The following is a 57,671-nucleotide window of genomic DNA, read 5'->3' as shown; positions in this document are numbered from 1 at the left end:
CGGGTCCTGGGGCAGCCCCGGCTGTCCCGAGAGCACGATGAGCACCGGGAGCAGCGGCGGGTTGTCGGTGAGAGCCGCGGGCGGGCGGTAGATGACGGCAGGTCGGGCGGAGAATCCGGAGTCGGTGGCCGGGATGGTGACCGTGCCGACCTCCCCCGCCGACGGCATCCCCTCGGGCGCGGTCCAGTCCGCGATCGTCGGGCGGTCGGCGTCGCTGTCGACCGACGGCAGATCGGCGGCGCCGAACACGGGCAGCCCGAGCGCGGTGCGCACGGTCGGGTACTGGCCGAACGCGATGTTCACGCCCATGGCGGCGGTAGCCGCGAAGAGCACGATCGCGAGCGGCGCGGCGACGGCACGGCGCCAGGTCGGCCGCCACAGTGACGCGAGGGCGACTCCGATGGCGGCGAAGCCGAGCGCGATCCACATACGCGAGTCGGCGGTGAGGACGACGCCGAACAGGTTGTAGTGATCGGCCAGCAGCCACGTCAGCGCCATCCCGAACAGACCCGCGCCGACGGCCGCCGCCGCGGCGGTCAGCGTCCACCTGCGGCGCTGCCAGCGACGGCTGGGTCGCAGCACGACGAGCGACACGAACGCGAGGGCGGCGAGGACGCACGTGATCACGACGGCGGGTCCGGAGAGGATGTTGACGTTGAGCAGCCAGTTCACATCGACCTCCCGAGGGTCGCGTCGAGCCGGGATGGCGCGGCGGGCTCACCGACCCGTCCTCAGCGTAAACCGGACCGCGTGCTCGACCCCGCGCGCGGCCCGGTTTTCGCGGCGGTTTCATCAGGTCGGGATGGCCGCGACGCGGGCGGGCTCAGTCGGCGTGCTCGGGCGGCCAGACGACCGAGAACCGCTCGAAGACGATGTCCTCGTCCTCCGACCACTCCGCCCCGCGGGCGGCCGCGACGCGCGTCCAGTAGCGCCGGTGCTCGCGCTGCCAGCTCTCGAGCGACAGGTCGTCCTCGCCCTCGTCGGCGGCGAACGCGGCATCCGCGCTCGTGAACGGCCCCAGGCGCAGTTCGGTCGTGCGGATGATGATGCGCGGAGCGCCAGTGCTGTCGCAGGCGATCCAGTGCGATCCGATCCGCGGGATCAGATCGCCGCGGGCGACGAAGTCGGCGACGAGCTCGGCGGTGGCGCGCTTGCCGCCGGCGAGCACGATCCCGAGGAGCTCATCGGCCAGGCGCGCATTGTCGCCGAAGTGCTCGACGGTGTACTCGGGTGCAGCGAGCACGGCCTCGGGGTGCGCCGTCCGGTACTGCTCCCACATCTCGGCCGCGGCGGCTTCATCGAGGGGCAGGGCACGGGATGATCCGCTGTATTCGCTCATCCCTCGATCCTCGCACCCGCCGGTCTCAGCGCCGCCGCGTCACCGCCCTCGCGCCGGCGATCAGGCCGACGAGCGCCGCGGACGCCGCCGCCGACGCCGCGGTGTACAGCGGGGCGCGGTGACGGATGGCCCAGGTCTGCACGCTTCCGTTCCGCGCACGATCGTCGAAGGCGCCGTGGGCGCCGTGATCACCGGGCACCGGCTCGTAGAGGTTCGGCGCGGTCGTGGCGGCGTCGGATTGCGGGGCGAACTGCCCCTCCCAGGCGTTCTTCGCGAGGTACCAGTCGAGGAAGCGCCCGGCGACGCGAGTGCCGAGGATGAGGCCGACGGTCGATTCCCCCACCCACGTGCGCCGGCGCGGCTTGTCGGCGACGTCGGCGACGGCTCGGGCGCCGACCTCGGGCTGGAAGATGGGCGGTACCGGCTGCGGATGCTGCGGGAAGTTCGACTTCACCCATCCGAACTGGGTCGTGTTGAGGGCGGGCATGTCGACGATGGAGACGGCGACGCGGCTCTTCTCGTGCGTGAGCTCGGAGACGACGGAATCGGTGAAGCCGTGGATCGCGTGCTTCGCGCCGCAGTAGGCCGCCTGCAGCGGGATGCCGCGGTGGGCGAGCGCCGACCCGATCTGGATGATGTGTCCGCGGTCCCGGTCGCGCATCCGCCGGAGCGCCGCGCGGGTGCCGTTGACGGTGCCGAGATAGGTGACAGCCGTGGCGCGGTCGAAGTCGTCGGCCGAGGTGTCGAGGAACGTGGCGATCGCCCCCGACATGACGTTGTTGACCCACAGGTCGATCGGGCCGAGGGCGCCCTCGACATCGGCGGCGGCCCGGTCGACGGCATCCGCGTCGGCCACGTCGACCGACACCGCGTGCGCGCGCCGGCCCGCCGCCTCGATGTCGGCGACAGCGCCGTCGAGGCCGTCACGCCCGCGCGCCAGGACCGCGACGTCCCAGCCGCGGTGCGCGAGCTCACGAACGATGGCTCGACCGAGGCCCGCGCTTCCCCCGGTGACGACGGCGACTCCGCGCCCGCTCGCTGCAGCCATGACGATCTCCTTCCACCGAGGCATCCACGGTGGAAGCTCGCGATCGCGACCATTGTCGGCACGCCAGCGCGCGGGAACGCACCTGTTGCCAGGCAGGGTGCGATGGTCTAGAGAAGGTCTCGGCGTGCGCGATCAGCGCATGCCCGACATCCGGTCCCACTCGATCGACTTGAACTGCAGGAACGTGCACAGATTGCCGGCGAAGGCGACCTCGGCGGCAAGACCGGCCATCTGATAGGGCGTCAGGGTGAGGTCGTCGGACCGCGCGGTGAGGGTCGCCTCCCACTCGGGGTCGTCGATCGCCCGCGGCTGCATGTAGACGTCGGCGGGCGCATTCTCGAGGTGCACGATGACGAGTCCGGTGTCGAGCCCGTCCGACCCGTCCTGGATGGCGACCTTGACCGAGACGCCGGGCACTTTCCCCTGTTCGAGGAACTCGGCGACCCATTCCTCCAGGAGGGTCTTGGTGCGCACGGGGACCCGCGGGATGTCATCGCTCATCACGTGGGATTTTGTCATATATCGAACGAGATCGCCCGTCATTTCGGGTTGGATACGACGATGAATCGAACTACCGGCCGTCGGGAAGCAGCGCGTGCTTCTCGCGCCATTCCCGGAGGGCGCCGGTGGCGATCGACACATCGTCGGAGGCGACGGCGTCGTCGCCGATGATCTGCACCGACTCGTGGCCCTTGCCTGCGATGAGGACGATGTCGTCGGGACCGGCGGCGGCGACGGCCATCGCGATGGCGGTCGCTCGATCGCGGATGACGCGGACGTTCTCGACCGAGCGGAAACCGGCCAGGATGTCGGCCACGATCGCGTCGCCGTCTTCGTGGTGCAGATCGTCGTCGGTGACGATGATCGTCCGCGCGAGCTCTTCGGCAATGACGGCCATCTCGGGTCGCTTGCCGCGGTCGCGGTCACCGGTGCAGCCGAACACGACGGTCAGCTGGCCGGCACCGCCTGACAGGGCGATGAGGGCCTGCCGCAGGGCGTCGGGCGTGTGGGCGTAGTCGACGACGACCTGCGGGCCGGCGCCGGGCGCGACGATCTGCATGCGTCCGGGAACCCGGCGGATCTCCCCCACCGCCCGCGCGATGGCGTCGGGGGCGATGCCCTGCGCGCAGAGGATGCCTGCCGTCATGGCGAGGTTGTCGATGTTGAAGCGGCCGATGAGCGGTGACGCGACCTCGAAGCGGTCGCCCTGGATCGCCAGAGTGAAGTCGGCGCCGTCGGCCCGCATCCGGATGCCGTCGGCGCGGACCGTCGCCGCCGCTGCGCCGGACGTCGAGACGGTGACGTCGTCGAGTCCCGCGGGGAGCGCGATGCCCGCGACGTAGGGGTCGTCGATGTTCCGCACCGCGGCGCGCACACCCGGAAGACGGAAGACGCCCTGCTTCGCCTGGCCGTACGCTTCCATCGACTCGTGGTAGTCGAGGTGGTCGCGGGTGAGGTTCGTGAACGCGGCGATGTCGAAGTGGCATCCCTCGACCCTTCCCTGCGTGAGGGCGTGCGAGCTCAGCTCGATCGCGACCGCTTCGGCGCCGGCGCGCCGGATGTCGGCGAGGAGCTCGTGCATGTCGACCACCGACGGGGTCGTGAGCGATGTCTTCGCCAGAGCGCCGAACAGGCCGGCTCCGAGCGTGCCTATGGTGGCGGCGCGGCGTCCGAGCAGCTCCCAGCTCTGCGCGAGGAGCTGCACCGTCGAGGTCTTGCCGTTCGTGCCGGTCACGCCTACCAGGGTCATCTCGGCCGACGGATGACCGGTGTACTGGTCGGCCAGCCGCCCGATCACGGCGGCCAGGTGCGGGATGCCGCGCACCCGCGCATCGACGTGCGTGACGCTCGCGTCGGTCAGGACGAGAGCCGCGTCGCGCTCGAGCGCCTGCGTGATGTGCTCGCGGACCCGTTCGTCTCGGCCGAGCGCGACGAAGACGTCGCCGGCTTGCACGGTGCGGCTGTCGCCGCGCAGGCGACCGCCGGGTACGTTCCCCCCGGCGACCCCCGTCGCCCACCAATCAGGGTCGAGTTTCCGACCCTCCCCAGCGTCTTGCATGTACCGCCCCATCGATCTCTGACTCGACAGTTCCATGAACGGGCGGTCACCCGCGGGAAGAACACGTCGGAGCCTGAGATTGGCACCGTAACGTAAGCGCCGCTTAAGACGGAGAACGTCAGCTCTGGGGCTCGGGCACCATCCGCAGACCGTCGGCGCTGTTGGCCGATTCCATGAGGGCGTCGATCCATTTCGGGTTGATCTGCGGCTGGCGGCTGCCGGCGAACTGGAACTGGACCGAGATCGTGGGGTGCAGCCAGAAATCGCGACGGCTCGTGCCGTGCGGCGAGGTCGTCTCGAACATCAGCGGTTCGCCGCGCCGCAGCTTGGTCATCAGAACCAGCCGGAGATGCGCGAGCGCACGGTCGTCGATCTCGACGAAGTTGGCCGCGTTGTCGTAGAAGAATCTGCCCACCGGCACAGCTTAGGCGGCTGCGGGCAACGCGGGGCCGGCGCGTATCATCCGCTCACAGATAGAAGCCGTGACGCTCGAGCACGACGACGGCCTCATCGCGCGTCGATACGCCGAGCTTGGCGAACAGCGATCGCATCTGCGACTTGATCGTGTTGATGGAGACCGTGAACTCCCCGGCGATCTCACCATAGGTCTTGCCGCCTCGCATCACCGAGGCGACAGATCGCTCGCGGGGTGTCAGGGCAGGCAGCGCCTGCGGCGCGCGGGGTTCCCGCCGGTGGAATTCCTCCGTCGCGTCGGCAACCGCGGCGGCGAGGTCGGGACGGCGCTCGCGGAGGCGTTCTCGTAGCGGCGCCAGCTGCTCTCGCGGCACGCTGATGAAGGGTGCGATGAGGTCGCCGGCGTGATGGGCCAGGTTGCATGCCTCGTCGAACAGGTCGTCGGCGGCGGCGCTCTGGCCCAGCCGGTCACGCGCGACGGCCCGACGCACCAGAACGATGGCGAGGGTGCGCGGGCAGTGCTCCGCTCCGAGCGCGAGGCACCCGTCGGTCGCGTGGAGCGCCGCGCGGTCGTCGCCGAGCGCGAGGTGCGCAGCCGCGCGGTGCGCCTCGAAGCACACTGCGTGACTGGGCGACGATTCGAGCGCCTCGAGCAGAGCGAGCGAACGCCGAGCCGATCCTTGCGCGAGAGCCGCCTCGGCGAGGACGGAGAGGGCGAGCTGCCGCATCAGCCGGTGGCTGAGGTGCGACCATGCGCCTCCGATCGCAGACCGCAGTCCGGCGGCGCCTGCCGTGAGGTCGCCGCGGAGGACGAGCGCGATCGCTTCCGCCGTGGCTGCGGCATGCTGCGCGTACGGGTCGCGCGGTGCGATCGAGCGCAGCAGCGCGGCGGCGCGCTCGGTACGGGGCGCGTCGAGCGTTCCGGCTCCCAGCAGGATGTCGGCGACCGTGAGGGCATGGTCGGTGTCGGCGACGTTCCATCGGTTGGTGCGGGCGAGGTCGGCGCACGCTTCTCGGGATGCCGCCGCCGAGGAGAACTCGCCGTTCACCGCGAAGACCAGGGTCTGCACGGCTGCCGCGCGGTAACGCACGGCCTCGCTGGCGGCGAAGGTGAGGGCCCGTGAGGAGTACAGCCCAGCGTCACGCGGACGTCCGGCCACCGCGTAGGTCTCGGCCACCGCGGCGAACAGCGACCCCAGCGAGTCGAGCCCGAGCACCGCACGGCCACGCAGACGCCCCTCGGCGAAGTGGGCGTCGACGAGGTCGAGTGCGCTGTCGAGGTCGTCGAGCCGCACACGCGCGATCAACATCCCTTCGAGCAGCTGGACGTTCGCCTCGGTCCACAACTGCGGTGTGACGCCGACGTCGAGCGTGCGCAGCTGAGCCAGGTCGACCTGGGTGGGCCGTGCCGGGAGGGTACCGGGCAGGCTGCCGTTCACGATGCGGTGCGCCGTCGCGCGGAGCTCGTGGGTGCGGCTCGGATGCAGGATGGCGCGGCGCTCGATCGTCACGATGGGTCTCCGGGTGGTTCGTTCACGCGATGCGCTCATCGCATCGTCATGGAGGGGATGGCGCGAAGCCCGAATCGTGACGCGACTTCGCGATAACCGTGCGAACTCCGTGTCGTGATGCCAGTCGCTGAGACTGCGCGCGCAGAGTCCGGGCTCAGGCTCAGGCTCAGGCTCAGGCTCAGGCTCAGGCTCAGAACGGTGGCGGTTCGTCCGGCGGTGGCCCACCGGGTGCGGCATCCGGTGGCGGATCGGCGGTGTCGATGGTGAAGCAGACCGCGGGTATGGGTACGTCTTCGCGGTAGATCCGGCCGAGGGGTGAGGTCCATTCGAGAACGCCTCCGCCGACCTGCCGGACCTCCCACTTGGTGAATTGCTTCATCGAGTGGTGTCTTTGGCAGAGGTGGGCGAGGTTGAAGATGTGGGTATGCCCACCGAGGGCGTAATCGACCGTGTGGTCGAGCTCACAACGGATCGCGGCCCGCCGGCATCCGGGGAACCGGCAGTGCTGATCCCGCGCCATCAGGAGCTTCTTCATCGAAGCCGTGGGTCGGTAGGTGTCGATCTCGACCGGGGTGCGGGTGACGGGGTCGATGAAGAGCCGGTCCCACTCCGACACCTGCCCGGCGAGCTGCCGGACGGTGTCGGCATCGACGAGCCCGGCCCCGACGGCTTCGGTGGGGTTCTCATCCTTGCCCATCAACGTCTCGGCGGTGACCGCGACCTGAACGCGTGCCCGAATCGCGCCGAGCCCACCGGCCCGGTCGGTCCCGTAGGTAGGGTCCACGACCGGCGCCCCGCCGAGCACCAGGTCGCCGAGGATGTCGGCGCGCAGCTGATCCATCGTCCTGGTGTCGGCAGGCTCAGCCACCTCCGCAGCATCCGCCGCCCCCGCGGCATCCGCTCCGCCCTCCGGACCAGTCGCGACCCGCGCGTCCTTCACGGACTGTCCCATCTGCGTGAGTCTGTCGAGCATCCCGGCGGCGATGACCGTCGGAAGGTTCGCGACGAGGTTCGACATCCCGTCCGTCCCGTGGAACACCCGCACGCACCGCTCCGCCGCCTCGGTCTTGTGCCGCTCGGTGAAGTTCTGCGGATGCAACCGCGCCGCCAACGCATCCAGCGCACCGCGCACGCGGGAGGGCACATCCCGCTCGCACACCGCGATCGCGGCTTCCTCGTACGCCGACCGCACCTCGTCAGGCACCCTCGCGCCGACCCGCACGACCACATCGACGTGTCCGCGTTCGATCCGCCGCTGCACCCACGCCTCGAACACGGCGGGGTAGTCGTCGATGACGGTCATCGCGTGGTCGATCTCACCCTGCAGGCGCCGGTCCGTCAGCCGCGCCATCCCGGCCGCTTCGGCTGCCACCGACCGCATCTCCATGTCCGACGCCATGCCTCGTACCCCGTCGCGCCGCGCCTCACGCAGAGCCGACCGCCCCAGCTCCGCCAACGCCCGCATCCGCGCGACATCCCCGACGTGGAAGAGGTCGAGGGCCTCGGCGAAACCCGCGAAAGCCGCGGCGTGCGTCGACCCACCCGAGGCGCCCCCGCCTCCGAGCCCGCAATCGCCGTTCGATTTCATGTTCCCATTGTCGCAGCAGGGTACGACATTCCCGTCGAATATGTCTTCGACAAAAGAGCGCGGCCCGCTCGACCGGTTGGGGAGGAATTGACGGACCCACAATCCGGCATCCGCCCGAGCCAGCCCATGAGTCTCGGTCCGAATCCTCGTCCGACGAGGCTCCCCCGCAACTTTCTTCGTGTTTTCGCGTCACGATCCGTCGCCTCGAACGTCTCATTAACATGCACCCTGCGACGAACGCCCGTCCGGCTCCCTCCGAAACGGGCACCCGGACCCGCGCTTCCCTCCGGCGCGACCGGCCGCGCGCCGGAGCCCGCACCCGCAGCCGCGACCGCGACCGCGCCCGCACTCGCGCCACCAGCCTCACCCCCGCGTCCGCCGAGCCACCCACCCGGGTCGGCACGATCAGGTTCCGCTCCCGCGCGTGGCCGCTCGGTCGCACGCGGGCACGAGGTCAGCAGGCCGCTCGGGATGCCATCCGTCCGTCCTGGATCGAGATCGACGGCGCAACTCTCACGGTCGCGTGGGGCTGGCCGAACGCCCACAAGCGGTCATGGCAGCGCGGCGACGTCGGCTTCGTGTGCTCGTCGGGCACGACCAGCCGCGAGGGGGCGCCCGCCCGCCTCATCCTCGTCACCGACAAGTCGCACGGTGAGGCCGTCACGGCGACCATCGTCTGCGACGGCTTCTCGTACGAGGCGTACGCGACCCTCCGGCGTCACCTGCGCAACTTCGAGGCGATCGGCGACGCCGAACGGTCCGACCCGTTCACTCGATGGGGCGTGCCCCTCGGCGCGGGAATCTCACGATGAGCGCGACCCCCCATCGCACGAAGTCGGGTTCTCAGGACGACAGCGAGCCCCGAACCCCGGCAGAGCTCTCCGACGACGAGCTCGTCGATCGCGCGCGCGATGACGACCAGCGCGCCTACGGCGAACTCTGGCTGCGCCACTCGGCCGCGGCTCACGCCGTCGCCCGCGCATACACATCGCTCGACCCGGATGATGTCGTCGCCGAGGCCTTTGCTCGGATTCTGTCGGCCATCCAACGCGGCGGCGGCCCGTCGATGGGCTTCCGGCCTTATCTGCTCACCTCGGTCCGGAACGTCGCGCATCAGTGGGGAGCGCGGCAGTCGCAGACGTACGCGACCGACCTCGAGGACGCCGCGGATGAGGCCGCTCCGGATGCCGAGTGGTCGGCGATCGCGGGCTTCGAGTCGAGCGCCGTCGCTGCGGCGTTCGCAACGCTCCCCACTCGCTGGCAGGAAGCCCTCTGGTACAGCGAGGTCGACGGCCTGAAGCCGCGCCAGTTCGCTCCGTTGCTCGGGCTCGCACCCAACGCGGCGTCGGCGCTCGTCATTCGGGCGCGGCGCGGCTTCCGCGACGCGTGGGTATCGGCTCAGCTGCGTCGCGCCGATGACGACGAATGCCGCCTGACCCTCGAGATGCTCGGTGCTCACTCCCGGTCGGGGCTGTCGCGGCGCGATGCGCGTCGCGTCGAGCAGCACCTCTCGACCTGCGAGGGCTGCGCGCTCGCCTGGATCGAGGCTCGCGACATCTCGTCGCGCCTGGCGCTCGTGCTCGTCCCTCTCGTGGTCGGCATCCCCGCAGCCGCGTCGTACAGCGCGTGGACGCAGTCGGGCGCCGCGCAGGTGGCGACCTTCGCCCTCGGCCCGAACGGCGCGACCGGCGCCGCCGGCCCCGCGAGCGCGAGCAGTGCGACCGGCACCGCGCCGCGCCCGATCAGCGCCGCCGCGCGTTCCGCCGCCCGAAAGGGGTGGCGCCACCCGCTGTTCCTCGTGGGCGCGATCGCCGTGGTGGGGACGGCGGTCGCCTTCTCCGCGCCGCTGCTCAGCACGGCCGACCTGCCTTCGGGCACCGCCGAAGCCCAGGCCTCGCCGCCGAACTCGGGCCAGGTCCCGGGCGCCGATGCCGATACGGATGCCGATGCGGATGCGGATACGGCCGAAACCCCGTCCGGCCCCTCGGCGCCCGAGGCCCCGACCGCACCCCCGGCGCCTCCGCACGACTCGCGCAGCAACCCCGATACCACCCCCCGCTCGAGCGACCCGAGCATCCCCTCCGCACCGTTCGCACCGTCGCAGGCGTCCCCCGCCACCCCTGACACCGCGACCCCTGACACCGCCACCCCCTCACCAGAACCGGCCCCGGCACCCACGCCCGCTCCGAGCCCCACGACCACGCCGCCTCCCGCGACCGCAGCGCCCGCCGCTCCCACGATGTCCGTCGACAGCAGCGCCGGCCCGAGCGTCTACCCGCTCATCTCGGGCGAGGCCGAGCCGGGCGCCCTCGTCGAGGTCGTCGACGACGGCGGCACCGTCTGGGCACGGACCGCCGCCAACGAACGAGGCACTTGGACGGTGTCCGACCTGTCGGGCGGGATCGACCAGACGGATGCCGCCGCCTACCTGCCCGCGGGCGACCGCTCGCTGGCTGCGCGCCAGCAGGTCGACGGCGCGACCTCGCCCCTCTGCCCGCCGTCGGCGGTAACGGTGACGGCGCCGCCGGCGTTCACCTCGCCCCTGGCGGGGTCGACGGTCGCGGCCTCGGGTTTCGACCTGGCCGCGACGGGACAGCCGAATCTCCAGATGCAGCGTGCTCGCGTGGGCGAGACGGTGCCGTGGCGCGATCAGCCGATGGCGCTCGATGCCGACGGCCGGTACACCTCGCGATTCTCGGTGCCGACCGCCGGACCGGTGACGTTGGGGCTGCGTTACCTCGACCCTGCCACCGGACGATTCGGCCCGGCATCCTTCGTGTCGTTCACCGCGTACTGACCGGACCGCCCGCAACCGCGCGGCCGTGGGTCAGTGCCCGCCGACGACGTTGCCGCTCAGGCGGCCGTGCAGAGCGGATGCCGTCGCGTTGAGTCCCTCGATCGCGACGGTCTTGCCGTGCCGCTCGTACTTGTTCACGACGGCGTCGAGCGCGGCCACCGTCGAGGCGTCCCAGACGTGCGAGCGGGTCATGTCGATGACGACGCGGGCGGGATCGTCGGCGTACGCGAACTGTGTGGTGAGGTCGTTGCTCGACGCGAAGAAGAGCTCGCCGTCGACCTCGTACCGGGCGACCGGCTCGTCACCGATGGCGTCGAGGGTTCGTGTGACGGTGACGAAATGGGCGACGCGACGAGCGAACATCACCATCGCGGCGATGACTCCGAGGATGACGCCGATCGCGAGGTTGTGGGTCCACACCGTCGCCACGACGGTGATGAGCATGACGGCCGTCTCGCTCTTCGGCATCCGCCGGAGGGTCGCCGGACGGATGCTGTGCCAGTCGAAGGTCGCCACGGTGACCATGATCATGACGGCCACGAGTGCCGCCATCGGAATGATCGCGACGATGTCGCCGAGCGCGAGCACGAGGATCAGCAGGAAGACCCCGGCGAGGAACGTCGAGATGCGCGTGCGCGCCCCCGAAGCCTTCACGTTGATCATGGTCTGCCCGATCATGGCGCACCCGCCCATGCCGCCGAACGCGCCCGACAGGATGTTGGCGGCGCCCTGGCCGAGAGCCTCGCGCGTCTTGCGCGAGTGGGTGTCGGTGATGTCGTCGACGAGCTTGGCGGTCATGAGCGATTCGAGCAGGCCCACGACCGCCATCGCGAGCGCGTACGGCGCGATGATGCGCAGTGTCTCGAGGGTGAGCGGCACGTCGGGCACGAACAGTTCGGGCAGGCTCGAGGGCAGCTCGCCCTGATCGCCGACCGTCGGCACCTGCCAGCCGAACGCCACGACCGCCGCCGTGAGCAGCACGATCGTGACGAGCGGGGCCGGGATCACCTTCGTCAGCCGCGGCAGCGCGACGAGGATGATGAGCCCCGCGGCGACGAGCGGCCAGACGAGCCACGGGATGCCGTCACCGAAGAGCTGCGGCATCTGCGCGAGGAAGATGAGGATCGCGAGCGCGTTGACGAAGCCCACCATCACCGACCGCGGGATGAACCGCATGAGCTTCGCGACGCCGAGCACCGCCAGCACGATCTGGATCACGCCCCCGAGAAGCACGGTGGCAATGAAGTAGTCCATGCCGTACTCGCGCACGACGGGCGCGATGACGAGCGCGATCGCCCCCGTCGCAGCCGTGATCATGGCCGGGCGGCCACCGAGGAAGGCGATCGCGACCGCCATGATGAACGATGAGAAGAGCCCGACCCGGGGGTCCACTCCGGCGATGATCGAGAACGCGATCGCCTCGGGGATGAGCGCGAGGGCGACGACGAGCCCAGCCAGCACCTCGCGGGTCAGCAGCCGAGGGCTGCGCAGAGCCTGCACGACGGTCGGTTCGATGCGATAGCGCGCGGCGCTGTCGCGGGCGGGGGTGACGGCGGTCACTCGGTGCCTTTCGGTCGGCGCCCGACGACGCGGGCGGGGTGATCGCGCGGGCGGGGTGATCGCGCAGCCCGCGCAGCGCCGGCTGTCCGACGCGGGAAGAATGAGGGGGCGGCGCAGAACAGCGCCGACGAGAATCTAACGTAACGTGAGGTTTGATGTCGAATCGCGATGAGGTCACCATGCGCATCGGAGAGGTGACCGAGCGCACCGAGCTGTCGTTCCGCACGCTTCGTCACTACGACGAGATCGGCCTCGTCACGCCGTCCGCGCGCACCGACGGCGGTTTCCGGCTGTACACGGAAGACGACGTGGCCCGCATCCTGCTCATCCGCCGCATGAAGCCGCTCGGCTACAGCCTCGACGAGATGCGCGAGTTGCTCGATGTCGTGGACGCCCTCGCCGCCACCCCCGCCGACGAGGAGCTGCGGGCCCGCCTCGAGACGATCCGGGCGGGCGCGACCGAGCGGCGCGAGAAGCTCACCCGGCAGGTCGCGATGGCCGACGAGTTCCTCGAGCAGCTCAGCGACATCTGATCGACGCGAGGCGGCGGAGCGGCCCCGGAGCTCAGGCGTAGGCCCGGTGCACGTGCCAACCGCCCTCGCCGCAGTAGACGTCGAACACGAACGTCTCGCCGTCGGGGTCGGTCGCCTGGAAGCGCCCTCCGTAGAGCCCCCGTCGCCGATCGTCGTCGGCGGCGAGAGACCAGACCGAGTCGCGGAGGCGGGTCGGGATGTCGCTCACGCTCCATCGCCTGCCCGCGTAGAACATCCGCGCCGGGACGTCGTTAACGAGCCAGAGGGTGACGTCGTGAGCGCTCGTCGTGTCGGTCATGACAACAGAGGATAGAACACTTATTCGATACTGACCAGGGGCATGATCCGAACACAGCTTCGCTCCGTACGCTGGACGCATGGATCTGCACAGCCTCTTCGGACTCTCCGACCGACGCGCCCTCGTGACCGGCGGGAGCTCCGGCATCGGCCGGGGAATCGCCGAGGCGCTGGCCGCCGCGGGGGCAGAGGTCACTGTCGCGGCCCGCGGTCGTGACCTGATCGACGAGACCGTCGATCAGATCCGCTCCGAGGGCGGGCTCGCGTCGGGGATCGTCGCAGACCTGTCTTCCCGTGCGGGCTGCCACGAGCTCGCCGATCAGGCCGGCGACATCGACATCCTCGTGAACTCGGCGGGCATCAACATCCGCCCTCCCCTCCTCGAACTCGACGAGCCCGCCTGGGATGCCACGATGGCGGTCAACCTCGACGCGCCCTTCATCCTGGGCCAGCGATTCGCCCCCGGGATGATCGAGCGGGGGTACGGCCGCATCATCTCCATCAGCTCGCAGCAGGCGAGCCGCGCGTTCGCATCGAGCGGTGCCTACGGCGCGTCGAAGGCCGCCCTCGAGGGCCTCGCCCGCTCGCAGGCGGAGGCGTGGTCGGCATCCGGGGTGACCTCGAACGTGCTGGTCCCGGGCTTCGTCCTCACTCGCCTCAACGAGCGCCTCGCGAGCAACCCCGACGTCGTCGACGCGCTGGCCGCTCGCACCTTCGTCGGGCGCAACGGCGTGCCGGACGACTTCGCCGCCGCGGCGATCTTCCTCGCCGGCCCGGGCTCGGCCTATGTGACCGGCCAGTCGATCGCCGTGGACGGCGGCTTCTCGGTCCACTGAGGCTCACCTTCCTTCGCCCATACCAGGTGAGCGCTCCCACGGGAAGGGCTCCCCTTCGGCCGGATGCTCGGACAGACTGAGCCGCTAGGTCGATCAACACGGGGAGTCGTCATGGCAGTGCAGGGTGAGACATCGTCGGCATCGGCAGTCCTCGACGCTCTGTGGGCGTATGAGGCCGCGGAGGGCGCCATCCGGCTGCGCCTGCGCGACTCGATGCTCGTGTGCGAGAACGACCTGATCGCGCTCGAGAAGCTCATCGAGGCGCAGGACCGCGACATCGCGCTGACCCCGTCGAACATCACCCAGGAGCTCGGGATCTCGTCCGCGAGCACGACCGCGATGCTCGATCGCCTCGAGCGTTCCGGGTATCTGCGGCGGCAGCCGCATCCCTCCGACCGCCGCAAGGTCTTCGTGACGCTCGGTGACCGCCCGGTCGAGAGCCTGCGCCAGTCGGGTACGGACGTGCAGCACCGCGTCGAGGACGTCATCGCCGACATGCCCGCCGGCTCCGCCGCGGTGCTCGTCGACTTCCTCTCGCGCATGCGGATCGCCGCCGAAGCCGCCTGACGCCCCGCGCGCGTCGGCCGCGTGCCGCCGCGTGCCGCCGCGTGCCGCGATGCAAGGCATCCGATCCGACACCCCGGTGCGGATGCCGCTGCCCCGGCGAGTCGCCCACGATCCCTTGCAACCGCGCACCGGAACGCCCAGGCTCAGGTCGCGGCGACCGGCACGCCCGTCGTCCGACGCCCGGCCGGGGCCCAGCCGAAGAGGAGAAGCGCCGCGGCGAAACTGAGCGGCCCGATCAGGTGGAAGACCTGCGACAGCGCCGAGACGTCACCGCCCGAGGTGGCGAAGGTGTCGGCGATCGACATCCCGATCGAGAATCCGGCGAACAGTCGCAGGAACAGCGCGGCCCCGATGATCGAGAGGTACAGGATGCCGAGTCGGCGGGGCGTCAGCCACGCCCCTCGCCTCATCAGCGCGACGACTGTCACACCGGCTGCCGCCACCAGCCACACCCCGCCCCACACGGCCACGGACTGTGCAGCGAGAGCCGGGTCGAAACCGTCGGCCGCGACCATCTCGGCGTAAATGGCGCTCAGCTCGTAGCCGGGCACCTTGGCGAGCGGGTTCCACACCAGCAGATCGAGCACGCCGAGCACGAGCAACACCGTGATCGACACGAGCCCCGCGATCGCGACCGGCCGCCGCCGGGTGAGCGATGCGGACCGGTCCTGCAGGACGAGCGGCATCGATCGCCAGGCACCGGCCAGCCCGATCGCGGCACCGCCGACGGTGAGGCCGACGCCCGCCGCGCTCACCCCCGCGGCCACAGGGCGCACTGCGGCGAACGCGAGCACGGGGATCCCGAGCGCGGTGACGGCGAACGCGACCCTCACGACCGCCGACCGCGACAGCGCGGCCGCGCCGATGAAGAGGGCGATGGCGAGCAGCACTCCCCCGAACAGGAGCACGCTGAGCGCGGAACGGCAGCCGGCGAGCGCGATCTCGACCACAGTCGGTATGGGGACTGCCGGTGAGTTGAGATCCCCGGTCAGCCACAGCGCGGCTGACGTCGCACCGATCGCGGCGAGCAGCGTGACACCCCGCCGGCTCAGCCTGCGCGAAGCCGCGCCTCGGGGCTCGCCGGTCAGCACCGGGGAGTCACGATCCGCGGTGAGGGCGACCGCGATCGCGCCGCGCACCACGTCGCCCCGGCGCACCCCGGCTTCGTGGGCCCCCGCGACATCCGCCCGCCACTGCTCGAGATGACGTGCCCGCGACGCGGCCGGCATCGTCCGACTCACCACCCGGAGAACGAGGTCGAGGTTCACGCGATCACTCCCCTCGCGTCGCCCCGGCCATGCCCGGGCTCGGGCTCCTGCCGACGCGCGCGGCGACGCTGCATCCGCACCTCGTGAGCGTCGACTGCGGCGCGGGCTGCGACGAGGCCGTCAGGCGTCAGGCGGTAGAGCCGCCGCCGGGGTCCGCTGCGGTTCGGGTCGACCTCCCACTCGGAGGTCACCCACTCCATCGACTCGAGGCGCTCGAGGATCGGGTACACGCTGCCCGCGGGCCGGCCGGTGCGGTTGACGATGCGCAGCCCCCACACCGGTTCGGACTCGCTGACCAGGGCCTCGAGCACATCGACGGTCGCCGGGGTGATGCGTGTGAGCGGCTGCATGACCGCATGCTATCTCTATATACCTAGAGATAGGCCCTGCGTGTCAGCCAGCCGCCCGCGCCGCGATGCAAGGCATCCGATCCGACACCCCGACCCGGATGCCGCATCCCCGGCGCGTCGCACACGATCCCTTGCATCCGCGCACCCGCGCATCCGCGCACCCGCGCGCCGACCAGAGCTCAGCGCCGCCCGCCGAGCACGCGGGCGATCTCGCGGCGGCTCGACACCCCCAGGCGTCGCATGATGTTGGCGACGTGGTAGTCGACGGTCCGCTTCGAGAGGTGCAGCAGGCCCGCGATCTCGCCGCTCGTGTAGCCCTGTCCGACGGCGTCGGCGACCTTCCGCTGCTGCTCGGTCAGTCGCGCCGTCGGGTCGCCGCCGCGCGATCCGCGCTGCATCTCCGTCGTCGTCGCGGCGACCGCCTCGTCGTACCGCCGCGCCAGCCCGCCCGCGCCGAGCTCCTGCAGCTCGGCACTGGCGTCTTCGTAGACGACGAGCGCGCGCCGCGGATCCGGCCGGCCGTGCGCACCGAAGAGGCTGTAGTGGATGCCGGCGACGACGCGCACCCAGGCCCGCCCGAGCGGGTCGTGGTCGAGGGTCAGCAGCGCGAGGGCCCGGTCGACCGCGTTCGTCGCCTCGGCGTACCGTTCGTCGTGTTCGGCCAGGATCGACACGAAGGCCCAGGCGTACGCGCTCTGGTCGGCTCCGGGCTGCGCCGTCCAGAGGGCCACACCGCGCCGCACCTCGTCGACCCGACCGAGGTGCCACGAGGCGAGCAGGTTCAGCATCCGCCATTCATCGACACGGTACGGATGCCGGTACCCGGGCTCGGCGGCATCCTCGAGCGCCCGCCGTAGCGCCGGCCAGTCGCTGAGCGAGATCGCCATCATGATGCGGGCGTGCGTGATCACCAGCTGCGCGAGGAACGACGGAGTGTCGCGGCACAGCAGAGCGGCTCGATCGAGAACGGGCCGGCTCGCGTCCATGTCGCCGCGGAGGGCGAGGAAGAGCCCGTGCACCGCGAGCGCCTGGGGCTCGAGCCAGTCGTGCTCGATCGACCCGGTCGGCGGAGCCGTCGCGCGCACGGCCTCGGCCGCCTCACGCCACCGCCCCTGACGGACGCGCACGAACGCGAGCTCGACCTCGGCGTGCAGGCGCACCCCGGGCCGCCAGGCGGGTGCGAGTCGCGCCCCGCGCGCGAGGTTGAGCGCGGCCTCCCCCAGCCGGCCCGACAGGTGCTCGACGCTGCCGAGGCTCACGAGGGCGAGCGCATGCGCGGGCGACAGGCTGTTGCGCATGCGCAGCGGCGCCAGGGTGTCGGTGAGGGCGCGCCGCGCGGCATCCCCCGCTACGGTGTGCTGCTCGACCATCGCGTCGAGACCGAGCAGGTCGAAGGCCACGTGTTCCGGGGCCGCGACCCGGCCCTCGACAGCGGATGCCGCGGCCATGACCGCCCGGGCAGCGTCGATGCACCGCCGCGCGGGCACCCACGACGCCGATGCGACGCAGCCGGTCGCGACGTAGGACAGCAGCAGCGGCAGCAGCATCCCCTCGGCCTCGAGCGGATCGGCGGGGACGGGCGCCGGCACCGACGCGAGCGGCACCTCGGCGAGCGCGACGATGCGGGCCACCGCGCTGTCGAGGTCGCCGTCGCCGATCTGCAGCAGCGCGAGCACGCCCTCGCGCAGCACTCCGTCGGGCAGGGCGGCCACGTCGTCCCGGTGGGCGGCGAGCAGGTCGGCGCGGTAGCCGCGCATCCCGATCGAGCAGGCCAACGTCAGGCCGTCGGGGTCCCCGGCGGCATGTGCGGTGAGTGCGGCGCGGACCGCGGTCTCGGTCTCCCGGCGTCGCCACGCGGAGCGGGCCTCGTCGAGAAGCGGGTGTCGTGGCATCCGCCGCCCTTCTGTCGGCGTTCAGTCTGCCAGGTGCGGCGGGCTTCCTTCACCGGAGGGCACCGGGCGATCGAGCTCGGCGAGGGTCGCTTCGTGCTGCGCGATCGCGGCGGCCATCCGCCCGTGCTCGTTGGGCCCGAGGTGGCTGAGGGGCGAGTGGTAGATGCGCGACGCGTCGTCGGCGGGACACCCGAGCAGAGCGGCCAGCCGTTCGACGATCTCGGCGTCCGATTCGGCATCGGCGACGACCTCGGCGATCGCCACGAGCGAGGGGCGCGCCGCCCGCGCCGCCCGGGCAGCGGCGATGCGCTCGGTCAGCATGCGGCGCGTCGCCGCGCGCCCTCGCCGGGAGTCGCGCCGCGGTGTGCGGGCCCGCCCGAGCTCGATCCGTTCGCGAGTGAGCTCGACTTCGAGGGGGCCGGAATTCAGCCCGAGCCCCGGGGAGTGCGCGTGCAGCCAGACCGTCCCCGGCTCGAGCTCGTGCCAGATGTCCCTCGACAAGCCCACCGCGACCCGCGCGTAGTCGCCGGGCTCGAGGGGCACGGCGGCCGGGGTGCCGGACAACATGTAGCCGAAGCTGTAGCTCTCGTCGCGTGCGCGGGTGAAGGCGCCCATCGTCTGGAAGTCGTCGCCGGTCGGCATCCACCGCTCCGTGCCCGTGTTGACGATGTCGACGGCGAAGTCGGTCGCCGTCTCGTCGGCGGCGACGATGCTCGGCCACCGCATGACGAGCCCCGCGCGCCGCTCGGCCGGGCTCGGCCGCAGGGGAATCGGTTCGTCGTGCAGATGCAGCCCGCGCTCCGGCGTCGCGGGATATCCCTGCCCGGCGAACCACATCCCCTCGCGCGCGGGGTCGGGCGCCCCGACGAAGGCGGCGCCGTCTGCCTGCCGCAGCACCCGCCAGCCGTCGGCGGGCACATCGGCGGTGTCGGTATACGGGTCGAGCTGCAGGCCGAGCGATGACAGCAGCTGCTCGAGCGCGACTCCCGCCTCGGCGAGCGCCGCGGGGTCGACCGGCGAGGAACCGAGCTGGGGCAGATCATCCGTGGGGTTCATCCCGCCATGTTGGCAGGCGGGATGCCGCCATGCCCACCCCGGCGGGCGAACGGGCGAAGGGCCGGGGACGCCACTCCCCGGCCCTTCGCTCGTGTCGCGCGGCGCGCTGGTCAGACCGTCAGGCGAGTCCTCGGCGGTGGCGACGGACGCCGGCGACCGCGAGCGCCAGTCCGAGCAGCAGCACCAGAGCGCCGGCTCCGGCGAAGCTCGCGAGTCCGCCGGCATCCTGTCCCGTCGACGCGAGCGGCGGGTTCGCCGACGAGGTCGCGCCGGGAGTGACGACCGTCACCTGCGCCGTCAGTTCGCCATCGGGAACGACGAGCGCGACGGTGTGGGTTCCGGCCTCGGCGTAAGCCGGCACCGTGAACACTCCGGATGCGGTTCCGTCGGCACCCACCGTGAGGGTGCCCAGTCGTACCGGGGTCGACCGGAACTCGACCGCGAACACGGTCCCCGGCGCCGCACCCGAGACGCTCACCGGCAGCTGACCGCCCGGCGCGACCTGGCTCACCCCGACGCGCAGCACCTCGGCGCCGGTCAGCGAACCGCTGGGCTCCGAGCCCGGTCCGCCGGCGCCGGGGCCGCCCGCGCCCGGCCCACCGGTACCCGGCTCGCCCGTGCCCGGGCCGCCGGCGCCCGGATCGACCGCCTTGGCCGGGATTTCGGCCGTCACGACGTCCGAGACGTTGCCGGCGACGTCGGTCGCGCGCACCCGCACCGTCGTGGCGGAGTCGCCGACGGCGACAGCGCCGCTCGCCGCCGTCCACGTCCCGTCGCCGAGGCGGTACTCGACGAGCGCGATACCGGAATGGGCGTCGGTGCCGCTCGGGGCGATGGTGCGGGCACGATCGTCCCACCCGGTGCTCGCCTCCGGCAAGGCGGCGTCGCGCCGCACTTCGACGGCGACCTCGTCTGACGCATTGCCGGCGGCATCCGTCGCGCGGAACCGCACCGTCGTCGCACCGTCCGCGTCCACGACCACGGGAGCCGTGTACGCACCCCAGTCGCCGTCGCCGACCCGCACCTCGATCACCGGGGCCGCATCGCGGTCGTCGATGGCGGTCGCCGACACGCTCGGCGACGCGACGTACCAGCCGCTGGCCGGTGCCGCCGGAGCGACGGCCGCGGTCACGACCGGAGCCTGCGTGTCGGGGACGACCGTCTCGGGCTGCTCCCACACCTGCCACTCCTTGATGCCGACGCTGCCCTTGCCCTGCTCGGTTCCGACCGGGGTGAGGTTCAGCCGCAGGCGCGTCGTGGTGACGGGGTCGAACTCGACGGTGTTGAAGGCGTCGGTCGCCGTGCCGTACGCGCCGGTGGCCGTCACGGGTACCCAGGCCTCGGTCTCGGCATCCCAGTACTCCGCTTGCCAGTCCTCGGGCACCTCGATGCCGAGTCCCTGCGCGTCGAGGTTCGAGACGAAGTACACCCCGACCGAGCCGACCCGCACCTCCTCGGACCAGTCGTACTGCACCCACTGCGGTCCCACCTGCGGCCAGACACCCCAGACATTCGCGTTGTCGCTCGGGGTGACATCGCCCGACGACGTCGGCTGCACGTCGTCGTTCAGCCCGGCGACCGTGTTCCACGCCGCCGTTCCGGATGCCGAGGGCGTAGCCAGCAGCGCCAGGTTGCGCCGCTGGGTGCCGTCGGCCTCGGGCACGAAACGCTCGATCGTCTCCGAGATGTTGCCCGCGGCATCCGTCGCCCGCAGCTCGACGCGCGTCTCGTCGAGACCGACCAGCAGACTGCGGGTCAGCGGCGCCCAGTCCTCCTCGTCGCCGAGGCGGTACTCGATCGAGGCGACGCCCGAGCCGGCATCGGTCGCACTCGCCTTCACGGTGCGCGACACGGCGTCGGCGACCGCCTCGAGGGCGGGAGCGGTCGTATCGATGCGCACGGGCTGGGATGCGTCCTCGGAGGTGTTGCCCGCCGCATCCGTCGCCCGCGCCTGCACCGTGTGGTCGCCCTCCGCCGAGACCGTCACGGGCTCGGTGTAGGTCGCCCACGCGCCCTCGTCGACGCGCACCTCGATGCGCGGCGCCGAGTCGCGGTCGTCGGTCGCCCCGACGGTGACGGTGACGTCCTCCCGGTGCCACCCCGATGCGGGCGCAGCGGGTGCGACCTCGAAGGTGACGCTCGGCGCCGTCGTGTCGGCGGCGCCTTCGCCCACGGTCACCGCCGCCGAAGCTGCCGTGGTGCCGGGCAGGTCGGTCTGCACCGTGCCGCCGACGGTGAACTGACCGGGCTCGGCATACGACGCCGCGTCCACCGCGTCCCACGTGACCGGCAGGTCTTCGCGCGATCCGTCGTTGTAGAGCACGCCCACTGTCGCCGGGAGGGCCGGAGCGACCCCCGGCAGCGTCCGCACGGCCACCGGGTCGACCAGGTTGATCTGCCCGGGCGGGGTGGCTCGTACCCACACCGTCGCCTTCGCCGCGACGGGCGAACCCGGGACGATGCCCGACAGCGCGAAGCTGCCTTCGCCGGCGACCTGCGCGTCGGTGACGGCGGGCCACGCGACGGAGAGGTCTGCCGCGCTGCCGTCGCCGAAGGTCGCGCTCACCGTCTCGGGAAGCTGCGGCAGCGTGCCCACCGTCGTGCGGATGTCGATCGGCTCGATGGCCACCGGCGCGTCGGCGAAGACGGCCAGCTCGCTGACGGCGACCGCTGCTCGCGCCGAGCCCGTGCCCGCTGCCTCGAGCACGACCCGCAGGCGCGTCGTGGTCACGGCGTCGAAGGTGACGGCGTTCGAGGCGTCCCGGGCGATCCCGTACTCCGAGGTTCCGGTGACGTCGGCCCACGCCGACCCGGTCCAGTACTGCGCCTTCCAGGCCCGGGGGACGTTGACGCCGCTCGTCGAACCGGCATCCGCCTGGTCGCGCCAGAAGCTGATCTCCGCTCCCGCGATGCGCTGCGGCGTCGACCATTCGTACTGCAGCCAGCGCGTGGCGGGGTGGTTGCCCGACCAGGTTCCCCAGATGTCGCTCTGGGCCCCGCCGGTGAAGAGCACCTTGCCGTCATTGACAGCGCGCACGTTGTTCCACGACGCGGTGTACTCGGCGGTGGGCACCGCGGCGGGTGCGATGTTCACGCCGGCGCCGGCGGGCGCTCCCTGCACGGCGACGTCGGCGAAGGACGTCTTCTCGCCGTCGGACGCGGTCAGGCGCAGCACGTACGCACCCTCGGTCGAGAACCGGGCCGTCGTGGTGGCGGCGGTCGCGTCGTCGAAGAGCACGGTGGCTCCCTCCGGCGCGCTCTCGACGGTCCACTGCGCGGTGAGGTCACCGCCGGGCAGGCCGTCGTCCTTGACGGTTCCGATCAGGGCCGCAGCCCCGCCCGCCGAAGCCTGCCGATTCTCCCAGGCCGTCACGAGGGGCGCCTGGTTCGTCGACTCGGGCGCCGGAAGACCCGTGCGGAAGACCTGCAGCTCCTTCACGCCGGTCTTCGCGCCGGCGGCGTGGGCGACGGTCAGTCGCACCGCGTCGCCGGTGACCTCGGGGAACTGGATGCGGTTGTAGTTGGCTCGCGGGTACGCGGGCGTCCGCGCCTGCGACGGGATCATCGTCCACTCGCCGTTCCGCCGCACCTCGAGGGTGTACACCGAGGGCTCAGCGTATCCGGGCACGGTGGCCGACGACGAGCTGTCGTAGAAGTACACGCGGGCGTCGTCGAACGTCTGCTCACCGTCGAGCTCGACCGTCAGGGCGTCGATCGGGTTCGGAGAGCCCGCCGTGCCCCAGAAGGGCTCGTTGATCGTGGTGCCGTTGACCGCGCCGGCGGGTTCGCGACCCGGTGCCGAGAACGTCGCCGACGCGGATGCCGCCAGGTTGGGACTGCCCGTGCTGGCGGTCTGGATGTCGGCGCCGGCCTTGGCGAAGAGGTCGACCACGCGCGCGTCGTCGGCGAAGCGCACCTCCTGCGGCGTCTGCACGGCGGAGGAGGTCGCCGTCACGACCGATGCATCGCCGTCGACGATCTCGACCGAGCCGGTGGCGGGGTCGTAGACGACGTGGGCGAGGTCGTCGACCGTGAAGGCCAGCTCGCCGTCGAGGAACACCGAGTACCCCTCGGGCACGCTGTCGCCGTAGTGCCGCTCGCCGCCCGGCTGATCCCACGTCACGGTGAGGTCGCGGTCTCGGTAGCGGATGTTGTTGGCCGTGAAGTGGTCCCAGCCGATCGCGATCGGGTCGAGCTCGATCTTGGCGTCGCTGCGGGTGCGCACGCCCATCGCGTCCTCGATCATCGTGAAGTTCGTCGCCCCGAGGATCGTGTGGTGGATCCACGAGCGGTAGTCGATCGTCTGCGGATCGGCCGATCCGTTGGCCCAGAACTCGTTCTGGTCGGGCAGGCGGTTGTCGCCGCCGTTCTGGTAGTGCGCCCAGGCGTTCCAGTACAGGAGCTTCTTGTACCACTCGGCGTCGATCGCGTCGGTGGGGTACTCGCGCAGCACGGTGCTCAGCATCCGGAACATCACGGTCGAGTTGATGACCGAGAAGTTGTTGCTGCCCTGACCGCCGGTCGCCGCGTAAGCGGCCTGGTCGGCCTGGTTCGCGGTGTAGAAGGGGAAGATCGGGTACTGCTCGTCGTCGGCGAAGAGCCGCAGCGCCTCGACGTAGTCGTCGTCGTAGTCGCTGTCACCGGGCTTCGGAACGAGGCCGACGGTGAACGGGTAGTAGTTGTTGATCTCCTTCCAGGGCACGTGCTCGCCGTCGCTGGCCATCGCGTGCTCGAGGAGCTTGCGCTCGGGGTTCCAGAGCACGTCCATGACCTGGGTCTTGATGTTCTGAGCGAAGGCCTCCATCTCATCGGCCTTGGCGGTGTCGCCGGCGACACGGTACGCCTCGGCTGCGGCGAGCGCGTTCGAGTACAGGTAGGCGTTCTCGGCGCGGTCCTGGTAGCCGCCCTTCCAGTGGAACGACACCGCGTCGGCGTCGTTTCCGGTCATCGCGCCCCAGTTGTACTCGATGAGCCCGTTGCCGTTGTTGTCGTAGGCGTCGACGAGGCCCTTCACGTCGTACTCGGCGTACTCGGCGAGGTTCTGCGCGATCGCGGTCGGGCCGCCGTGAAGCTCATAGGCACGCCAGGCCGCCTCGGAGATGTACTGCGTGTAGCTGTTCGACCAGTTGGCCGGGTCGCCGGGATTGTCGACGAACTTGTAGCTCTTGCTCGTCTCGCCCGCCGACACCCACGGCCCGTACGAGTAGATCGGGTCGCGGAAGTACTTGAGGTCGTCGATGAACATGCCCGTGGTGAGCACGATCGAGTTGTTGTACCCGAGCACGCCCTCCATTGCCGTGGGGAACTGGTAGGTGTTGCCCGGCATGTCGGCGTCGAGGAAGTTGTAACGCATCAGCCACCAGCGGTAGTAGAGCGTCTTGTCGATGTTGTCTTCGGGGGTGTCGAGGTACGGCACGTTGTCGGCCCACCACCGGTTGTAGGCGGTGACGTGCGCCGTGTACGCCTCACCGGGCGTCTGTGCGCGCAGCGCGTCGTAGTCGGTGCGCGAGGTGGCGATCTCGTCGGTGACGAGCGCCAGCTGCACCTTCGTCGAGACCGATCCCCCGGGCGCGACGCTGAGCGTCCGACTCAGCTTCTCGCCCGCGGGGACGAAGCCGTCACCCGAGAGGCGCGGCGTGAGCTTGGTCAGGTCGTTGAGCGCGGCGACGTGGCCGGTGAGCTCGTCGCCCTCGGCCGTCGTGGCGTACGGCGACGAGACGACCAGCTCGATGTCGACGGCACCTCCGGTGGCGCGGACGTCGAGGTTCGTCACGAGGACGTTCGCATCGGTGATGAACTTCGTCTGCACGACCTCGATGCCGGCGGCGGCGTTGCGGTGCACGCTGCGCCAGTAACTCGGGGTCTGCTTCCGCTGCGCGGTGTCTTCGGTCAGGGGGATGTCGGCGCCGCCGACCCGCGCGGTGATCGTGTAGCCGCCGCGGCCGTCGATCGACTCCCAGTAGGCCAGCTGCCCGCCGAAGCCGAGCACGGACGGGTCGTGCTCCTTCATGAAGGCGGCGCGGCCGCGGGTGAAGAGCCACTGGTTGTTGTCGCCGAAGCTGCCCGCGGTCCCGGTTCGGGCGAGCATCTCGTCCATCCAGAAGTCGTTGTCGGGGCTGCTGCCGGCGCCGGCCGCGACGTCGCCCTCGAAGATGCGCAGCAGCTGGTTGCCCGGCGTATAGGTCACACCGGTGTCGGGTACGGGGTCGGGGCTCCCGGTGAAGGTCGGGTAGCCGATGTCGGTGTTGGCGGCGTGCGCCGGGGCGACCGCGAAGGTCGCCGCGAGCACGGCCGAGACCGCCGCTGTGGCGATCGCGGTTCGCCCGATGCGACGCGAGGTCGTCGGAGTGCAGTCCACGGTGTCTGTTCCTCTCGGCGCCGCTCACCGATGAGCGACGCGTGCATGGCAGGCACGCTACCGAGGGCCCGAGATTCTCCGCAATCCTTTTCGGGCTTTTCGCTCTCGACCGAAAACCGGGAGCCTGTGCCGGTCAGCGGTGCGCGATCGTCGATCCGCGGATGACGAGGCGCACGGGCAGCTGGTGCGTCCCCGACTCGACACTCACGCCGTCGATGGCCTCGAACAGACGCTGCGCCGCCTGGCGACCCAGCTGCTGCAGGTTCGCGTCGATGCTCGTGAGGGGCGGGCGGGCGTTCGCGGCGACGATCTCCCAGTTGTCGTATCCGATCACGGCGAGATCGCCGGGCACGTCGCGACCGAAATCGCGCGCGGTGTCGAGCACGCCGCGGGCGATCTGGTCGGAGCCGCAGAAGACGGCGTCGATGTCGGGATGCCGCTCCAGCAGCATCGCGGCGGCATCCCGGCCCCAGTGCTCGGTCCACGCCGCGAAGAGCGGCTCGCCGACGAAGTCGAGGCCGGCGTCGGCGAGCGCCGCCCGGGCACCCGCGACGCGGTCTTGCGCGGCGGCGTAGGTCGGGTCGCCCGAGATGTGGGCGATGCGGGTGCGGCCGCACGAGAGCAGATGCTCGATCGCGAGGCGTCCGCCCGCGTGATTGTCGGGCGTGAGCGAGACATCGCGGGGGTCGTCCGACGGCGAGTAGGCGTAGACCACGGGCACCGGCAGCTCCTGGCCGAGCGATGGCCGAGGATCGGTCTGACGCCCCACGACGATGATGCCGTCGACGCGCCGGCTGAGGAGGGCGCGCAGGTGGTGCTGCTCGCGGATGGCGTCGCCGCGGGCGTCGCAGAGGAAGACGTTCACCTGGCCCGCGCCGAAGGCGTCTTCGGCGCCCATGAGGATCGGCAGCACGAAACGGCCCTCGAGGTCGCTCGTGAGCAGTCCGACGGTGCCGGTTCGGCCCGCCAGGAGGCCGCGGGCCATCGCGTTCGGCGTGAAGGTGAGCTCCTCCGCGGCGGCCATCACGCGGCGGCGCGTGCTGGGCGCCACGTCGCCGCGGCCGTTCAGGGCTTTGGATGCCGTCGCGATCGACACCCCCGCGCGCTGGGCGACGTCGCTGAGGGTGGCGGCGCGGGCCGGGTCGGTCGAGGGCATCCTGATCCGTTTCTCCATCGTTATCCGAGGGCGTCTTGACGACGACCTAGACACACGTTACCTTCCCGAAAGGGATTTCGGTTGTTTCGAATCCCTCCCACACCGGCGGTGCCCGCCCGAACGGCGCAGCCGCTCAATGAAGAGCAAGAGGAGACTGCAATGACCCCATTCCGGCGCCGCCCGGCGTTCCGGGCCGCGACCGCCGCGCTCGTCGCCGGCGTCCTCGTCGGCGGCCTCGCCGCGTGTTCGAACAGCGGCGGCGGCGACACCGCTGCCCCGGCCGACATCCCCGCCGCGGGAACCGACGACGGCACGACGCTGACCCTGTGGACGCGCGCACCGCTCGAGCGTCAGGCGAAGCTGCTCGTCGAGGCGTACAACGCCAGCCACGAGAACCAGGTCGAGCTGACCGTCGTCCCCAACGACGACTACGTCGCCAAGGTCGGGGCCGCCGCCGGCTCGGGAGGGCTCCCCGACCTGTTCGCCGCCGACATCGTCTACGTGCCGAACTGGGTAGAGCAGGGCCTCTTCCAGGACATCTCCGCGCAGATCGACGGCCTCGACTACAAGGACGACATCAACGCCGGGCACCTCTCCGCCGGAACGGTCGACGGCAAGGAGCACGTGCTGCCGTTCGTGCTCGACCTGTCGATGCTCATGTGGAACAAAGAGCTCTTCGCCGAGGCCGGCCTGGACCCCGACAAGGCCCCCGCGACGCTGTCGGAGTTCGCCGACGCGGCCACGGCCGTGCAGAACTTGAACAAGCCGGGCGTCTCGGGCACCTCGACGGGCCTGAACTGCGGTGGATGCCTCGTCTTCACGTGGTTCCCCTCGGTGTGGGCATCGGGAGAGCAGGTCCTGAGCGAAGACGGCACCGAGTCGCTTCTCGCGGGTGACGCCGCGCAGGAGGTCTACAAGACCTGGAAGGGCCTCGAGGATGCGGGCGCTGTCGCCCCCGGCTCGGCCGACGAGACCGGCGCCACGTGGGTCGCAGGCTTCCAGGAGGGAAAGGTCGGCGTCATGCCGTTCCCGGCCACCCTGCTGTCGGGTCTCGACTTCGAGGCCGGCGTCGCCGGCATCCCGGGTGTCGACGGCGGCGCCTCGACGTTCGTCGGCGGTGACGGCATCGGCATCTCGAAGGACTCGAAGCAGTCGGCGCAGGCATGGAACTTCCTGTCATGGCTGATGTCGGAGGACGCTCAGGTCGAGGTTCTCGCGAAGGACGGCAACGCCGTCTCGCGCGGTGACCTCGCCGAGAACAGCTACGCCGCGGCCGACCCGCGTCAGGTGACCATCAACCAGGTCGCCGCCGAGGGTCAGACGCCCGTCGCCCTCAACTTCCAGCAGGCGTTCAACGCTCCGGGCAGCCCCTGGCTCACGCTCGTGCGCAACGCGGTGCTCGAAGGCACGTCGACGGTCGACGCCGACAACGACGAGATCACGGCGATCCTCGGTCAGTGATACCCCCGGGGGCGCCGTCGCACCGGCGGCGCCCCCACCCTCCGAAAGGAATGTCGTGGCACTCTCCGTCACTTCCACGCGGCGCCCGCGCTACCGGCGCACGGCGCTGGGCGGGCCGCTGCAGGGCTGGCTGTACGCCGCCCCGACGGCACTGTTCGTCATCGCGCTCTTCCTCATCCCCCTCGTGCTGGTACTGCAGATGTCCGGCTCGGACTGGCCGCTGCTGCGCGGCAACATGGGGCCGAACTTCCCGACGAACTTCGCCGAGGCGCTCGACCACCGGCTGTTCTGGGACTCGGTGCGGTTCACCCTGATCTACACCGCGATCACGACGGTGCTGCTGATCGGCCTGGGGCTCGGGCTCGCCCTGCTCGTGCAGGAGTCGACCGCCTGGAAGGGCTTCCTCCGCACGGCGTTCCTGCTGCCGAGCGCCCTGGGTCTCGCCTCGGCATCCCTCCTCTTCTATGTGCTGTACTCCCCCATCGCCGGCCCGTTCGCGGGGCTGATGGAGTCGTGGGGAATCACGTTCCTGGGCACGCCCGAGGGCGCCCTGTGGTCGACGGTGTTCCTCATCGTCTGGCGGTATGCGGGCTTCTACATGCTGCTGCTGCTCGTGGGCCTGCAGGGCATCCCCGAGGACGTCTACGAGGCCGCCCGCATCGACGGCGCCTCGCGCTGGCAGATCTTCCGCGACATCACCGTGCCGCTGCTGCGGCCGACCTTCGCGCTGACGACCGTCATGTGCGTCACCGGCTCGCTGCTGGCGTTCGACCAGTTCTACATCCTGACCAAGGGCGGACCCGACAACAGCACGATGACCGTCGTGCAGCTCATCTACAACATCGCGTTCCAGGGGCAGAACAACCTCGGCGTCGCCGCGGCGCTGTCGGTCATCATCCTGCTCGCCCTGGTCGTCATCAACGTCGTGCAGCTGCGCGCGTTCCGTCGCCCCGAGGAGGCCTGACATGGCTCTGACCGACGCTCCGGCCGGCTCCGTCCCGCCCGCCGCTCCCGACACCACGCGCACGATCGTCATCCCGAAGTCCCGGCCGCGCACGCGACGCCGCCCCACGGGGCGCCTGCTGTGGGGCATCCCGTCGACCGTGTTCACGGGGGCGCTGGCGATCATCTTCCTGTACCCGCTCGTGTGGACCGGAGTAGCTTCGGTGAGCCCGCAGGCCGGCACGAGCCAGTCCGACGGCTGGGGGTTCGGCAACTACGTCACCCTCGCCAACTTCCAGTCGGGCATCTGGGTCTACCTCGGCAACTCGCTCTTCGTCTCGCTGCTGACCGTCACGCTGACGCTGCTGACCTCGTTCCTCGGCGGGTACGCGTTCGCGCGCTTCCACTTCCCCGGCAAGAACATGCTGTTCCTGCTCGTGCTGGCGATCCTCATGGTGCCGTACGCGACGCTGCTCATTCCGCTGTACGTCATCCTGAACGCCGTCGGCCTGCAGAACTCGCTCGTCGGGGTCGCGCTGGTGCTGACGATGTTCCAGCTGCCGTTCTCGATGTTCATGATGCGCATCTCGTTCGAGTCGGTGCCGCGCGAGCTCGACGAGGCCGCGCTGGTCGACGGATGCACGAGCCTCACCGCCCTGTGGCGCGTGCTGCTTCCCGCCGTCAAGCCCGGCCTCATCACGGTGGGTCTGTTCGCGTTCCTCACCGCGTGGAACGACTTCATCGCGCCGCTCATCCTCATCAACGACACCTCGCGCATCACGCTGCCCCTCGCGGTGGCGAACCTGCGCGGCCAGACGATGGGCGTCATCGACTACGGCGTCACCGAAGCCGGTGTCGTCGTGCTCGCACTGCCGTGCATCGTGCTCTTCCTGATCCTTCAACGCCACTACGTGCGCGGCTTCATGTCGGGCGCATTCAAGGGATGACCATGTCGACTACCTTCCCCGCACGCTCCATCGGCTCCGCGGCATCCGCCGTCGCCGCTGCTCCCGTCGTGCCCGCTCATTCGCGGCTGCGTCCGCTCGGCTTGCACGAGGTGCGCATCACCGGAGGCTTCTGGGGCGAGCGCCAGCGCATCAATGCCGCTCACACCCTCGGCCACGTGCTCGGTCGCCTCGAGTCGGAGGGCTGGCTGCCCAACTTCGATCGCGCCGCCGCCGGAACTCTGCCCGCCGGACGCCGCGGGCGCGAGTTCTCCGACTCGGAGGTCTACAAGTACCTCGAGGCCGCCGCCTGGGAGATCGGCCGCAGCGACGACGCCGAGCTCGAGGCGACGCTGCGCTCGGTCGTCGCCCGGGTCGCCGCCGCTCAGGAGCCCGACGGCTACCTCAACACCCGGTTCGGCCGCCCGGGCCAGCAGCCGCGCTGGTCCGACCTCGAGTGGGGGCACGAGCTGTACTGCCTCGGCCACCTGTTCCAGGCGGCCGTCGCCCGCGAGCGCACGCGCCCGGGAGCGGATGACGGTCTGCTCGGCATCGCGCGACGTGCCGCCGACCTCGTGTGCGAGGTCTTCGGACCGACCGGCATCCCGGCCTTCTGCGGGCATCCCGAGGTCGAGACCGCGCTGGCCGAGCTCGCCCGCGTGACCGGTGACGAGCGCTACCGCGCACAGGCGGAGCTGTTCGTCGAGCGCCGCGGACACGAGACGCTCCGCGACATCGAGTTCGGGCGCACCTACTTCCAGGACGATGTGCCCGTCCGCGACGCCGATGCCCTCGCGGGGCACGCCGTCCGCGCGAACTACCTCGCCGCGGGAGCGGTCGACGTCGCCGTCGACGCGGGTGATGACGAGCTGCTCGGCGCCCTGCGACACCAGTGGGCCCGCACCCGCGGCCGCCGCACCTACATCACCGGCGGTCAGGGGTCGCACCACCAGGACGAGGCGTTCGGCGACGACTGGGAACTGCCGCCGGACCGCGCCTACTCCGAGACGTGCGCGGGCATCGCGTCGATCATGTTCTCGTGGCGGCTGCTGCTCGCTGAGGGGGATGCCGCCTACGCCGACCTCATCGAGCGCACGCTTTACAACGTTGTAGCCACGTCGCCCGCGGCCGACGGCCGCAGCTTCTTCTACGCCAACACGCTGCACCAGCGCGTGCCGGGCGTCGAGGCGGACCCCGAGGGCACGTCGCCGCGCGCGTCGTCGTCGCTGCGAGCTCCGTGGTTCGAGGTGTCGTGCTGCCCGCCCAACGTGGCGCGCACGCTCGCGAGCCTCGATGCCTACGTGGCGACCGCCGACGATGAGGGCGTGCAGCTGCACCAGTACGCGCCCTCGGAGATCCGCACGACCCTCCCCGACGGCCGGGTTGTGTCGCTCGACGTGCAGACGGCGTACCCCGCCGACGGTGTCGTGCGGGTGGTGGTCGGCGAGGATGCCGGCGGCGCGTGGACTCTGTCGCTGCGCGTGCCCGAGTGGGCCGAAGGCGCGCGCCTGCGCGTTCGGGATGCCGCGGGCGCGGTCATCGACGATGACGCCACGGCTCCGGGCCGCGTCGAGGTGCGCCGCGACTTCCGCGCCGGCGAGGTCGTCGAACTCGAGCTGCCGCTGGCGCCGCGCCTCGTCGCTCCCGATGCGCGTATCGACGCCGTGCGCGGTTGCGTCGCCGTCGAGCGCGGCCCCGAGGTGCTCGCGCTCGAATCGACCGACCTGCCGGGCGGTGCGGACGTCGGCCGGGCGGCGATCGCGGGCGACGCCGAGCCGGTCGAGCGCGACGGTCGCGTGTGGCTGCGGGTCGGGCTGCGCCCCGACGAAAGCGACGGATGGCCATATGGCAATCCGGCGGCGATCGCCACCGCAGCCGCAGAAGAGGCCGAGCTGGTCCCCCTCGTGGCGTATCACGACTGGGCCAACCGCGGCCCGTCGACGATGCGGGTCTGGCTGCCCGTCGAGTGAGGTTCGCCCGGCTCGTGGGTCCAGAGACCCATCCCGAGCCGGGCGATCCCTCGGTATGGTGCGGGCACGTCGCACCACACCGAGGGAGAAGCAACGTGGCCGAGACTCCTGAACGGGCCGGTGGCGCGCTGCGACCGACCGCCGGCGCGGCTCTCCTCGTGATCGCGGGCCTGCTCGTTTCGGGATGCACGAGTGGCGGCGACGCTGAGGCGTTCGCGCCGCGCTGGGAGACCACGTTCGACGTGGCGACCCACGTCGTCGCATCCGAAGACGGTGTCATCCTCGTCGCGTCCGACGAGGGGCAGACGCTCGCCGCACTGAATACCAGGAACGGCGGCACGCGGTGGAGTCTGCCGTTCACCCCGGCGCCCTCTGCGGTCACCATCCGCGGGGATGTCGTCGCCGTGCAGCAGCAGCTCGACGGGGGCGTTCGGGTCTCGGCGGTGAGCGCGTCGACCGGCAACCCGATGTGGACGCGCACCGCGAACGGCGGCTCCGTGATCGGCGTCTTCTCCGACGGGCGGGTCGCCGCGGTGAAGGATGACACGATCTCGATCTCCGATGTGGCCAATGCCCGCACCGCCGACCCATGGATGCCGCGGGAGTCGTGCTCGGTCGGGGCGGCCCAGCTCTCCCCCCCGCAAGGATCCGTGGCTGGCCGTTCTCGAGGTCTGCGCCGAGGGGCCGTCACACCTGATCCGGTTGGACGATTCGCTCCGAGAGGTGTGGCGCACGCCCACGGCGACCGCTGCTCGGTTCGACTTCGTCGACGGGCTCGTCGCCGCGAGCGATGACGCCGAGAACCTGTGGATGGTCGGCGACGACGGCGCCATCGTGCAGACGCTCGTGGGATCCATCCCGCCCGGGTCCGCCGTCGTCCACCGCACCCCCGAGGACGATGTCGTCGCGCTCACCGGGTCGGGCGAACTGCATCCCGCCGGCTACCTGCGCGCGCAGAACGCATCGGACCTCGGGGTCATCACGGTCGCTCGGGTCGGGAACGGCCCCGACACGACACTCGCCACGGTCGTCGGCCTCGACGGCGAGCTCACCCCACTGAAGGGCGACAACTACGCACTCACGCGTCAGGTCGGCGCCGAGACGATCCTGACGCTATTGCGGTGGCAGTCGACCGGCGCGTTGCCCGACGACATCCCCTCGTGGCCCGACAGCTTCGAGGTCGCCGCCGGTTCCGCCGGGCGCATGACGGCCACCGCGATCGGCGAGAGCGGCGACCTCAACTTCGCCCTCGACCGCGACCGCGCCCGGGTCGCGACGGTGCGCCTGGCGACGCTCCCGTCCGCCGCATCCGCGCGCACCGCGCTCGAGCTGACAACGCCTCAGCGAGCAGACCGGACGATCACCGCCGCGCGCGGCGTATGCGTGCTGGCGCTCATCCCGGATGGAAATTCCCTCATCGACGACGAGGCGAGTCTCCTCGACGCGCTGTTCACCGCTGAGACATCGGGAGCATGCGAGGAGTGACGCACGGTGTGGCCGCTACGCGCAAGCCCCTGGTACGAAATACGAGTCGCCCCGCTGCTCGCATGGCGGACTCTGGACCGCTGACCAGCACTTTTTCACGCGTGTCCCCCACTTGGGGGACTTAAGCGAAACCTATGGAACCGATACCATCGGCTCGGGAGAGGCGCCCGTTAGTTCGGTGATCCCGATTTCACACGCACGACACACACGCGGCGTACGATCTCTCCCTCAGCAACTCATCACGCACCAGGGGAGGATGTCATGCCGTATGACTTCTCCTCTGCCACGGCTCCTGGAGCTACGGGAACGCACGTGATGTCCGCGCCCTCAGCCGCCGCTGCCGCACCCCCGCCCGTGCCGTCCTCCGCGACGGCATACCGCGGACCACGTGACTGGCGCCGCCGCTACGCTTCAATGCTGCGCCTGACCGATCTGCTGGTGCTGATCTGGGTCGTCTACGGCACGCAGATCGCCTGGTTCGGCTTCGGCAACGCGCAGGTCGCGATCCGCGAAGACTCGCGCATCACCGACATCTCTTACTGGCTCTTCTCCGGGGGCCTCGTCGCCATCTGGATGTGGACGCTCAGCCTCGCCGACACCCGCGACCACCGCATCATCGGCGCCGGGGCCGAGGAGTACGCGCGCATCGCACGATCGAGTCTGTCGCTGTTCGGCGTGATCGCGATCCTCGCCTTCCTCGCGCGGGTCGACGTCGCTCGCGGATTTTTGGTCATCAGCCTGCCCGTCGGCGTCGGGATGCTGCTGTTCTCGCGGTGGCTGTGGCGACAGTGGCTCGTCGCGAAACGCTCGGTCGGCGAGTACTCGGCTCGCGTGCTGCTGGTCGGGTCGGAGGCATCCGTCACCCACCTCGCGCGCGAGCTGCGACGGATGGCCGGCTCGGGCTACCGCGTCGTCGGCGCGTGCGTTCCGTCAGGTCGCATCGCCGGAACCGTGAAGGGGACGAACATCCCGATCATGGGGAGCGTGGATGCCGTAGCCCAGGCGATGGCCGCAACGGGCGCTGACACCGTCGCCGTCACCAGCACCGACGAGCTGCCACCCGACAAGGTGAAGCAGATCTCGTGGGGGCTCGAGGCCGGCCGCCAGCACCTCGTTCTCGCGCCGAGCATCGTCGACATTGCCGGGCCCCGCATTTTGACGCGGCCGGTCGCCGGCCTTCCACTCACTCATGTGGAGACACCACGATTTTCGCTCGGTCAGCGCCTACTGAAGAGGTGCTTCGACCTCGCCGGGTCGACGCTGCTCCTCCTGCTTTTGTCCCCCGCGTTGATAACTGTGGCGATCGCTGTGCTTAGCACCAGCCCTGGCCCACTGCTATACAAGCAGGAGCGAATCGGCCAGCACGGCAAACCCTTCTACATGCTGAAGTTCCGCTCCATGAGGGTTGGCGCCGACCGGGAGCTTACGGCGCTGCTCGCGGCTCAAGGCACCAGTGAGACCCCGTTGTTCAAGGTCAAGAACGACCCTCGCGTCACCGCAGTCGGACGGTTCATTCGCAAGTACTCGTTGGACGAGCTGCCCCAGCTGCTCAACGTGCTCGGCGGCTCCATGAGCCTTGTCGGCCCGCGGCCGCAGATCGCCGCCGAGGTCGCTCTCTACAACGATGCCGCGAGACGTCGACTACTGGCGCGTCCCGGCCTCACGGGGCTCTGGCAAGTCAGCGGGCGATCACTGCTCGACTGGGAGCAGGCGGTGAAACTGGATCTGTACTATGTCGAGAACTGGTCCTTGACAGGCGATATTGCGATCCTCTGGAAGACAATCCGCGCTGTTATCACGCCGGGCGAATCGGCACATTGAGTCACCAATTCGCTTCGAGGGAAGAAAAAATTGAGCCGCATATTCATCACTGGCGACGCGGGATTCATCGGCTTTCACTTGGCCAAGCAGCTGCTTGCTCTGGGCCATACGGTCGCGGGGTACGACGCCATCTCCGCCTACTACTCGCCCCGCCTAAAGCAGTCACGCCTCGATTTACTATGTCAATCGAGCGAATTCTCGCATACCACTGGTCGCCTCGAAGACGCTAGAGAACTCGCGGGAGCCATGCGCACATTTCAACCCGATATCGTCGTGCACCTCGCCGCTCAAGCCGGCGTACGTTACAGCATTACAAACCCAGAGGAATACATCAGCTCGAACATCGTGGGGTCCGCGACGCTCCTAGACGTTCTCCGCGAAGTTCCCCCTGCTCATTTGATGCTCGCCTCTACCTCTTCGGTGTACGGGGGGAACGTCCGCGCACCTTTCAGTGAGCTCGACACGACAGATGCACCGCTCTCCTTGTACGCAGCGACCAAACGATCCATGGAATCGCTTGCGCACTCCTTTTCGCACCTGCATCAGGTTCCAACAACGGTATTCCGCTTCTTCACCGTCTATGGACCCTGGGGCCGACCCGATATGGCACTTTTCAAGTTCGTGCGCGCGATCTTGAACGACGAACCGATCGACATCTACGGTTTCGGTAAGATGCGGCGAGACTTCACATATGTGGATGACCTCGTTCGTGCCATCTTGAAGCTGTCGCAGGCGGTTCCAGCAGTGGCTGCTCCCATAGGCGAACGTGACTCACTGAGCAAGGTTGCCCCCTTTCGAATCGTTAACATCGCGGGCGGCAGCCCCACAGAGCTAATGACCTTCGTCTCCGCAATCGAGCACTCCCTGGGGCGAATCGCCCGCAAAAACCTCATGCCGATGCAGCCCGGCGATGTGGTTTCCACCTTCGCCGACACCCGCCTGCTGCACGATCTCATCGGCGAGCTCCCATCCACCCCGGTACCAGAGGGCGTTGCGCGCTTTGTGGACTGGTACATGGCGGATGGCGTATCAACGTTGGACGTGTCCGGAGTCACTCAGGGACGCACCCATTGAACTCGACGAAGGACGAAAAGGACCACCGGCCGCTCCGTGCAGTATTTGTAGTCAACTCGGACCGCGCCTTTTGGACTCACCGATCGACCTGGGCCACGTACCTCATCACATCCGGATACGAGGTGCACGTGTTAGCACCGGACACCGGACACCGCCGTAGGATTGAGGGGATCGGCGCGATCTTCCACGACCTGAACCTTGGACGCGAAGATGTTGGGGCCCTGGTGGGCGTCACCGCCGCCTCTCGTATCGCCTACTGGCTTCTGCGCATCCGGCCACAGCTAGTGTTTTTGGTCCAGACCGCCGCCTACACCCTAGGCTGGCCGGCCGCCATCGCGCTGCGGAAAACCAAGTTCGTACGGGTCGCGGGCGGAGTCGGAAGAGCCTTGGGACTGAGCGCAGCCTCACAGTCGAGGTCTGCGAGGCTTGTTCGAGGGTCGTTACGTCTAGCCGCGCGTCTCCCCAATGTTTGGACCCTCTTCCAACTCGAGGGCGACCGTGAGCTCTTTGCGCGCGAGGCGCTCGCTACACCCAGCCGAAGCTGGGTCGTGCCGGGGACCGGCATCGACACGAACCTGTGGTCGCCCAAGGCGGACGACGCGGCGCCAGCTACCTTGACGGTAGGTTTCGTGTCTCGCCTCTACGCCGAGAAGGGCGTGTACGAGTTCGTCGACGCCGCCCGGCGGCTTCGCGATCGAGGCCTCCGTTTCGCCATAGTAGGGGCGCCTGATGTTGGAGTGCGGTCCTCGGTTTCGGCTGACGAGATCGAACAGTGGGAGCACGAGGGCATAATCGAATGGTGGGGGCAGCGAGACGATATGGTGGCCACATTCCGCGCTCTAGACTTACTTGTGTTTCCATCTCGCCACCCCGAGGGAACACCCAGGACCCTTATCGAGGCTGCGGCGTGCGGGGTACCAGCGATCGTATCCGACCAGGAAGGTTGCCGAGCTGTCGTGGCGGATGGGCGCAGCGGGTGGGTTCTCAAGTCCACGTCCGCCGACGAGGTCGCAGTCGCGATTGCCGCCGTCACCTCCGATCGCATTGAACTTGCGGCAGCGGGGGCGGCTGCGCGTAGCAGAGCGCAAGCTAGCTTCTCGCTCGGCTCAACCCTTTCCGCCGTCTTCTCCGGATGCGGCATCAACACCGCTCACACCACAGGCAATCAGGAGTGATCATGATCGATGTTGGCTGTAGTGGAACAGTCAGGCCGGGAACGGGAATCGGCATCGTGCAACGTGAGCTCTATCCACGCTTGATCGAGCGCGGCTACGTACTTCACGAGTCCGGCAACCGTGACCTGCCCGGAGGCTTCGGCGCACGGCTCCGAGGCTTCTTGGTCGGACTCACTCCGGCGCGAGGGCGCTATGAGCTCTACTTGTCGGTGGTGCCCCCGCTACCGGTCGGGCTCAGGGTCCCCGTAGTCACAGTGGTGCACGACCTACGTTGGCGTGACACCCGATCAGGCGTCGCGCAGAGGTATCGGCGAGCAGACTTACGGAGAACTGTCGCACGCTCCACCCACCTCATCTGTATCAGCGATCGCACGCGGCGCGACCTCGTCGATGCCTTCCCCGAGGCAGAGGCGAAAGCCACCGTCGCGCGTCTCGGCCCGGGCCTCGCGGGAAGCGCCTCGCAGGAAGTGGTTGCGCGCGAGCCCGGCTTGTTCCTTCTTGTTGGAGGCGCTCTGCACAAGAAGAACGAGCTGGCCGCACGGGCTATCGTCGAGATCGCCAAGACACGCGACATCCGAGTCGTAGGCGTGGGTGTGTCGCGAGAAGTGCGCGCTACGGTCGAGGGAGCTTTGCCCGACGGAGCATATGAGTGGCGAGCCGGCATATCGGACACGCAGATGGCGGATCTATACCGCCGCGCGGACTATTTCGTCCTCCTGAGCGAGGACGAAGGCTTTGGCTTACCTTTCGTCGAGGCGCTAACGAGCGGGTGCAACGTCGTCGCAGTGGACCAGCCCCTAACCCGTGAATTGCTTGGTGATGCAGCGATCCTCATTCGAGGCGACGATCCGGTGGCGCTGGCTCGACAGATCACGGCGACCCCAGGGCCGCACGCAGAAGAGATTGCACGAGTCGCTGCTCAATACTCATGGGACTTGTTCACTGACCAGGTCGCGCAAGTGTTACAAGAAACGCGAGGTAGTGCTCATGTCCGAGCCTAGATTCTCCCCCACATCAGCGCGACCACGGTCCCTCGTCACCTTTATCTTCCAGGATCAATGCGAAACGGGAGCGCCGCCATCGAGTCTCCTCAAGGCGCTCGTTCGGTCGGTCTTCTCGGTGCGGCATACTGCGGTGACGTTGTTCCGGCTCGCGCAGGCAATTGGCCCCTGCGCCCCGCCTCTCGCCTCACTGCTCAAACAGTTCAACCACGTGGTCACGGGAGCGGACCTCGCTTGGCGCTGCAAGGTAGGCCCGGGCCTCGTCCTGCACCACCCGACCGGCGTCGTGTGGGGTCCAGGCATCATTTTGGGCGCTCGTTGTCGAGTCCAGCAAGGTGTGACAATCGGCGGAAAGGGCGGCTCGGACGAAGATGGCTCTCCCCGGATAGGGGCGAACGTGATACTCGGCGCGGGCAGCCGAGTGCTCGGCGCAATCGAGATAGGGGACGACTGCATCGTCGGCGCAAACGCGGTGGTGCTCTCCGACGTACCGTCAGGCCGTACCGCTGTCGGCATCCCAGCTCGGGTACTGAACCCTCGCGCGTCCGAAGGAGTGTGACGATGTCCGAGAAGGTTGACGGGACCCAGATCCGCGCGGCTCACGAAGCTGTCACCATGTCCGCAGCGCAGCATGCTGAGGGGGTTGGGCCTTCCATCGTGGCGGCGATCCCGACGGTCGGGGCCGTCAACCCGGCGGAGACGATCGCGACCGTGCGGAACCTGCACGCGGCAGGCATAGACGCGCGGGTCGTTCTGAATGCGCGTTCCGTTCAACACACACTCCGCGAAATCGGCCAACATCTCGTACTTGGCGATAACAGAGGGTTTGGCGCGTCTGTTGCTCAGGCGATTGCCGACGATCACCCCGACTGGGTGCTCATCGTCAACGACGATGTGGCATTCGAAGAAACCTCAGCACAAACGGTTCGTGCGGTTCTATCTAGACCAACGGAAGGGCGAAGCTTCAAGGTAGTGCATTTCGGCCACCCCACACCCCGCCGGGTGCCGAACTTCCTCGACGTCTTCTTGAACTTCAGCCTACTGGGCAAGATCCTAGGACTCGCCCGCCGACGAGGCGAAAGAGCATCAGCTCTGAATCGGTACTACTCCTTCGATTGCGTGGCGGTCGAAGGAGCGCTTTGGCGTGAGCTCGGGGGCTTCGATCCCAACCTTACTTTCACATTCGAGGACGTCGACTTCATCCGCAGAGCCCACGATCTCTCGGTTCCCCTGACTGTCACAGTCGAGAAAGTTCCGGGACTTACCAAGAACCACTCGGTATCGAGTCGCAAACACGTCACGAGTGTTCTTCCCGTTTCAACATATTCCGCGTTACGCTATCTTCAAAAATGGGGGCATAGCCCCACAGCCGCAAAGCTGGTCCTTCGGCTCGCACTGATGACCAGGGCAATCATGGTCATACTTCGACGCGAGCGAGTAAAGAACCTAAAGTCGATCATCACCGCATCAGCTGCGCTCGGGACGAGCGTCCCCCCATCACTGCCCTCAGCGGACTCACTGTGATGATCGTCGAGGTGACCGGAGAACGAATACCCGTTCAGGCCAGAATCAGGACCCCCACTCCGATGCCCAAGAGATCGTCGGGCGACCACTGATGGCAACACTCACGCGTCGCATGCTTACGGGGGCCTCCGGCCCTCTCGCCAGTTTCGTTGTTCTATTCGCGCTTCCACTGTCCGGCGCGCTCTTCTTGACGATCGAAAATTTCGCGTTCTGGTCGATCCTCGCATCCGTCTCGTCTATCGCGCTCTCGCTGGATTTCGGTGGCGTTGCGCTTATCTCTGCCCGCTTTTATTCCGACCGCAGGGCACTCGCTCTCGCACGCTCCGCCGCCCTTAGCGGCGGCGGCTCCCTCCTGGTCGGACTCCTGGGAATCTTGGCTTGGCTGTTGTATCAGGGAACGGATCTCGGCACAGCTATCGGATTCTGGGACGGTGCCGCAGCGATCATAACGATGGCCGCGGCCGCAGCGGTCAGGAGCACGTTGATGGTGATTTCTCAGATCGGTCTCCTTTCGGATACCCTGTTGCTGCGGAATCTCACAACCGCGGGCCACGCTCTCGTCGCAGCCAGCCTCACCTTTATACTTCTCTTCACTACAAATTCGTTCTGGGCACTGCCGCTCGGCTGGCTTATCTCCGGGCTGATCTTGCTGGTGCCATGCTACATTTGGGCGCTTCGCGCGGGCGAGACCACGGCACTCATAGAGGTCGCACCTCGGTCCTCCTGGATTCGATTCGCCGGCGTGCGAACTGTCAGCACGATTCTCGGCACCTGCCTACTCCAGGCTGATCGATGGGTCATCGGAGCGCTTGGCGGGCCAGCCCTTCTGGCGATCTATGAGGTAGCGTGGCGCTTTGCTACATTGCCGCGGTTTCTCTTGCAGAACCTCGCGGCGCGAATCGGGTCTGATGCTGCGAGCATGAGATTCGATCAGATGGCCTCACTACGCAGCCTTTTACGGCGCTCCACGGCCATACTTGCTGTCCTCGCGATCCCTGCGATGGCGGGATGCCTGACGGGCTACGTGCTTTTCATGTGGCTCACCGGCGGGGAACCAGATTTCGCTCTCGCGATCGCAATGACGATCGCCTTCACGCTCGTCGGACTAACCGCACCGACATCCTTCGCCGGCGCGTCTCTCGGGGTCGCGGGGATCGACCTCCCGTACATCGGCTTTTCAATCATCGTGGCGACCGTCGGGCTGCTGATGAGTTTGGGCGCATCGTCACCTCTCCCATTTATCTTCGGATATATCGCCGCATTCATTGCATCAGTGCCGGTCTTCTTCCTGTATGCCCCTCGCTGGGTCCTCGCCGCACTATCGGCGCGCGGGTGACAAGACGGCCCTCAAGAAGGACAATCCATCATGAGCTATCGAAAATTCACACCGGTCCGCATATTCGCCGCGATCCGGAAGCGCCTCTCGCGGTTCGCGCGACTCCAACGCAGCGGCCGCATCACCGTGGGTGACCATTCGTATGGCACGCCGGATGTCCGCGTTTTTGAGGGCGACAATAACACTCGGTTGCACATCGGACGCTATTGCAGCATTTCTTCGGATGCAACCTTTCTGCTCGGTGGCGGTCACCCCACAGACCGTATCTCGACGTACCCGATCCGGCTACGCATGTTGCTCCCAGGAGCGGGGCGTGACGGCTTTCCTTCAAGTCGCGGGGACATAATAGTGGAGGACGGCGCGTGGGTCGGTCACGAGGCGCTCATAATGAGCGGCGTGCGTATAGGTCGGGGCGCCGTCGTTGGAGCTCGAGCGGTAGTCACCCGCGACGTGCCGCCATATACGATCGTCGTCGGCAACCCTGCACGCGTCGTACGCGCACGAATCGACGAAGAGGCCCAAACAGAGGCGGAAGCCTCTCGATGGTGGGAGCAGCCGGCATCTGAAGTGGCGGCGTCGGTCGAGAAGCTGAATGGTCCAGCTGCCGATTCTGACCACTGATTCAGACGCGAGGGGATGACGATGAAGGTTGTGTCTGGCCGACCGACGAGATTTGCGCGTGCTGCCTTCGTTTGGATGCGCGGCATCCTGGTTAACGAGCTAATCAGCTCGGAAATGGTGCATCGACGATTCAGGTGGCGTCTCCTGAGAATGTTCGGTCATGACGTGCAGCGGTCGACCATCTCCAGCCGTGTTTTTGTGGGAGGAACCGGTGTTCACATCGGCGCGGGTTCCTTCGTGAATCGCGGAGTCTTCATCGACTGCGCCGCGGATGTGTGGATCGGGTCGAATGTCTCTATCGGCCAGGAGGCGATGATCGTCACGGGGAGTCATGAGCTGGGCGGGGCATCGCGGCGAGCGGGGCGAGACGCCCCGGCCCCAGTGCGGATCGACGACGGGTGCTGGATTGGCGCGCGCGCGATCATACTCCCAGGCGTTCGTATTCATAGCGGCGCGGTCGTCGGCGCTGGGTCGGTCGTAACTAGAGATTGCGAACCAGACACCAAATACGTTGGCACACCCGCTAGACCCCTCGGCAAAATTTAGATAGGCAACTTGGATTGACCGGCGAGAATGCCTCGATGCCAAGAGGACCTTACAGCCGGATCAATTAGTGGACCCGACTGAAACGGTTCCACGCGGGCGCGAAGGCGCCGCCGTAGTCCGGCGTCCGCGCTCCTCGCCACTATTACGCAAGGTCCACCGTCTTAGTCTCCTTCGGGGCGGGTCTCGGGGCCACGTGGCCTACCGGCGGGGCTACGGATACGCTGCGTAGATCGTCCAAGCACCGGGCGAGCCTTCACGCGGATCGTCACCGCACTCGTGGCTCCCCGCGGTGCCCGGGCTACGCTCAAGTAGGCGGGCCCGTGCCGCCGCGCTTCATCCTCCAGGGGTGCGACGGGGGGAACAGCATGGTGAGATCAGTATGTCCCGCCGCGCCACGAGCCCGCCGCCGCGCTCGACGCCATCGACGTACTCAACGCTTGCCGGCGCAGTCCTCACACTTTCACTGCGCCCGGCCTTCATCGGCACGGACGACATGAAGGCCACCGGCGGTCAAATGGGCCACTAGCGGGGACGCCGACGGGTTTGGGTGCTTATGTGCATCGAGGGCACGATACTCATCGGAGGGAAAGCCATCTAACGCCTACGAACGCCTCAGCAGGACTGGCCGCCTGAGGCTCGTCAAGGTCGCGATGTCGTGTTCATCCTAGTCGGCGCCGCGGTGTGACCGTACGTCCGCGCCACATGCCCCTCCGGAAGAACGACATGGTGCGGGGGGTTCTGCGTTGGCAGGCAGACGGCCAGCATCAGCCACATGTACGGGGCAGCGAAGTCGGCGAGAGAGACAAAAGCGGCGCAGAGGAACGCGACCAGTGCTACGGTCGCGGGGAACCGCGCGTCGTCAATCGAGTTGCGGACCGCGCGGACCGAGATGATGACGAAGCACGCGGTGCCGATGACTCCTATGGTGCTAAGTAGCAGGACGAGCAGTGAGGATGCCCGGTTACTGCCGAGTCCAACGCCGAGGAGTGACGTTTCCCATACCAACTGCAAGCCATGCAGGTTCGACGCGTTCCGGTTCACCCAGGACGCACCGCCAACCTTCCCGTCAACAGTGCCGAGAACATAGTTGAGGAGCGGCAGGGAGATTGCGGCGACGGCGACGATGGCGGCAAGGCAGATCAGGAAGGATGACACACGGATTCTGCGCGGCCGCGGCTGTCGTATGAACCGAATCAGATTCAGGAGAAGAAATCCTGCAGTGCTGATGACCGCGCCGACGACGGCTGTGCCGGAGGCGCTGGCAGCGAGAAGCACCCCGGCGAGGATCGCGAATAGCCCTGCGGCCCAGGCTGCTCGTACGGTCTGAGCGACGTTCATGCGGGCGACGAAGTAGGCGGTGGCGGTGAGGGAGAACCCTCCTAGCTGAGAGGGTTCAGCAAACTGTGCACGGAGTCGGACGGTGTTACGAGCGTAAAAGCCCCTTGGGGAGTTGTCGAAAAGTTCGTACGGCCAGGGCAGCCCGGTCCGCCACGCAACGAAGGCGATGACGCCGACGATCACGCCCACGCCCAGGCCGGTGGACACGTGGCTGATGTTCAGGAGCCTGTTGCGTTCGTTGAAGTATATGAAAAGCACATTCATACCGAGGTAGGCAACCTGAGCGATGTTTGATAGCGACGCCCGCAGCGGCGTCAGCGCCCCGACTTGCTCATCGATCCCGACACCGGGGGCAAACACTCCGATGCCCTCGAAGTACAGAGGGGCGAACAGCGTTACGACGGCCGAATACAAGAAGAAGATCATCAGTAGGACGCCAATGACCCGGCCGCTGCGTCCCTCTCGCGCGCGGGCAAATACCGCCAGCGGAAGGTAGAGCAGAAGCCCCATGTAGAACGGGGTTACGACGACGTCGCCAGCGACAACCGCGGCGGAGCTGTTGAACGCGACGGTGGACGCGAGCACTACAAGGACACCGCGGCGACCCCAGATGAGGCTCGCGGCGAAGGCCGCGGCGAAGATGATTCCGAGCGTCGTCACCTCGCGAGTCTACGAGCAGAGTTGCTACCACACTGTGATGCGTAACAGGATTGCCACATACCGAAGCGGTGGGACGCCGCATCCGCCCCGTGGTCGACTGCTGTCTACCTAGCGTGGAACGGTGAGTTGTGGTGCTGCACCTAGCTGTACCTCGACAACCTACCCCTCGGAGGGCGCCCGCAAGAGCTCCTGGTCGCGATCATGGGTGGCGCGGTGGAGTATGCGACCAGCTGGACCCGTGGCACTGCGATCCGAGGCTCGCTTCATCGCCCACATGTGTCGGACCCCGCGATGTGACTGTGTTCTACGGGCCAGAGGCCGCGTCCGGGTTCGACACGCGACGGGACACAGAGTTCGGAGTCGCGAGCGAGTCACCCGCGCGTCCCGCAACCCATCTCGAGCAGGCGTGACACCAGCCGACGTGATGACGCGGCAGCGGATCGGGGCGGTTTGGGAGGTGCCCCGTTGGCGGGTTGACGTGGAGGCGGTCAACCCTCCAACGGGATCAGCTGGGGTAGACGCGCGGCAATGAGATCGGCGATACGCGCATGGCCCTCGTCGTTTGGGTGCCCTTCATCGGTTTCGCCCTGCCAGTACACGTTCCCGGCCGGGCCATGAGTACTCATATCCGCGAAGGTAGTCGACAGATCGATGTACTTGCCGCCGAATTCGGAGCAAACAGCCCCGATCTGCTCGTTGTACGGGCGATTCTGCGCATCGTTCATACCCCAGACGCCGAGACAGAGGACGGACGCATCCGGCGAAGCTGCTTTCAGGCTTGCTAGGTAAGCCCGGTAGCTGATCGCGAACTCCCCTGTCGGAGTCTCTTTGAACGCGTCGTTGAGTCCGAGCTGCATCAAGATCAGATCGACGTCGGAGTAGGGCGAGAACTTTTCTGCCATATCGCCGATGCGAGCACCGGCGAAGTAGCGCCCGATGAAATTGACCTCGCCCCGTGTCTCGAGCGAACCGAGTAGCAGGGAGCGGAAAGCGCTGGCTTCTGACACCGAGTGCTGACCGGCGGATATTGAGTCTCCGTAGAGCGCTACAGTAAGTGGCCCATCTTCCGGCCACGAGGTGTCCAGCAGCCCACTGATGCGCTCCTCTTCACGTCGTGCAGCCTCGGCGGCTTCCTCCTCGGCGGCTGCCCGTACCTGTCGTTGATACTGTGCGGCTTCGGCAGCTGCTGCAGCTTCCTGACGCGCCGCGAGGTCAGCCTGCGACTGTGCGTAGAAGACGGCGCCCGCCGAGACTGTCACCGCCACAGTTGCCGTCACCGCGAGCATCAGAGCGAAATCCCGTCTGCGCGGTCGGCCGGGCCTCGAGTATCCGCTCCTTGCCATGAGCGTGATTCTACGGGAGCGCCCGCCATCGGCTATCCCACAAAGATGGTTGGGGAAGGGCGGCTCAAATGTTCCGCGCCAGAAGGGTGCGCTAGGAGCCTTGCGACCGGCTCCCGCAGGGCTCGACTGCCCGTCGCAGCTGGCCGAGTCGTCATGGGTTTCGCCTCTTGAGGCCCGTTACCTCCCGTCCGTACCAAGCAGGCAGCTCCGAACGGCACGGCACCCGCGTGGTTGCGTTCGATTGGGCCCGTCGGTGCTCAGGTCGAGCGCTACGAGTGACCGTCGGGCCGACAGATGCCCTGGTAGCTCGTCTTACCCCCTCCGCGCGCCGCGCCCTCGGAAGTCCTCGCCTTCTTAGCCGCGACGACTGTCTTCGACTGGCTCATGGTCCTTATATTCACGCGCGTTACCGCGCAAGCCCCTCTTCTAGTAAGCGCGCATCGATTCATGAATACCCCGACAGGCAGCCACGTCGGCGCCGTAATCGTCTTTCGGTCGCCGCCTCAGAGGTGTGAGCGTTCGACCTAGCGGGATCTCCGCCGGCAGGGGCTCCGGTGAGCACCAGGCTCTAGCGACTGCGGACGCTCAGTGCAGATCGCGCACACGAAGGAGCGAGAGCTTGCGATGCGTGAGTCCTGAGCGGACTCGCACCATGCTGCATCCGCCCTGCACGAGTTCGTCGCGGATATCAGCGGTCAGGATGAAGGGCTGCACCTGGCGCCAGCCATCGGCTGCGTCGTAGATGTGAGTCACTCGATACTTGCGCATGGTTCCTCCCCTTCCGCGGACCGCCCCTGATCGATGCACGTCGGCACCCCGCTCCGACGAACGCGACGAACGCGACGATACGCCGCTTACGCCGCGGGCACAGGAGGCCTGAGCAAACCCAGGGCTACCACCCGTATCGACTACCGGTCGGGTTGCGCCGGCGCTGAGGTTCCGCAACAACCGAGCCGCCCGCGGCATCCGTCTTCCGCGTAGCGTGGCGTGCACCCGACGACCGTGAGGAGCAACCGTGGACACCACCGTCTTCTTCACCGCCGCATTGCTCGCCGTCGCCGCGATCGCGACGGCCGCCGCCTACGGCCGACGCCGCAGCCGCCGCAGGCGCTGACCGAACGCGCACGTGGCTGTCACCCGGTGACGGCCCTACCCACCCGGGCAGTCGCAGTCGCTTCCGCTGTAACAGGCGCACCAGCCGGGCGGGAAGTCCGACTCCGCGTCATCCTCGTCCTTCCCGCTGATCTCGCCCGTCCAGTCGACGGAGTGGTAGCCCCGGCTCGTGCGGAGCACGACGACGAAAGGTATTCCGGCGCCGGTCACCGCTTCGAGCTTGAAAGCGTCGTATTCGATCACGAGTGTGGATGAGAGCTCGGGGGCAGGGGCCCGCACCGCAGCGGGCGTCCGAAAGGCGATGCCCACCGACTGGTTGTCGCACATCGCAGACGCCGAGGGAAGGTCGTCGACGGTGTAGGGCTCACCGTTCTCATACATTCCCGCGACTCCCCAGTCAGCCCAGTAGCGTTCGACCATCCCGTATGACGATTCGTCGACCGTGCATCCGGCGGCGGTCAGATGAGCCCGGTATCCGGCGATCACCTCCCCCGGGTCGCCGCTCGCAGGCGCAACGAGCCACCGAGAGGAACGCGAGCAGGTCCACGCGCTGAAATCCTGGACCCACCAGTTCCTCTTCCCCGGCGAGCAGACATCCGTGGTCTCCGTGGTCAGCACGACCCCGCCGGCCGCGCGTGAAAGCGCTGCTTCGGCCGCCGCCGCGGCATCCGCACGCTGCGCCACCGTGTACGGGTCGTACTCCTGCGGGTCGACGCGGCCCTGCGAACATGCACTCACCGCGAGCACGAGCGCGACGCACCCGACGGTCGCGACGAACACGCGGCGCGGCCTTCGCGCCACGCTCCGTCGCATCACGTTCACTCGGTCACCGCCCGGCTCGAGCGGGCAGTGCCGCGTCTGCCGAAGCGACCGCATGTCCCCGCGGCGCCACTCTAGCGATCACGGTCACCTGCGTGCCTTTCGCGCGTCCACGCGAGTGACATCGGCGCAACCTGACGGGCAAAGTCACATGCCCGGCGCCGTCACGGCAGCGAGGCGCCCACCGGCAGAATCGCCTTATGAGAGTCCTCGCGACAATGCTCTTGCGTAGCCGACGGCCGCCTCGTGATGCCTCGCTGAGCGCACCCGCCGACACCGATCCGGTTGCCGAAGAGGAATCGGTCGCGGACGATCTCGCCGACTTGCTGCGAGCCCATGACGAAGACTTCTCGCAGTACGCGCGGACTCTGGGCGCAACGCTGGGGCGCGGAGTCGCCGTCCTCACGCTCGTCTCACTCTTCGCCCTCACCCAGCTCAACCCAGACGCGCCGCGGCTCGTCCTGCCACGGTTCGACGGCGGCGACGCACTCGCCGCGTTCGGTGTCGTCGGCCTGTTCGTCACTACTCTGCAACTCGCCGTACGAGACCCCGGGGCGCTTCAACAGCCCACAGCATCGGCAGGACGGCAGCAACTACTCACACTGATCGCCGCGCTGCTCGTGCCCACCTCGCTCGGCTTGGGCATCTACATCGCCATCCCCTACATGATCGAATCCGCGCCGACCGGCATCGACCTGGTGCGCGGCTTCGGCCCGATAGCTATCGGAATCCTCCTAGCGCTATTCGCGGCAGACGCCGCTGCGGCAGTCCCCCTCCCACCGACCGACCCAGCTGTGCGTCGCACGCGCCGGAAGATCGCCGCGGAAGAACAACGCGCAGCCCTTTCCGCGCTCAAGCTCCGCGCGGGGCCGTCATCCGTGCGTGGGGTGATCGGCGACATTGCGCGCATCGTCGGTCTTGTGGTTGCTCAGCTCCTCGTGCTCAACGCGGTCACACCTGCCGACATTGACGTGGTCGTGGCGCGCGCCGCCGCATTGACGGCTTTCGCCGTCTTCGTCACGGCTGCCGTGTACGACACGTTCGTCGCGGCCGCTCGCCGCCGTTGGTCACCGCTCACACCCGCGTTCTTGCCGTTCATCCTCGCCATGGTGGGCGTCTCGGGGACGATCGTCATCGCGAGTATCGAATCGGCCGACGGGACGAACCCGGTCCGCGCTGCGGCCGACGCTCTTCTTCGATTCGCCGTCGTCACCTGCAGCAACGCCGGCATAGCGTTCTATCTCACGGGCCGGCGACGGCGGCCGCGCTCCGACGATGGTCCCGCTGAGAGCCGGCTTCTCCGAGCGATCGCAATCAAGCTCGCAGAAAGCAAGGCGAACAGGCTCGACGACGGTGTCCTGCGGGACGAGAGCAGGCGCCCTGCGACGCTGCCGTTGAACCGCCTCGCTGTCATCAGCCCGTTCGTCAGCGTCGTGTTCCCCCTCGGGCTGATACTCGCCGCCGCAGCGCGCGAACAGATCGCCGCGGTCTCACCACCGGAAGAGCGCGGCGAAGGGTGGGCGCGAGCCGCGGAGGTAGTCTCGTGGGCCGTTGCAAGCCTCGTGCTGATCGTCCCCGCCGTGGCACTCGCGATTTCCACCGCAACTACCACGTGAGTCGGCACTGCCAACCGGCCCGTCTCTCGGTTTATCCCTCGATTCGTCATGGAGAGACGACAAATCCAGGAGCTCGCTGTAGAGAAACGGGCTCCGCCGGGGTCGCCCATTCCTCCCCAACCGAGCCGCAAAATTGTTCTCCCCAGATGTACGGATATTCGACGCGAATGTCCGACCCCCTGGCAATAATGGGAACATGACAACGAACGGCGAAAGCGCACACGAACCGGATGCCGGCTCGTCGAGCTCGCCGTACGCCGGCATCGTCGACCGGGTCTCTCACGCAGACGATCTGCTCCACGCGGCGAACATCGCCATGACCCGTGCGCTCGCTGAGGCGGGGCGCAGCGCTCTTCGCCAGGCTGCGCGGTCGGGCGAGCGGCCGCGCGGCATGGGCTCAGACATGGAGATGCGCTCGATCGCCGCCGAGATCGCCGGGGTGCGACGGTCGCACGACCGCCGCGCGCAGAGCGAGATCGACCACGCGCTGACCATCGTCGACGACTACCCCGCTGTGTTCGAGGCGTGGGAGCAGCAGCGCATCACGCGCGAGCACGTCGACGTGGTCGTCCGGATGGGATGCGGCCTCGCCGACGACATCCGCGACGACTACGCGCGGCAGGCGATCCTGATCTGCGAGCGCGACATCGCCTCGCGCGTGCGCGAGCCGCTTCGTAACCTCGCGGCCCGGATGGGGTCGGAGTCCTTCGCCGAGCGACACCGCACCGCCGCGGCAAAGCGAGGCGTTTGGGTGACCCACGGCACCGACGGCATGTCCGAGCTCGGCGCCACCCTGCCGACGGTCATCGCCGCAGGCATCCACGACCGCCTCACCGCCATGGCGCAGTCCGTCAAAGACGCCCGTGCCGCCGCCGGGGAGGCGCCTGCGGATGCTGCGGCTGGGGATGCCGCCTCGGGTGAGGGTTCTGCGGGTGAGGGTTCTGCGGCGGCGGATGCTGCGGCGGCGGATGCTGCTGCGCCCGACGTCCGCACGATGGATCAGCTGCGCGCCGACATCCTCGGCGACCTGCTGCTCGGGGGCGCCCCGGTCGTCGATCCCACGCACGGCAGCGACGCCGCCGGGCCGCTGGGTGCGATCCGGGCGCAGGTCCAGGTGACGCTGACATCCGAGACGGTAACCGGCGCCGACGACGCCCCCGCCGAGCTGGTGGGCGCCGCGCTCATCGACGCCGACACCGCCCGCAAGCTCGCCGGCCGCGCCAAAATCTGGAACCGACTCTTCATCGACCCAATCACCCGCACCCCGGTCGAAGTCGACACCTACCGGCCCACCGCAGCGATGAGCCGCCTACTCAAAGCGCGCGATCAGCACTGCCGATTCCCCGGATGCCGCAGAGCCGCGATCCGATGCGAACTCGACCACACCATCGATTACGCCCTCGGTGGGCACACGCACATCTACAACCTCGCCCACCTGTGCCAACGACACCATTCGATGAAGCAATTCACGAAATGGGAGGTCAGGCAGATCGGCGGCGGGGTCCTGGAATGGACCTCACCCCTGGGCCGGGTCTACCGAGAAGACGTACCGATCCCATCCGTGTGTTTCGTTCCCGACACCGGCGCCGCGCCACCACCCGAGGCGAGCAGGCACGAGCCACCGCCCTTCTGAGCCGGCCGGCGCTGGCCGGCGCCGCCCGGCGCCGTCCGGCGCAGTCACACGCCCCGGATGCGCTTCGCTTCGGCGAGCACGACCGAATCCTCGCATCCGCGCGCGAACCCCGCGATCCGCCGGTCGATGTCGTGTTGCAGGATGACCATGCCGATGCGCTCCGCGAGCGGTGCAAGCCACGCCGGGCGGCAGGCGAAGTTGTAGCGCCACACCGCGACCGAGCGCGAGGGGTCGCCCTCGACCGGACTGAACCGCCATCCGCCGCCCATCCGAGCGAAGAACCAGGAGCCTTTCGTCATCTTCATCCCGACGTTCGACGGCGGGTTGTACGAGACGTACTCACTCTCCATCGCCAGCCCGAACCGCTGCACGGTATACGTGCGGACGCCCTTCGCCGGCCGATCCGCGCCGATCAGGTGCTGTCGCCGGATGAAAGGGTCCCAGCGCTTCCGCACCTCGCCCTGCGTCTGCGACACCGCGAACGCGACGTCGACCGGCACGGGAACAACGCAACGCGACTCGACGACCGGCACTCGCCCATCGTGGCACGCCCCCGGCGCGCAACACGCTCCCGCGACGCATACTAAGAATCATGCGCAGCGTCCCCCTCGGTCAGAGCAACATCCAGGTCCCCAACGTCGTCGCGGGCATGATGCGGATCGAGGAGCTCTCCGACGACGACATCCGCGCCCTCTACGACCGCTGCCGCGAGGTCGGCGTCGACTTCTACGACCACGCCGACCTCTACGGCTCGTCGCGCCACGCCTGCGAGCGACGCTTCACCGAAGCGCTCAAGCTCACGGCATCCGAGCGCGACGAGATCACGCTGCAGACCAAGACCGGCATCGTCGCCGACGAGTGGCACTTCGACCACTCGTACGAGCACATCGTGACCTCGGCCGAGGAGTCGCTCGAAGCACTCGGCACCGACCGCATCGACGTACTGCTGCTGCACCGTCCCGACGCTCTCGTCGAGCCCGACGAGGTCGCCCGCGCGTTCGACCACCTCGAGTCCTCGGGCAAGGTCCGCGCCTTCGGCGTCTCGAACCACACGCCCCGCCAGATCGACCTGCTGAAGACGGCGGTGACCCAGCCGCTCGTGGCCAACCAGGTGCAGCTGTCGATCACGCACTCGACGATCATCGCCCAGGGGCTCGCGTCGAACATGGCCGGCGAAGACGACTCCATCACCCGTGACGGCGGCGGACTCGTCGACTACTCGCGCATCAACGGCATCACGCTCCAGGCCTGGTCGCCGTTCCAGAAGGGCTTCTTCGACGGCGTCATCTTCGGTGCCGAGGAGTACCCGGAGCTCAACGCCAAGCTCGACGAGCTGGCCGCGAAGTACGGCGTCACCCCGACCGCCATCGCGACGGCGTGGATCACCCGCCACCCCGCCGGAATGCAGGTCGTGCTCGGCACCACGAACCCCCAGCGCGTCGCGGATGCCGCCGAGGGCAGCGACATCCCCCTGACGCGAGGCGAGTGGTACGGGCTGATCCAGGCCGCCGGGCACAAGGTGCCCTGAGCCCGGGGTCAGGTGCCGCAGAACGTCTGGTAGCCGGCCGCGAAGTCCGGACCCGCCGGCTGGGCGTACCGCTCCGCGCCCGCGCGCTCGGTGAACGGGGTCGACAGGACGGTCGTCAGCCAGCCGAGCGGCTCGAGATTTCCGGCGGTCGCTGCGGCGAGCGCTTCCTCGACGAGGTGGTTGCGCGGCACGTAGATGGGGTTCGCGGCATCCATCACCTCGGCGTCGGGCGCGTGGGCACGCCACCGATCCAGCCAGCCGGTCAGCGCCGGATCCCCGCCGAGCGCCGCCTCGAGACCGGCCGCATCGCCCCGCGCGGCAGCAGACAGCGACCGGAACGTCGAGGTGTAGTCCGCGCGCTTGCGCTCGAGCATCTCGTGGAAGTCACCGGCGAGCGCCTCGACCTGCTCATCGGAGACTCGCGCATCGGCGAGCCCGAGCTTGCGCCGCATGCCCGCCGCCCGAGCCTCGGCGAACCGGGGCCGGAACTCCGCCAGCACGCCCTGCGCGAGCTCGACCGCGCGTTCGAGCTCATCGTCGAACAGCGGCAGCATCGCCTCGGCGAGCCGCGCGAGGTTCCACTCGGCGATGTACGGCTGATTGCCGTAGGCGTAACGGCCGCCGGTGTCGATCGAGCTGTACACGGTCGCCGGGTCGTACGCATCGAGGAAGGCACACGGGCCGTAGTCGATCGTCTCGCCCGACAGCGTCATGTTGTCGGTGTTCATCACGCCGTGGATGAAGCCGACCAGCATCCAGCGGGCGACGAGGTCGGCCTGCGCCGCCACGACCGCGCGGAACAGTCCGAGCGCAGGCACGTCCCCGTCCGCCGCCTCGGGGTGGTGCCGCGCGATGGCGTAGTCGACGACCGCGCGCAGCACGGTGATGTCGCCCGTCCCCCGCGCGAACTCGACGCTGCCCACCCGCAGATGGCTCGACGCCGTCCGCACGAGCAGCGCTCCCGGCAGCGCCGCCTCACGCACCACCTCGCGCCCCGTCGCGACGACGGCGAGCGACCGGGTCGTCGGGATGCCGAGGGCGTGCATCGCCTCGCTCATGACGTACTCGCGCAGCATCGGCCCAACGGCCGCGAGCCCGTCGCCGGCCCGCGCGAAGGGCGTCGGTCCGGAGCCTTTCAGATGGATGTCGCGGAGCGATCCGTCCGCCGCGGTCAGCTCGCCCAGCAGCAGCGCCCGCCCATCGCCGAGCCGCGGCGAGAAACCGCCGAACTGGTGACCGGCGTAACCCTGGGCGACCGGCTGCGCGCCCTCCGGCAGCGCGGCACCCACGAGAAGGTCGACCCCCTCGGGGCTGCGCAGGAACCCGGCATCCAGCCCCAGCTCGTCGGCGAGCGCCTCGTTGAGCACGAGCAGCCGCGGCGCGGGCGCCGGATCCGCCGACCACGGCCGCGCGAGCGCGGGCAGCGCGTCAGCGAAGTCGTGCGACAGCGAGAGCGTGACGGGAGTCATGAATCGAGGCTACGCGCGGTGCAGCCGCCGCGGGCCGGACTGGTTTACACAGCCGACACAGCTTCCTGCTAAGAAAGGGTTCGCGGCTCACCTCGGGTCGCGGAGAGCGAGCCCCATGCGTCTGTCGGTCATCGGTTGCGGTTACCTCGGTGCGGTCCACGCTGCCGCCATGGCATCCATCGGTCACGAGGTCGTCGGAATCGACGTCGACGAGCGCAAGATCGCCTCGCTCTCGAACGGCGAAGCCCCCTTCTTCGAGCCCGGTCTGCAGGAGATCCTAAGCGACGGCCTCGCATCGGGCCGACTCCGCTTCTCGACCGACATGGCGGATGCCGCGGGCGCCGCCGTCCACTTCATCGGCGTCGGCACCCCGCAGCAGAAGGACGGCTACGCGGCCGACCTGACCTACGTCAACGCCGCCGTCGACGCGCTCATCCCGCACCTGGCCGAGGGGGACATCGTCGCGGGCAAGTCGACGGTCCCCGTCGGCACCGCGGCCACGCTCGCCGAGCGCGTGACCCCCACCGGCGCCACGCTCGTCTGGAACCCCGAGTTCCTGCGCGAAGGCTGGGCGGTGCAAGACACCGTCGACCCCGACCGCCTCGTCGCGGGCGTCCCCGCCGGGCCGGAAGGCGAGCGCGCCGCCGACATCCTGCGGGAGGTCTACCACCCCTCGGTCGCCAAGAACACGCCGTTCATCATCACCGACCTCGCCACCGCCGAGCTCGTCAAAGTCGCCGCGAACGCCTTCCTCGCGACCAAGATCAGCTTCATCAACGCGATGGCCGAGATCGCCGAGGTCACCGGCGCCGACGTCACGACCCTGGCCGACGCGATCGGCCACGACGCCCGCATCGGCCGCCGCTTCCTCGGGGCCGGCATCGGCTTCGGCGGCGGCTGCCTGCCGAAGGACATCCGCGCGTTCTCGGCTCGCGCCGAAGAGCTCGGCCGCGGCGAGTCGGTCGCGTTCCTGCGCGAGGTCGACGCCATCAACATGCGCCGCCGCGACCGCGCCGTCGACCTCGTCGTCAGCGCCTTCGGCGGATCGGTGTTCAAGAAGAACATCACGGTGCTCGGCGCCGCGTTCAAGCCGCACAGCGACGACACCCGCGACTCCCCTGCACTCGACGTCGCCGTGCGCCTGCACGGCCTCGGTGCCTGGGTCACCGTGACCGACCCCGAGGCAATCGAGAACGCCCGCCGCATCCACCCTCAGCTGAACTACGTCGAGGACCGCGACGAGGCCCTCCGCGCCGCCGACGCCGTCATCGTCGTCACCGAGTGGGACGAGTACCGCCGCGAGCTCGACCCCGCGCACGCCGCGACGCTCACCGCCGGCCGGCTCATCGTCGACGGCCGCAACTGCCTCGACGCCGACGCCTGGCGCGCGGCCGGCTGGGACTACCGCGGCATGGGCCGCCCCTGACGCGTCGCGCGCAATGAGATCGCGACGAGCACGATCGCGGCTGCCACGCACGCCGCCGCGATCAGCGCCGTCACATTGCCGTTGACCGTCGCGTCCGACCACCGCGTCAGGTCGACCGGGCCCAGCACCACCGTGGTGCGCTCCAGCAGCCCGTCGATGAGCGGGCCGGCGGTGACGGCGATCCCGGCCCCGACGAGGCACGCGATCGCGGCCCGGTGCAGCCCACGCATCGGAAGGTAGCGGAGCACGAGGACGACCACCGTCGCGAGACCGAAGCCCCCGGCGACGAGCGGCAGCGCGATCTCGACGAAGGCCTGCCCCTGACCCACCGCACCGAGGATCACGGCCAGCATCAGCGTCAGCGCCACCGCATCCACGACCACCGAGATGATCGCGCTGTGCGTACGCAGCCAGCCCGATCCGAACGACCGCAGCGCGAGCGGGCCCCAGATCACGACCACCGCGAACAGGATCGCGGCGCCGGCGATGCCGAGGAACCCCGCCGAGGTCAGCGCCTCGATGGACGCGAGCAGCAGCCCGAGCGAGGCGAGCGCCGCGGCGAACGTCGTCCAGCCGCGCCGACCCGTCACGAGCAGCGGGAGCGTCGTGAGCGAGAAGGCCAGAGCGACGGCCGCGGCGACGATCCAGAACCACGAGAGCGTGTGCTCGACCGCCAGGTTGGTCACGAACGTGGCGACCAGAGCGACCGCGTACGCACCGACCGTCGTCCACAGCAGCGCGCCGCGCCATCGCCGATGCACGCGGGCCTGCTGCGCGTCGAGCCGACCCCGGTCGTCGGCGCTGGCGCTGACGAGCTCGCCCTCGGTGACACCGAGCGCTCGTGCGAGCGGGCCGAGCGTCGCGAGGTCGGGGTACGAGAGCCCGCGCTCCCACTTCGACACCGCCGACTCGGTCACGAAGACACGCGAGGCGAGCTCCTTCTGCGTGAGTCCGGCTTCCCGCCGTGCGGTGGCGAGAAAGCGACCGACGTCGCCCTTATGGGACGCGGTGCTGGTGGGCCCGGTGCTGTGCGTTTCATTCACGTCGCTCAGTGCACCACCCGGGACGCCGGCGCACCAAGCCGACACGGCTCCGGCGCGGCTCGACCATCTGGCCAGCCCGGAATCACGCGGATGTGCGGCGTCAGGGCAGGCGCACCGAGTCGGTCTTGGGGTGCTCGCGCGGCATCCGATCACGGTCGTACGTGATGGCGGAGTAGCCGTGCGGGATCGGCTGCCCGTCCTCGTCGACGCTCACGAACACGAGACGCTCGATCGAGAGGATGCGCTTGCGCGTGATCATGTTGCGCACGACGGCCCGCATCGTCAGCGAGGTGCGACCGAAGTGCGTCGCCGTCAGCCCCATCTCGATGAGGTCGCCCTGCAGCGCCGACGACTCGAAGTTGATCTCCGAGATGAGCTTGGTCACCACGCGGTAGTTGCCGAGCTGGATGATCGCGTAGATCGCGGCTTCCTCATCGATCCAGCGGAGCAGACTGCCGCCGAAGAGCGTGCCGTTGGCGTTCAGGTCTTCCGGCCGCACCCACTTGCGGGTGTGGAAGTTGATGCCGCCCTCCGACCAGGGCCATTCGGAACTCGTCTGATCGCTCACGTTGATCCAGCCTAATCCCGCACATGATCGCACGCGGGGGGCGTCGCGTCGACGGGTTTCGCCGGCCGGTCCGACGTCGGATGATGTGGTCATGGACAAGCCTGCGAAAGAGTTCGACGCCCACGAGGTGACGGAGGAGGTCGCCGACCGGGTCAAGAAGCGGATGCCGGACCTCGACGACGAGCTCATCCACCGCGAGGCGGCGGCCTCGGTTGAAAGCCACGCCGACGCCCGCGTCACGGACTTCATCGGCATCATCGCCGAACGCGAGACCCGCGAGCGCCTCGCCGGTATCGCCGACGAGGCGCCGACCGAGTCCGACTGACCGGTGCGGGGCTACCGGCGGTCGTCGGTGGTCTGTCCGTAAACGTTCTGATACCGGTCGTACAACGCATCGATCGCGTCCTGCGGAATCGGGAGCAACTCCCCCGCCTGCCGGGCGATATGGACCGTGCGAGCCACGTCCTCCACCATCACCGCAGCCTTGACCGCATCCTTCGCGCTCGACCCGATCGTGAACGGCCCATGGTTTTGCATCAACACCGCCCGGGAACGATGCCCCCGAAGCGTGTCCACGATCCCCCGG

Annotated in this window: 50 protein-coding genes (1 of these 50 only partly in view); 25 read left to right on the top strand and 25 right to left on the bottom strand. The window is 68.9% G+C overall.

The window, feature by feature from the left end; all coding sequences use genetic code 11:
- The 8 genes from DO944_RS14605 to DO944_RS14570 all read right to left on the bottom strand — a co-directional run.
- Nucleotides 1–672, bottom strand: the 5' portion of a protein-coding gene (locus tag DO944_RS14605) for an esterase family protein (RefSeq protein WP_112617858.1). 633 nt of this gene lie to the left of the window's left edge; only the first 672 of its 1,305 coding nucleotides appear in the window; the start codon lies at nucleotides 670–672; the stop codon falls past the left edge of the window.
- 151 nt (nucleotides 673–823) lie between these two features.
- The gene (locus DO944_RS14600; protein ID WP_112617857.1) at nucleotides 824–1,339 is read right to left on the bottom strand and encodes an ASCH domain-containing protein; all 516 of its coding nucleotides are present in this window, start codon (nucleotides 1,337–1,339) and stop codon (nucleotides 824–826) included.
- Between the two features lie 25 nt (nucleotides 1,340–1,364).
- A complete protein-coding gene (locus DO944_RS14595) occupies nucleotides 1,365–2,387 on the bottom strand; it encodes an SDR family oxidoreductase (protein WP_112617856.1) in 1,023 nt (340 codons plus the stop codon).
- Between the two features lie 132 nt (nucleotides 2,388–2,519).
- The gene (locus DO944_RS14590) at nucleotides 2,520–2,888 is read right to left on the bottom strand and encodes a hypothetical protein (RefSeq protein WP_112617855.1); all 369 of its coding nucleotides are present in this window, start codon (nucleotides 2,886–2,888) and stop codon (nucleotides 2,520–2,522) included.
- 70 nt (nucleotides 2,889–2,958) lie between these two features.
- The gene (locus DO944_RS14585) at nucleotides 2,959–4,446 is read right to left on the bottom strand and encodes a UDP-N-acetylmuramoyl-L-alanyl-D-glutamate--2,6-diaminopimelate ligase (protein ID WP_181574270.1); all 1,488 of its coding nucleotides are present in this window, start codon (nucleotides 4,444–4,446) and stop codon (nucleotides 2,959–2,961) included.
- A gap of 118 nt (nucleotides 4,447–4,564) precedes the next feature.
- Nucleotides 4,565–4,861, bottom strand: coding sequence for an ATP-dependent DNA ligase (locus DO944_RS14580; protein ID WP_112617853.1), 297 nt, complete (start codon nucleotides 4,859–4,861; stop codon nucleotides 4,565–4,567).
- Nucleotides 4,862–4,913: 52 nt separating this feature from the next.
- The gene (locus DO944_RS14575) at nucleotides 4,914–6,371 is read right to left on the bottom strand and encodes a LuxR family transcriptional regulator (protein WP_181574269.1); all 1,458 of its coding nucleotides are present in this window, start codon (nucleotides 6,369–6,371) and stop codon (nucleotides 4,914–4,916) included.
- Between the two features lie 190 nt (nucleotides 6,372–6,561).
- The gene (locus DO944_RS14570; protein ID WP_258524779.1) at nucleotides 6,562–7,959 is read right to left on the bottom strand and encodes an HNH endonuclease signature motif containing protein; all 1,398 of its coding nucleotides are present in this window, start codon (nucleotides 7,957–7,959) and stop codon (nucleotides 6,562–6,564) included.
- Nucleotides 7,960–8,180: 221 nt separating this feature from the next.
- Here DO944_RS14570 and DO944_RS14565 point away from each other — a divergent pair, with 221 nt between their 5' ends.
- Together DO944_RS14565 and DO944_RS14560 are read left to right on the top strand one after the other, a co-directional pair.
- A complete protein-coding gene (locus DO944_RS14565) occupies nucleotides 8,181–8,771 on the top strand; it encodes a hypothetical protein (RefSeq protein ID WP_112617851.1) in 591 nt (196 codons plus the stop codon).
- On the top strand, nucleotides 8,768–10,756 hold the full coding sequence (locus tag DO944_RS14560; protein WP_181574268.1) for a sigma-70 family RNA polymerase sigma factor: 1,989 nt from the start codon (nucleotides 8,768–8,770) through the stop codon (nucleotides 10,754–10,756). Before DO944_RS14565 ends, DO944_RS14560 begins: the two co-directional genes overlap by 4 nt.
- A 30-nt stretch (nucleotides 10,757–10,786) precedes the next feature.
- Here the strand turns inward: DO944_RS14560 and DO944_RS14555 are convergent, their stop codons facing one another.
- Nucleotides 10,787–12,316, bottom strand: a complete 1,530-nt coding sequence (locus DO944_RS14555; RefSeq protein WP_112617849.1) for a SulP family inorganic anion transporter — start codon at nucleotides 12,314–12,316, stop codon at nucleotides 10,787–10,789.
- Between the two features lie 155 nt (nucleotides 12,317–12,471).
- Between DO944_RS14555 and DO944_RS14550 the strand changes: the two genes are divergently transcribed.
- A complete protein-coding gene (locus DO944_RS14550; protein ID WP_112617848.1) occupies nucleotides 12,472–12,849 on the top strand; it encodes a MerR family transcriptional regulator in 378 nt (125 codons plus the stop codon).
- Between the two features lie 31 nt (nucleotides 12,850–12,880).
- Here the strand turns inward: DO944_RS14550 and DO944_RS14545 are convergent, their stop codons facing one another.
- Nucleotides 12,881–13,147, bottom strand: coding sequence for a hypothetical protein (locus DO944_RS14545; protein WP_112617847.1), 267 nt, complete (start codon nucleotides 13,145–13,147; stop codon nucleotides 12,881–12,883).
- Nucleotides 13,148–13,226: 79 nt separating this feature from the next.
- On the opposite strand from DO944_RS14545, the gene DO944_RS14540 reads away from it, so the two are divergent.
- On the top strand, nucleotides 13,227–13,982 hold the full coding sequence (locus tag DO944_RS14540; RefSeq protein ID WP_112617846.1) for an SDR family NAD(P)-dependent oxidoreductase: 756 nt from the start codon (nucleotides 13,227–13,229) through the stop codon (nucleotides 13,980–13,982).
- A 111-nt stretch (nucleotides 13,983–14,093) separates the two neighbouring features.
- Complete coding sequence (locus DO944_RS14535) at nucleotides 14,094–14,549, top strand: MarR family winged helix-turn-helix transcriptional regulator (protein ID WP_162815443.1); 456 nt, start codon at nucleotides 14,094–14,096, stop codon at nucleotides 14,547–14,549.
- A gap of 143 nt (nucleotides 14,550–14,692) precedes the next feature.
- On the opposite strand, the gene DO944_RS15735 is transcribed toward DO944_RS14535, so the two are convergent.
- The 6 genes from DO944_RS15735 to DO944_RS14505 all read right to left on the bottom strand — a co-directional run bounded on the left by DO944_RS15735 (nucleotide 14,693) and on the right by DO944_RS14505 (nucleotide 26,629).
- The gene (locus DO944_RS15735) at nucleotides 14,693–15,817 is read right to left on the bottom strand and encodes a hypothetical protein (RefSeq protein WP_181574267.1); all 1,125 of its coding nucleotides are present in this window, start codon (nucleotides 15,815–15,817) and stop codon (nucleotides 14,693–14,695) included.
- Nucleotides 15,814–16,167, bottom strand: coding sequence for a PadR family transcriptional regulator (locus tag DO944_RS14525; protein WP_112617844.1), 354 nt, complete (start codon nucleotides 16,165–16,167; stop codon nucleotides 15,814–15,816). Before DO944_RS14525 ends, DO944_RS15735 begins: the two co-directional genes overlap by 4 nt.
- A 179-nt stretch (nucleotides 16,168–16,346) precedes the next feature.
- On the bottom strand, nucleotides 16,347–18,059 hold the full coding sequence (locus tag DO944_RS14520) for a LuxR C-terminal-related transcriptional regulator (protein ID WP_112617843.1): 1,713 nt from the start codon (nucleotides 18,057–18,059) through the stop codon (nucleotides 16,347–16,349).
- Between the two features lie 21 nt (nucleotides 18,060–18,080).
- Nucleotides 18,081–19,115 carry a hypothetical protein gene (locus DO944_RS14515; RefSeq protein WP_112617842.1) on the bottom strand — a complete coding sequence of 345 codons (1,035 nt, stop codon included), beginning with the start codon at nucleotides 19,113–19,115 and terminating at the stop codon, nucleotides 18,081–18,083.
- Nucleotides 19,116–19,233: 118 nt separating this feature from the next.
- On the bottom strand, nucleotides 19,234–25,473 hold the full coding sequence (locus DO944_RS14510) for an OmpL47-type beta-barrel domain-containing protein (RefSeq protein WP_112617841.1): 6,240 nt from the start codon (nucleotides 25,471–25,473) through the stop codon (nucleotides 19,234–19,236).
- Between the two features lie 133 nt (nucleotides 25,474–25,606).
- A complete protein-coding gene (locus tag DO944_RS14505) occupies nucleotides 25,607–26,629 on the bottom strand; it encodes a LacI family DNA-binding transcriptional regulator (RefSeq protein WP_112617840.1) in 1,023 nt (340 codons plus the stop codon).
- 159 nt (nucleotides 26,630–26,788) lie between these two features.
- Here DO944_RS14505 and DO944_RS14500 point away from each other — a divergent pair, with 159 nt between their 5' ends.
- From DO944_RS14500 to DO944_RS16060, 15 genes are all read left to right on the top strand, one after another.
- Nucleotides 26,789–28,090: a sugar ABC transporter substrate-binding protein gene (locus tag DO944_RS14500; protein ID WP_094260441.1), complete on the top strand. Its 1,302-nt coding sequence runs from the start codon at nucleotides 26,789–26,791 to the stop codon at nucleotides 28,088–28,090.
- Between the two features lie 55 nt (nucleotides 28,091–28,145).
- Nucleotides 28,146–29,054, top strand: a complete 909-nt coding sequence (locus DO944_RS14495; protein WP_258524775.1) for a carbohydrate ABC transporter permease — start codon at nucleotides 28,146–28,148, stop codon at nucleotides 29,052–29,054.
- A gap of 1 nt (nucleotide 29,055) precedes the next feature.
- Nucleotides 29,056–29,979, top strand: coding sequence for a carbohydrate ABC transporter permease (locus tag DO944_RS14490; RefSeq protein ID WP_218823014.1), 924 nt, complete (start codon nucleotides 29,056–29,058; stop codon nucleotides 29,977–29,979).
- 2 nt (nucleotides 29,980–29,981) lie between these two features.
- Nucleotides 29,982–31,946 carry a glycoside hydrolase family 127 protein gene (locus DO944_RS14485; RefSeq protein WP_112617839.1) on the top strand — a complete coding sequence of 655 codons (1,965 nt, stop codon included), beginning with the start codon at nucleotides 29,982–29,984 and terminating at the stop codon, nucleotides 31,944–31,946.
- A 95-nt stretch (nucleotides 31,947–32,041) separates the two neighbouring features.
- Nucleotides 32,042–32,740 carry a PQQ-binding-like beta-propeller repeat protein gene (locus DO944_RS14480; protein WP_181574266.1) on the top strand — a complete coding sequence of 233 codons (699 nt, stop codon included), beginning with the start codon at nucleotides 32,042–32,044 and terminating at the stop codon, nucleotides 32,738–32,740.
- Complete coding sequence (locus DO944_RS14475) at nucleotides 32,670–33,431, top strand: hypothetical protein (protein ID WP_112617837.1); 762 nt, start codon at nucleotides 32,670–32,672, stop codon at nucleotides 33,429–33,431. The genes DO944_RS14480 and DO944_RS14475 overlap by 71 nt, the downstream gene beginning before the upstream one ends.
- 414 nt (nucleotides 33,432–33,845) lie before the next feature.
- Nucleotides 33,846–35,252, top strand: coding sequence for a sugar transferase (locus DO944_RS14470; RefSeq protein ID WP_309300116.1), 1,407 nt, complete (start codon nucleotides 33,846–33,848; stop codon nucleotides 35,250–35,252).
- A gap of 30 nt (nucleotides 35,253–35,282) precedes the next feature.
- Entirely contained in the window at nucleotides 35,283–36,326 is a 1,044-nt protein-coding gene (locus tag DO944_RS14465; RefSeq protein ID WP_112617835.1) for an NAD-dependent epimerase/dehydratase family protein, read from the top strand.
- Nucleotides 36,323–37,501: a glycosyltransferase gene (locus tag DO944_RS16065; RefSeq protein WP_112617834.1), complete on the top strand. Its 1,179-nt coding sequence runs from the start codon at nucleotides 36,323–36,325 to the stop codon at nucleotides 37,499–37,501. The genes DO944_RS14465 and DO944_RS16065 overlap by 4 nt, the downstream gene beginning before the upstream one ends.
- Nucleotides 37,502–37,503: 2 nt before the next feature.
- Nucleotides 37,504–38,502, top strand: a complete 999-nt coding sequence (locus DO944_RS14455) for a glycosyltransferase (RefSeq protein WP_181574265.1) — start codon at nucleotides 37,504–37,506, stop codon at nucleotides 38,500–38,502.
- Complete coding sequence (locus DO944_RS15730) at nucleotides 38,489–39,061, top strand: serine O-acetyltransferase (RefSeq protein ID WP_220118368.1); 573 nt, start codon at nucleotides 38,489–38,491, stop codon at nucleotides 39,059–39,061. Before DO944_RS14455 ends, DO944_RS15730 begins: the two co-directional genes overlap by 14 nt.
- A gap of 2 nt (nucleotides 39,062–39,063) precedes the next feature.
- Complete coding sequence (locus DO944_RS15595) at nucleotides 39,064–40,026, top strand: glycosyltransferase family 2 protein (RefSeq protein WP_146752067.1); 963 nt, start codon at nucleotides 39,064–39,066, stop codon at nucleotides 40,024–40,026.
- A 187-nt stretch (nucleotides 40,027–40,213) separates the two neighbouring features.
- On the top strand, nucleotides 40,214–41,362 hold the full coding sequence (locus tag DO944_RS14445; protein WP_181574263.1) for an oligosaccharide flippase family protein: 1,149 nt from the start codon (nucleotides 40,214–40,216) through the stop codon (nucleotides 41,360–41,362).
- A 30-nt stretch (nucleotides 41,363–41,392) separates the two neighbouring features.
- Nucleotides 41,393–41,983 carry a CatB-related O-acetyltransferase gene (locus DO944_RS16015; RefSeq protein WP_112617830.1) on the top strand — a complete coding sequence of 197 codons (591 nt, stop codon included), beginning with the start codon at nucleotides 41,393–41,395 and terminating at the stop codon, nucleotides 41,981–41,983.
- Between the two features lie 15 nt (nucleotides 41,984–41,998).
- Complete coding sequence (locus DO944_RS16060) at nucleotides 41,999–42,529, top strand: DapH/DapD/GlmU-related protein (protein ID WP_112617829.1); 531 nt, start codon at nucleotides 41,999–42,001, stop codon at nucleotides 42,527–42,529.
- A 639-nt stretch (nucleotides 42,530–43,168) separates the two neighbouring features.
- On the opposite strand, the gene DO944_RS14430 is transcribed toward DO944_RS16060, so the two are convergent.
- The 4 genes from DO944_RS14430 to DO944_RS14415 form a co-directional block, all read right to left on the bottom strand.
- Nucleotides 43,169–44,527 (bottom strand): hypothetical protein, encoded by a 1,359-nt coding sequence (locus DO944_RS14430; protein WP_112617828.1) that lies wholly within the window; start codon nucleotides 44,525–44,527, stop codon nucleotides 43,169–43,171.
- 488 nt (nucleotides 44,528–45,015) lie between these two features.
- A complete protein-coding gene (locus DO944_RS14425; protein ID WP_181574262.1) occupies nucleotides 45,016–45,813 on the bottom strand; it encodes an SGNH/GDSL hydrolase family protein in 798 nt (265 codons plus the stop codon).
- A gap of 642 nt (nucleotides 45,814–46,455) precedes the next feature.
- Nucleotides 46,456–46,638 carry a hypothetical protein gene (locus DO944_RS14420; RefSeq protein ID WP_112617826.1) on the bottom strand — a complete coding sequence of 61 codons (183 nt, stop codon included), beginning with the start codon at nucleotides 46,636–46,638 and terminating at the stop codon, nucleotides 46,456–46,458.
- Nucleotides 46,639–47,019: 381 nt separating this feature from the next.
- Nucleotides 47,020–47,763, bottom strand: coding sequence for a hypothetical protein (locus DO944_RS14415; RefSeq protein ID WP_112617825.1), 744 nt, complete (start codon nucleotides 47,761–47,763; stop codon nucleotides 47,020–47,022).
- A gap of 257 nt (nucleotides 47,764–48,020) precedes the next feature.
- Here DO944_RS14415 and DO944_RS14410 point away from each other — a divergent pair, with 257 nt between their 5' ends.
- Nucleotides 48,021–49,418 (top strand): hypothetical protein, encoded by a 1,398-nt coding sequence (locus DO944_RS14410; RefSeq protein ID WP_112617824.1) that lies wholly within the window; start codon nucleotides 48,021–48,023, stop codon nucleotides 49,416–49,418.
- 196 nt (nucleotides 49,419–49,614) lie between these two features.
- Nucleotides 49,615–51,051: an HNH endonuclease signature motif containing protein gene (locus DO944_RS14405; protein ID WP_258524772.1), complete on the top strand. Its 1,437-nt coding sequence runs from the start codon at nucleotides 49,615–49,617 to the stop codon at nucleotides 51,049–51,051.
- A 44-nt stretch (nucleotides 51,052–51,095) separates the two neighbouring features.
- On the opposite strand, the gene DO944_RS14400 is transcribed toward DO944_RS14405, so the two are convergent.
- Nucleotides 51,096–51,584 (bottom strand): SRPBCC family protein, encoded by a 489-nt coding sequence (locus DO944_RS14400; RefSeq protein ID WP_112617823.1) that lies wholly within the window; start codon nucleotides 51,582–51,584, stop codon nucleotides 51,096–51,098.
- A gap of 59 nt (nucleotides 51,585–51,643) precedes the next feature.
- On the opposite strand from DO944_RS14400, the gene DO944_RS14395 reads away from it, so the two are divergent.
- Nucleotides 51,644–52,579 (top strand): aldo/keto reductase family oxidoreductase, encoded by a 936-nt coding sequence (locus DO944_RS14395; RefSeq protein ID WP_112617822.1) that lies wholly within the window; start codon nucleotides 51,644–51,646, stop codon nucleotides 52,577–52,579.
- Between the two features lie 8 nt (nucleotides 52,580–52,587).
- Here DO944_RS14395 and DO944_RS14390 read toward each other — a convergent pair whose 3' ends face one another.
- Nucleotides 52,588–54,048, bottom strand: a complete 1,461-nt coding sequence (locus DO944_RS14390; protein ID WP_112617821.1) for a YdiU family protein — start codon at nucleotides 54,046–54,048, stop codon at nucleotides 52,588–52,590.
- A gap of 115 nt (nucleotides 54,049–54,163) precedes the next feature.
- Here DO944_RS14390 and DO944_RS14385 point away from each other — a divergent pair, with 115 nt between their 5' ends.
- Entirely contained in the window at nucleotides 54,164–55,474 is a 1,311-nt protein-coding gene (locus DO944_RS14385; protein ID WP_112617820.1) for a UDP-glucose/GDP-mannose dehydrogenase family protein, read from the top strand.
- Here DO944_RS14385 and DO944_RS15795 read toward each other — a convergent pair.
- Complete coding sequence (locus tag DO944_RS15795) at nucleotides 55,450–56,517, bottom strand: helix-turn-helix domain-containing protein (protein ID WP_220118366.1); 1,068 nt, start codon at nucleotides 56,515–56,517, stop codon at nucleotides 55,450–55,452. The two genes, DO944_RS14385 and DO944_RS15795, sit on opposite strands and share 25 nt — an antisense overlap.
- 100 nt (nucleotides 56,518–56,617) lie before the next feature.
- Nucleotides 56,618–57,085, bottom strand: a complete 468-nt coding sequence (locus DO944_RS14375) for an acyl-CoA thioesterase (RefSeq protein ID WP_240309703.1) — start codon at nucleotides 57,083–57,085, stop codon at nucleotides 56,618–56,620.
- A gap of 91 nt (nucleotides 57,086–57,176) precedes the next feature.
- On the opposite strand from DO944_RS14375, the gene DO944_RS14370 reads away from it, so the two are divergent.
- Entirely contained in the window at nucleotides 57,177–57,410 is a 234-nt protein-coding gene (locus DO944_RS14370) for a three-helix bundle dimerization domain-containing protein (protein WP_112617818.1), read from the top strand.
- A gap of 11 nt (nucleotides 57,411–57,421) precedes the next feature.
- Here DO944_RS14370 and DO944_RS15975 read toward each other — a convergent pair.
- Nucleotides 57,422–57,671: class II aldolase/adducin family protein (locus tag DO944_RS15975; RefSeq protein WP_258524771.1), on the bottom strand; the 250-nt coding region annotated here is incomplete at its 5' end.

The organism is Microbacterium sp. SMR1 (assembly GCF_003289625.1).
GTDB lineage: Bacteria > Actinomycetota > Actinomycetes > Actinomycetales > Microbacteriaceae > Microbacterium > Microbacterium plantarum.
Note: the sequence above shows the minus strand (reverse complement) of the source record. Positions and strands in the feature narration are given on the sequence as shown.

Coding starts and splice junctions, on each gene's coding strand:
- DO944_RS14470 (WP_309300116.1), top strand. CDS start 33,846: ATGCTGCGCCTGACCGATCTGCTGGTGCTGATCTGGGTCGTCTACGGC.
- DO944_RS14585 (WP_181574270.1), bottom strand. CDS start 4,446: ATGCAAGACGCTGGGGAGGGTCGGAAACTCGACCCTGATTGGTGGGCG.
- DO944_RS14395 (WP_112617822.1), top strand. CDS start 51,644: ATGCGCAGCGTCCCCCTCGGTCAGAGCAACATCCAGGTCCCCAACGTC.
- DO944_RS14550 (WP_112617848.1), top strand. CDS start 12,472: ATGTCGAATCGCGATGAGGTCACCATGCGCATCGGAGAGGTGACCGAG.
- DO944_RS14570 (WP_258524779.1), bottom strand. CDS start 7,959: ATGAAATCGAACGGCGATTGCGGGCTCGGAGGCGGGGGCGCCTCGGGT.
- DO944_RS14595 (WP_112617856.1), bottom strand. CDS start 2,387: ATGGCTGCAGCGAGCGGGCGCGGAGTCGCCGTCGTCACCGGGGGAAGC.
- DO944_RS14540 (WP_112617846.1), top strand. CDS start 13,227: ATGGATCTGCACAGCCTCTTCGGACTCTCCGACCGACGCGCCCTCGTG.
- DO944_RS14405 (WP_258524772.1), top strand. CDS start 49,615: ATGACAACGAACGGCGAAAGCGCACACGAACCGGATGCCGGCTCGTCG.
- DO944_RS14490 (WP_218823014.1), top strand. CDS start 29,056: ATGGCTCTGACCGACGCTCCGGCCGGCTCCGTCCCGCCCGCCGCTCCC.
- DO944_RS15595 (WP_146752067.1), top strand. CDS start 39,064: ATGTCCGAGAAGGTTGACGGGACCCAGATCCGCGCGGCTCACGAAGCT.
- DO944_RS14455 (WP_181574265.1), top strand. CDS start 37,504: ATGATCGATGTTGGCTGTAGTGGAACAGTCAGGCCGGGAACGGGAATC.
- DO944_RS14560 (WP_181574268.1), top strand. CDS start 8,768: ATGAGCGCGACCCCCCATCGCACGAAGTCGGGTTCTCAGGACGACAGC.
- DO944_RS15730 (WP_220118368.1), top strand. CDS start 38,489: ATGTCCGAGCCTAGATTCTCCCCCACATCAGCGCGACCACGGTCCCTC.
- DO944_RS14390 (WP_112617821.1), bottom strand. CDS start 54,048: ATGACTCCCGTCACGCTCTCGCTGTCGCACGACTTCGCTGACGCGCTG.
- DO944_RS14545 (WP_112617847.1), bottom strand. CDS start 13,147: ATGACCGACACGACGAGCGCTCACGACGTCACCCTCTGGCTCGTTAAC.
- DO944_RS14505 (WP_112617840.1), bottom strand. CDS start 26,629: ATGCCCTCGACCGACCCGGCCCGCGCCGCCACCCTCAGCGACGTCGCC.
- DO944_RS14425 (WP_181574262.1), bottom strand. CDS start 45,813: ATGCTCGCGGTGACGGCAACTGTGGCGGTGACAGTCTCGGCGGGCGCC.
- DO944_RS16015 (WP_112617830.1), top strand. CDS start 41,393: ATGAGCTATCGAAAATTCACACCGGTCCGCATATTCGCCGCGATCCGG.
- DO944_RS14520 (WP_112617843.1), bottom strand. CDS start 18,059: ATGCCACGACACCCGCTTCTCGACGAGGCCCGCTCCGCGTGGCGACGC.
- DO944_RS14420 (WP_112617826.1), bottom strand. CDS start 46,638: ATGCGCAAGTATCGAGTGACTCACATCTACGACGCAGCCGATGGCTGG.
- DO944_RS14565 (WP_112617851.1), top strand. CDS start 8,181: ATGCACCCTGCGACGAACGCCCGTCCGGCTCCCTCCGAAACGGGCACC.
- DO944_RS14410 (WP_112617824.1), top strand. CDS start 48,021: ATGCTCTTGCGTAGCCGACGGCCGCCTCGTGATGCCTCGCTGAGCGCA.
- DO944_RS14515 (WP_112617842.1), bottom strand. CDS start 19,115: ATGAACCCCACGGATGATCTGCCCCAGCTCGGTTCCTCGCCGGTCGAC.
- DO944_RS14485 (WP_112617839.1), top strand. CDS start 29,982: ATGTCGACTACCTTCCCCGCACGCTCCATCGGCTCCGCGGCATCCGCC.
- DO944_RS16060 (WP_112617829.1), top strand. CDS start 41,999: ATGACGATGAAGGTTGTGTCTGGCCGACCGACGAGATTTGCGCGTGCT.
- DO944_RS14500 (WP_094260441.1), top strand. CDS start 26,789: ATGACCCCATTCCGGCGCCGCCCGGCGTTCCGGGCCGCGACCGCCGCG.
- DO944_RS14385 (WP_112617820.1), top strand. CDS start 54,164: ATGCGTCTGTCGGTCATCGGTTGCGGTTACCTCGGTGCGGTCCACGCT.
- DO944_RS14525 (WP_112617844.1), bottom strand. CDS start 16,167: ATGCAGCCGCTCACACGCATCACCCCGGCGACCGTCGATGTGCTCGAG.
- DO944_RS14370 (WP_112617818.1), top strand. CDS start 57,177: ATGGACAAGCCTGCGAAAGAGTTCGACGCCCACGAGGTGACGGAGGAG.
- DO944_RS14535 (WP_162815443.1), top strand. CDS start 14,094: ATGGCAGTGCAGGGTGAGACATCGTCGGCATCGGCAGTCCTCGACGCT.
- DO944_RS14600 (WP_112617857.1), bottom strand. CDS start 1,339: ATGAGCGAATACAGCGGATCATCCCGTGCCCTGCCCCTCGATGAAGCC.
- DO944_RS14590 (WP_112617855.1), bottom strand. CDS start 2,888: ATGAGCGATGACATCCCGCGGGTCCCCGTGCGCACCAAGACCCTCCTG.